Annotated in this window: 37 protein-coding genes and 2 riboswitches; of the genes, 25 read left to right on the forward strand and 12 right to left on the reverse strand. The window is 63.2% G+C overall.

Annotation, left to right across the window (positions count from 1 at the left end):
* The first annotated feature begins 888 nt into the window (after positions 1-888).
* From tolQ to ftsH, 10 genes are all read left to right on the forward strand, one after another.
* Complete coding sequence (gene tolQ / locus JQ611_RS38455) at positions 889-1,614, forward strand: protein TolQ (protein WP_212468466.1); 726 nt, start codon at positions 889-891, stop codon at positions 1,612-1,614.
* A 93-nt stretch (positions 1,615-1,707) separates the two neighbouring features.
* Positions 1,708-2,181, forward strand: a complete 474-nt coding sequence (locus JQ611_RS38460; protein WP_212265590.1) for a biopolymer transporter ExbD — start codon at positions 1,708-1,710, stop codon at positions 2,179-2,181.
* Between the two features lie 35 nt (positions 2,182-2,216).
* Positions 2,217-3,146, forward strand: coding sequence for a protein TolA (locus JQ611_RS38465; protein WP_212468433.1), 930 nt, complete (start codon positions 2,217-2,219; stop codon positions 3,144-3,146).
* 109 nt (positions 3,147-3,255) lie between these two features.
* Positions 3,256-4,554 (forward strand): Tol-Pal system beta propeller repeat protein TolB, encoded by a 1,299-nt coding sequence (gene tolB, locus JQ611_RS38470; protein ID WP_409411333.1) that lies wholly within the window; start codon positions 3,256-3,258, stop codon positions 4,552-4,554.
* A 169-nt stretch (positions 4,555-4,723) separates the two neighbouring features.
* A complete protein-coding gene (locus JQ611_RS38475; RefSeq protein ID WP_212265592.1) occupies positions 4,724-7,054 on the forward strand; it encodes a bifunctional diguanylate cyclase/phosphodiesterase in 2,331 nt (776 codons plus the stop codon).
* A gap of 173 nt (positions 7,055-7,227) precedes the next feature.
* Positions 7,228-7,968, forward strand: a complete 741-nt coding sequence (locus tag JQ611_RS38480) for an N-acyl amino acid synthase FeeM domain-containing protein (RefSeq protein WP_212265593.1) — start codon at positions 7,228-7,230, stop codon at positions 7,966-7,968.
* 298 nt (positions 7,969-8,266) lie between these two features.
* Entirely contained in the window at positions 8,267-8,758 is a 492-nt protein-coding gene (pal, locus tag JQ611_RS38485; RefSeq protein ID WP_212265594.1) for a peptidoglycan-associated lipoprotein Pal, read from the forward strand.
* 342 nt (positions 8,759-9,100) lie between these two features.
* On the forward strand, positions 9,101-10,213 hold the full coding sequence (gene ybgF / locus JQ611_RS38490) for a tol-pal system protein YbgF (RefSeq protein ID WP_212390236.1): 1,113 nt from the start codon (positions 9,101-9,103) through the stop codon (positions 10,211-10,213).
* Between the two features lie 70 nt (positions 10,214-10,283).
* Entirely contained in the window at positions 10,284-11,312 is a 1,029-nt protein-coding gene (tilS, locus tag JQ611_RS38495) for a tRNA lysidine(34) synthetase TilS (protein ID WP_212468435.1), read from the forward strand.
* Between the two features lie 259 nt (positions 11,313-11,571).
* Positions 11,572-13,494: an ATP-dependent zinc metalloprotease FtsH gene (gene ftsH / locus JQ611_RS38500; protein WP_192736823.1), complete on the forward strand. Its 1,923-nt coding sequence runs from the start codon at positions 11,572-11,574 to the stop codon at positions 13,492-13,494.
* A 196-nt stretch (positions 13,495-13,690) separates the two neighbouring features.
* Here ftsH and JQ611_RS38505 read toward each other — a convergent pair whose 3' ends face one another.
* Genes JQ611_RS38505 through metE form a run of 3 tightly spaced genes read right to left on the reverse strand, consistent with a single transcriptional unit; the run spans position 13,691 to position 17,357 of the window.
* Positions 13,691-14,740, reverse strand: a complete 1,050-nt coding sequence (locus JQ611_RS38505) for an aromatic ring-hydroxylating dioxygenase subunit alpha (protein ID WP_212468437.1) — start codon at positions 14,738-14,740, stop codon at positions 13,691-13,693.
* Between the two features lie 7 nt (positions 14,741-14,747).
* Positions 14,748-14,945 carry a hypothetical protein gene (locus JQ611_RS38510; protein ID WP_212468438.1) on the reverse strand — a complete coding sequence of 66 codons (198 nt, stop codon included), beginning with the start codon at positions 14,943-14,945 and terminating at the stop codon, positions 14,748-14,750.
* Positions 14,946-14,990: 45 nt separating this feature from the next.
* Positions 14,991-17,357 carry a 5-methyltetrahydropteroyltriglutamate--homocysteine S-methyltransferase gene (metE, locus tag JQ611_RS38515; RefSeq protein ID WP_212468439.1) on the reverse strand — a complete coding sequence of 789 codons (2,367 nt, stop codon included), beginning with the start codon at positions 17,355-17,357 and terminating at the stop codon, positions 14,991-14,993.
* A 104-nt stretch (positions 17,358-17,461) separates the two neighbouring features.
* Positions 17,462-17,663, reverse strand: a riboswitch (cobalamin riboswitch).
* A 122-nt stretch (positions 17,664-17,785) separates the two neighbouring features.
* A riboswitch (cobalamin riboswitch) is annotated at positions 17,786-18,004 on the forward strand.
* A 114-nt stretch (positions 18,005-18,118) separates the two neighbouring features.
* Between metE and JQ611_RS38520 the strand changes: the two genes are divergently transcribed.
* Both JQ611_RS38520 and JQ611_RS38525 read left to right on the forward strand, forming a co-directional pair.
* Complete coding sequence (locus JQ611_RS38520) at positions 18,119-21,034, forward strand: ribonucleoside-diphosphate reductase subunit alpha (protein ID WP_212468440.1); 2,916 nt, start codon at positions 18,119-18,121, stop codon at positions 21,032-21,034.
* Between the two features lie 29 nt (positions 21,035-21,063).
* The gene (locus JQ611_RS38525; RefSeq protein ID WP_212468441.1) at positions 21,064-22,194 is read left to right on the forward strand and encodes a ribonucleotide-diphosphate reductase subunit beta; all 1,131 of its coding nucleotides are present in this window, start codon (positions 21,064-21,066) and stop codon (positions 22,192-22,194) included.
* A gap of 10 nt (positions 22,195-22,204) precedes the next feature.
* Here the strand turns inward: JQ611_RS38525 and JQ611_RS38530 are convergent, their stop codons facing one another.
* Together JQ611_RS38530 and JQ611_RS38535 are read right to left on the reverse strand one after the other, a co-directional pair.
* Positions 22,205-23,722: a hypothetical protein gene (locus JQ611_RS38530; protein WP_212468442.1), complete on the reverse strand. Its 1,518-nt coding sequence runs from the start codon at positions 23,720-23,722 to the stop codon at positions 22,205-22,207.
* A gap of 203 nt (positions 23,723-23,925) precedes the next feature.
* Positions 23,926-24,903 (reverse strand): phosphatase PAP2 family protein, encoded by a 978-nt coding sequence (locus tag JQ611_RS38535; RefSeq protein WP_212468443.1) that lies wholly within the window; start codon positions 24,901-24,903, stop codon positions 23,926-23,928.
* A 264-nt stretch (positions 24,904-25,167) separates the two neighbouring features.
* On the opposite strand from JQ611_RS38535, the gene JQ611_RS38540 reads away from it, so the two are divergent.
* The gene (locus JQ611_RS38540) at positions 25,168-25,842 is read left to right on the forward strand and encodes a TetR/AcrR family transcriptional regulator (protein WP_192736811.1); all 675 of its coding nucleotides are present in this window, start codon (positions 25,168-25,170) and stop codon (positions 25,840-25,842) included.
* A gap of 125 nt (positions 25,843-25,967) precedes the next feature.
* The gene (locus tag JQ611_RS38545) at positions 25,968-26,393 is read left to right on the forward strand and encodes an OsmC family protein (RefSeq protein ID WP_212265604.1); all 426 of its coding nucleotides are present in this window, start codon (positions 25,968-25,970) and stop codon (positions 26,391-26,393) included.
* A 124-nt stretch (positions 26,394-26,517) separates the two neighbouring features.
* On the opposite strand, the gene pyk is transcribed toward JQ611_RS38545, so the two are convergent.
* Complete coding sequence (gene pyk / locus JQ611_RS38550) at positions 26,518-27,954, reverse strand: pyruvate kinase (protein ID WP_212468444.1); 1,437 nt, start codon at positions 27,952-27,954, stop codon at positions 26,518-26,520.
* On the reverse strand, positions 27,951-28,535 hold the full coding sequence (locus JQ611_RS38555; protein ID WP_212468446.1) for a DUF1036 domain-containing protein: 585 nt from the start codon (positions 28,533-28,535) through the stop codon (positions 27,951-27,953). The genes pyk and JQ611_RS38555 overlap by 4 nt, the downstream gene beginning before the upstream one ends.
* Positions 28,536-28,731: 196 nt before the next feature.
* On the opposite strand from JQ611_RS38555, the gene JQ611_RS38560 reads away from it, so the two are divergent.
* From JQ611_RS38560 to JQ611_RS38570, 3 genes are all read left to right on the forward strand, one after another.
* Positions 28,732-29,034, forward strand: a complete 303-nt coding sequence (locus JQ611_RS38560; protein ID WP_212265607.1) for a DUF1244 domain-containing protein — start codon at positions 28,732-28,734, stop codon at positions 29,032-29,034.
* 271 nt (positions 29,035-29,305) lie between these two features.
* Positions 29,306-29,578, forward strand: coding sequence for a DUF2312 domain-containing protein (locus JQ611_RS38565; protein ID WP_212265608.1), 273 nt, complete (start codon positions 29,306-29,308; stop codon positions 29,576-29,578).
* 182 nt (positions 29,579-29,760) lie between these two features.
* Complete coding sequence (locus JQ611_RS38570) at positions 29,761-31,527, forward strand: adenylate/guanylate cyclase domain-containing protein (RefSeq protein WP_212468448.1); 1,767 nt, start codon at positions 29,761-29,763, stop codon at positions 31,525-31,527.
* 86 nt (positions 31,528-31,613) lie between these two features.
* Here the strand turns inward: JQ611_RS38570 and JQ611_RS38575 are convergent, their stop codons facing one another.
* The 5 genes from JQ611_RS38575 to JQ611_RS38595 form a co-directional block, all read right to left on the reverse strand.
* Entirely contained in the window at positions 31,614-33,263 is a 1,650-nt protein-coding gene (locus JQ611_RS38575) for a DUF882 domain-containing protein (RefSeq protein WP_212468450.1), read from the reverse strand.
* Positions 33,264-33,546: 283 nt separating this feature from the next.
* A complete protein-coding gene (locus JQ611_RS38580) occupies positions 33,547-35,709 on the reverse strand; it encodes a murein L,D-transpeptidase (protein WP_212468452.1) in 2,163 nt (720 codons plus the stop codon).
* Positions 35,710-36,062: 353 nt separating this feature from the next.
* Entirely contained in the window at positions 36,063-37,568 is a 1,506-nt protein-coding gene (locus JQ611_RS38585) for a sigma-54 dependent transcriptional regulator (RefSeq protein ID WP_212265612.1), read from the reverse strand.
* Positions 37,569-37,669: 101 nt separating this feature from the next.
* Complete coding sequence (locus tag JQ611_RS38590) at positions 37,670-38,305, reverse strand: TerC family protein (RefSeq protein ID WP_212468454.1); 636 nt, start codon at positions 38,303-38,305, stop codon at positions 37,670-37,672.
* A 125-nt stretch (positions 38,306-38,430) separates the two neighbouring features.
* Positions 38,431-38,772, reverse strand: a complete 342-nt coding sequence (locus tag JQ611_RS38595) for a hypothetical protein (protein ID WP_212468456.1) — start codon at positions 38,770-38,772, stop codon at positions 38,431-38,433.
* Positions 38,773-38,873: 101 nt separating this feature from the next.
* Between JQ611_RS38595 and JQ611_RS38600 the strand changes: the two genes are divergently transcribed.
* The 8 genes from JQ611_RS38600 (at position 38,874) to JQ611_RS38635 (ending at position 44,477) form a co-directional block, all read left to right on the forward strand.
* The gene (locus JQ611_RS38600; protein WP_212265615.1) at positions 38,874-39,206 is read left to right on the forward strand and encodes a helix-turn-helix domain-containing protein; all 333 of its coding nucleotides are present in this window, start codon (positions 38,874-38,876) and stop codon (positions 39,204-39,206) included.
* Positions 39,203-39,646, forward strand: a complete 444-nt coding sequence (locus JQ611_RS38605; RefSeq protein ID WP_212468458.1) for a hypothetical protein — start codon at positions 39,203-39,205, stop codon at positions 39,644-39,646. The genes JQ611_RS38600 and JQ611_RS38605 overlap by 4 nt, the downstream gene beginning before the upstream one ends.
* Before the next feature lie 40 nt (positions 39,647-39,686).
* Positions 39,687-41,564, forward strand: coding sequence for a M3 family oligoendopeptidase (locus JQ611_RS38610; protein ID WP_212468460.1), 1,878 nt, complete (start codon positions 39,687-39,689; stop codon positions 41,562-41,564).
* A gap of 74 nt (positions 41,565-41,638) precedes the next feature.
* Entirely contained in the window at positions 41,639-42,226 is a 588-nt protein-coding gene (locus tag JQ611_RS38615) for an intradiol ring-cleavage dioxygenase (RefSeq protein ID WP_212468462.1), read from the forward strand.
* Between the two features lie 113 nt (positions 42,227-42,339).
* Positions 42,340-42,600: an AbrB/MazE/SpoVT family DNA-binding domain-containing protein gene (locus JQ611_RS38620; RefSeq protein WP_192736949.1), complete on the forward strand. Its 261-nt coding sequence runs from the start codon at positions 42,340-42,342 to the stop codon at positions 42,598-42,600.
* Positions 42,597-42,983 (forward strand): type II toxin-antitoxin system death-on-curing family toxin, encoded by a 387-nt coding sequence (locus JQ611_RS38625; protein WP_212265619.1) that lies wholly within the window; start codon positions 42,597-42,599, stop codon positions 42,981-42,983. The genes JQ611_RS38620 and JQ611_RS38625 overlap by 4 nt, the downstream gene beginning before the upstream one ends.
* Before the next feature lie 80 nt (positions 42,984-43,063).
* Positions 43,064-43,216: an aa3-type cytochrome c oxidase subunit IV gene (locus JQ611_RS38630; protein ID WP_212032862.1), complete on the forward strand. Its 153-nt coding sequence runs from the start codon at positions 43,064-43,066 to the stop codon at positions 43,214-43,216.
* A gap of 136 nt (positions 43,217-43,352) precedes the next feature.
* Positions 43,353-44,477, forward strand: coding sequence for a Re/Si-specific NAD(P)(+) transhydrogenase subunit alpha (locus JQ611_RS38635; RefSeq protein WP_212468464.1), 1,125 nt, complete (start codon positions 43,353-43,355; stop codon positions 44,475-44,477).
* The last annotated feature ends 84 nt before the right edge of the window (positions 44,478-44,561 follow it).

The raw sequence follows: 44,561 nt of genomic DNA on the forward strand, positions 1-44,561 counted from the left end.
TCACGGCATAAGCCGTAAAGCCATTGCGCAGGGAAGGCCGGGTGTTCTCCGCTGCCCTGTATGCTCGTGTGCAGCCTTTTTAGTGCAAATCGCACACGAGACCGCGGGTGCAGCGCGCACCCGGTCTTCCCTGCGCCCTCTGTATTTAGGGGGCGAAGATTTCCAGCACAGCTCGGGCGCAATGCGTCGCGAGAATGCGAAACCATATCCACGTCGTCCCGGACATGCGAAGCGCGATCCGGGACCCATACGCCGCGGCCCATCGGTTAGAGCGCTGGCATTAGAGACCTTCTGGAAACAATAACTGCCGCGGAGTATGGGTCCCGGCTCAAGGCCGGGACGACACCGGGCAAGACCCTCTAGGAGGCCCCCGGGAACCCGGTTCCAGCCCCCTGTAACCGCCCTTGATTTCCGGCAGTCAAAATCTCCTTTGGTAACCTCGCATTAACCAAGATTAGCGTCTGGTTAGGGACGTAAAGACGCGCGGATAGCCCTCGTTTTGACACGTTGGCAGGGGAAGCAGGACCCGGCTTTGGACGGGCCCCCCATGCGACACCAATGAGGCTCTCGCGCTGGCGCATTTTTCGCCGCGCCCGATGCGCGGCTGTGGAACCGGCAGCCAGTCGCTCCCGGAGGAATTTGGCAAGGAGCATGATCCGGAAAAGTGGGACCCGGTTTTCCGAAAAGATCATGCTCCAAACAAGAGACAGAGCATGATCCGGAAAAGTGGACCCGGTTTTCCGAAAAGATCATGCTCAAACAAGAGATAGAGCATGATCCGGAAACCGGTTTTCCGAAGAGGTTCATGCCCAAACGAGAGCATTGAGAGGATATGATCTGGTGATCCGGAGATTCCTGCAGTTCGTGACGCTGGCCTGCCTCCTGGCAATGGCTTCGTCCGCCAGCGCCCAACAGGTCGAAACGCAATCGCTGTCGCTGGCTGCGTCAGACGTGTCGCTGATTTCGCTGTTCCTGCAGGCGCACTGGGTCGTCAAGTCGGTGATGCTGGGGCTGCTCGCCTGTTCGGTCTGGGTCTGGGCGATCGCCATCGACAAGATTTTTCTCTATGCGCGCACCAAGCGCGCGATGGACCGTTTCGAACAGGCGTTCTGGTCCGGGCAGTCGATCGAGGAGCTTTACCGTTCGCTCTCCGCCAAGCCGACGCAATCCATGGCAGCGTGCTTTGTCGCGGCGATGCGCGAATGGAAACGTTCGTTCGAGAGCCAGACCCGGTCCTTTGCCGGCCTGCAGATGCGGATCGAGAAGGTGATGAACGTCTCCATCGCCCGTGAAGTCGAGCGGCTGGAGCGGCGGCTTTTGGTGCTGGCCACCGTCGGCTCGGCCGGGCCGTTCGTCGGCCTGTTCGGAACCGTCTGGGGCATCATGTCGAGCTTCCAGTCGATCGCGGCCTCGAAGAACACCTCGCTGGCGGTGGTGGCGCCTGGTATCGCGGAGGCGCTGTTTGCCACCGCGATCGGCCTTATCGCTGCCATTCCGGCGACTATTTTCTACAATAAGTTCATTTCCGAGGTGAACCGGCAGGCCCAGCGGCTGGAGGGGTTCGCCGACGAATTTTCAGCGATCCTGTCGCGCCAGATCGACGAGCGGGCATGATCCCGAAAAGTGGAAACCGGTTTTCGGACCAGATCATGCCCTGGATATACGGCGTGAGGAGCGGTCAATCGTGAGCATTGTGGGCATCCGATCATGGCGATGAACATGGCAGGTTCGGCAGGTGGCGGTGGACGCCGCGGCCGGCGCCGCGCCGCCGTGATGGCGGAGATCAACGTCACGCCGATGGTGGACGTGATGCTGGTGCTCTTGATCATCTTCATGGTGGCCGCCCCGCTGATGACCTCGACCATCGATATCGATTTGCCGATCGCCAGCGGCGGCAAGTCGCTGGCGTCGAACGCCCCGCCATTGACGCTGTCGGTCAAGCGCACCGGCGGCTCCTGCAATTCGAATGTCGAATTATATCTGGGGGATGCCCTGATCCCGGCCGCCGAGTTGCTGCCCAAGATCAAGGCTATCAAGGAAACCCGGTCGGAAGCCGAAAGCGTGGTCTACCTGCGCGGCGATAAAGACGTCTGTTACACGGATATGATGAAGTTATTGGGGTATATTAGGACGGCGGGGTTCAAGGCGAACATCGTGATCATCCCCGAGGGGGGCTCGTGAGCGAGCCCGTTTTTGCGCGGAGCGGAAAGACTTAAGTGAAGCTCAAGATCGACAAGACACTGGCTGCGTCGGTCGCCCTGCACGTCCTCGTGCTGGGGTACGGACTGGTGTCGTTCTCGACCAAGGCTTACGAAATGACGCCGGAGGAATCGGTCGCCGTCGATGTCATTTCCTCTGATCAACTCGCAAAGGTCATGGCCGGTTCGAAGACCGGCAAGAAGGAAAATCCTAAGCCGCTGGTGGAAAAAGTCGCCGAAGCCAAGCCGCTCGACGACGCCGTCGGCAAGGTGAGCGAAAAGGCGCCGATCATTACCGAAACTGCGCCGCCGCCGCAGCCGAAGGCCGAGGAGAAGCCGGTCGAGAAAAAACCAGATCCGCCGAAGGTCGCCGAAAAGCCCAAGGAAGAGCCGAAGCCGGAGAAGAAGCCGGATCCGCCGAAGGTCGATCCGATCGCGGAAGCCATCAAGAAGGAAGAGAAGAAGCCGCCGCCGAAGCCGGTCGCCCAGCCGGCGGCAAAACCGCCGGAGCAGAAGCAGAAGATCGTCGAACGGCACTTCGATCAAACGCAGATTGCGGCGCTTTTGGACAAGCGCGACGCGACGCGGCAAGCCGCGACTGGTGCCACGCTGAATTCCAACGCCGCGCTCGGCACTTCAAAGGGCACGGCAGCAGACAATTCCGCGACTTGGGGCGCGCTGTTCCAGCGGCAGGTCGAGCGGTGCTGGAAGAAGCCCTATGGCGGCATCGAGTCGCAAAAGCCGGAAGCCGCCTTTGCGATCCGCCTGAAGCGTGATGGCACGCTGGAAGGGATGCCGGTGCCAGAGGGCACTCCGGCAACGCCGTTCCTTCGTGTCTACCAGGAGAGCGCACTGCGCGCCATTATCGAGTGCCAGCCTTACAATCTGCCGGCCGCGTTCTTTGAGGAATGGAAATACTTCGCACCGGTCTTCAGGGAAAAAGTCTGACGGGGTTTGCAGTCGGCGAACGCCAACACGAGCAAAGTTTGAAGCGATGATAGACAAAATTGTGTTGCCTGATGTGTTGCGCCCGAGCCGCCGGCAAATCATTTCCGGAATGGCCGCGCTCGGTGCGGTCTCTGCCGTATCCATTCGAGAGGGTTTTGCGCAAGCGCCCAAGCGCATTCCTATTCCCGAAGGCGAGTTCGTTCCGCTGCCGATCGCGATCCCGAATTTCACGGCGGGCACGCCGGCAGACGCCGAAGTCGGCGTCGGCGTGACGCAAGTCATCACCAACAACCTCAAGCGCAGCGGTCTGTTCGCGCCGATCGACCAGGCGGCCTACGTCGAGAAGACCATCAACATCGACGCGGCGCCGAATTTCCAGAATTGGAAGACCATCAACGCGCAGGCGCTGGTGACCGGCCGCATGACGCGGCAGGGCGACGGCCGTCTCAAGGCCGAATTCCGCCTCTGGGACGTCAACACCGGCCAGCAGCTCACCGGCCAGCAATACTTCACCTCGCCGGAATACTGGCGGCGGATCGCCCACATCATCTCCGACCAGATCTACGAGCGCCTGACCGGCGAGAAGGGCTATTTCGACAGCCGCGTGGTGTTCGTCGACGAAACCGGCTCCAAGGAACGCCGCGTCAAGCGGTTGGCCCTGATGGACCAGGACGGCGCCAACGTGAAATATTTGACGCGCGGCAGCGATCTGGTGCTGACGCCGCGGTTCTCGCCGTCGTCCCAGGAAATCACCTATATGGAGTTCGGGCAGGGCGACCCGCGCGTCTATCTGTTCAACATCGAGACCGGGCAGCGCGAAATCGTCGGCAACTTCCCGGGTATGTCGTTCTCGCCGCGCTTCTCGCCGGATGGCCAGCGCGTCATCATGAGCCTGCAGCAGGGCGGCAATTCGAATCTGTTCGTGATGGACCTGCGCTCGAAATCGACGACGCGCCTGACCGACACGCCGGCGATCGACACCTCGCCGTCCTATTCGCCGGATGGAGCGCGCATCTGCTTTGAGTCCGATCGCGGCGGCAAGCCGCAGATCTATGTGATGCCGGCGACCGGTGGCGGGGCGCAGCGCATTTCGTTCCAGGAGGGCAGCTATTCGACGCCGGTGTGGTCGCCGCGCGGCGACTACATCGCCTTCACCAAGCAGGGCGGTGGTCAATTCGCGATCGGCATCATGAAGCCGGACGGATCGGGCGAACGCATTCTCACCTCGGGCTTCCATAACGAAGGCCCGACCTTTGCGCCGAACGGGCGGGTTCTGATGTTCTTCCGAGAGCCCGGCGGCAACAGCGGCCCTTCATTGTTCACCGTCGATATTTCCGGGCGCAACGAGTTGCGGGTTCCGACCCCCGGCTTCGCCTCCGATCCGGCATGGTCTCCGCTGTTGTCCTGAGCGTTCCACGGGTTAGGGCGTTAATCGGCAAACATTGCCTAGCATGCTGATTTATAAGGCAGATTTCTACGGCAGGAAACGAAAAGCAACGTCTTGGTAACGATGTTCGCTCAGAAAGACTTCATCTGCAAAGGGTACAACGTCTAATCCAAAGGACGTGCGCCCGAAAATGCAGCTTGCCAAACAGAGCGGAGAGCCGGATCAACAAACGTCGCCATATCTTCGCGCGGCGCTGATCGATTCGCTGTTCGAGACTTCCGCTCCGATGCTGACGGGCCTCGCCTTCGGCGCCGGCGCCGCAGCGATGACCGCGCTGAAGACGGGCTCAACGCTGATCTGGGCGTGTGTCGCGCTGCTCGTCTTCGCTGGCGTCGTCCGCGCATTCATCGTGCAGCGGTACCACGCGCGCAAATCGACCCCGACTGTTGAGGAAGCTGCGCGCTGGAAGAGGTATCATCAGATCGGCGCGATGATCCAAGCCACCGCGCTCGGCACATGGTGCTCCGCGACGCTGCTGTTCACTGATGATGCCGTGGCTCATATGATCTGCCTGTCCACCACCACCGGGACCTTGGCGTTAGGTGCGGGCAGGGCCTATGGACGGCAGTGGGTATTCCAACTGCAGGCCGCACTCATCTACGGTCCAACCGTGATCGCGCTGGCGTTGCGTGGTGCCCCCTATTACATCGCGATGTCAGTCGTGTGCACCGCGTTCCTCGTAGCGGTGCTGCAGATCTCGGCCAATCTGCACCGAATTTTCATGCAGGCGCTGGTGGCGCGCGAACGCGAGGCGGCGCTGGCCGGCCAGTTCGATACCGCATTGAACAACATGCCGCACGGGCTCTGCATGTTCGGCGCTGACGGCCGCCTGGCCGTGATGAACCACCGGTTCAGCAACATGATGCAGCTGTCCGACGATTCCGTGCAGGGCGGCGTCAGTGCGGCCGACATCATCGCTGCCTGCGTCGCCTCCGGTTCGATTTCGAACGCAAGCGGCAGCATGATCCTGTCGGAAATCGAGAGTTCGCAGGCGCGGGACATGATCACGACCGATCCCGACGCCACGCGCAACCGGTCGCTGTCATGGACGTTCCAGCCGATGGCGGGCGGAGGCGCGGTCGTCTTGCTCGAAGACATCACCGAGCGGCGCGACGCGGAAGCCAAGATCAGCCATCTTGCGCGTTACGACGAACTCACCGAGCTTCCCAACCGGGTCAATTTCCGCGACGAGATCGGGCGCCTGATGGCGATACAGCAGGGCGCCGAGAGGTTGTCGGCGCTGCTGTTCGTCGACCTCGATCAGTTCAAGCAGGTCAACGACACGCTGGGCCATCCCTGCGGCGACCAGTTGCTGTGCGCGGTCGCCGGGCGGTTGCGCGAGATGTTGCGGCCCGAGGACTTCGTGGCGCGGTTCGGCGGCGACGAATTCGTCGTGTTCCAACAGGACATTCACTCCCACGAGGACGCGGCGGGTCTCGCCCGGCGCATCGTCGACCGGCTGAGCGAGCGCTACAAGATCGACAATCATCTGGTCGAGATCGGCGCCAGCGTCGGCATCGCCATGACCTCTCTCGGCGTCAGCGCCGACACGCTGCTCAAGAACGCCGACATGGCGCTGTACCGCGCCAAGGCGGACGGCCGTGGCACCTTCTGCTTCTTCCGCGACGAGATGGCGCAAACCGTCGAAGCGCGCCGCATCCTGGAACTCGACCTGCGCAAGGCGCTGGCGAACGAGGAGTTCGAGCTGTTCTATCAGCCGCTGGTCAATATCAAGTCCGGCAAGATCTCGACCTGCGAGGCGCTGCTGCGCTGGAATCATCCGGTCCGCGGCACGGTGTCGCCGATCGATATCATTCCCGTCGCCGAGGATATGGGCCTGATCGTCGATCTCGGCCGCTGGATTCTGCGCAAGGCCTGCATGGAATGCATGAAGTGGCCCGAGGCCGTCAGCGTCGCCGTCAACTTCTCGCCGCAGCAATTCCATCAGCGCGACGTGCTCAGCGAAGTTCGCTACGCGCTCGAAGTCTCCGGCCTGCCGGCGGACCGTCTCGAAATCGAGATCACCGAATCCTCGCTGCTGCGCAACACGCAGCTGACGCACGACGTGCTGTCGCAGCTGCATTCGCTCGGCGTGCGGATCTCGCTGGATGACTTCGGCACCGGCTATTCCAGCCTGAGCTATCTTCACAACTTCCCATTGCAGAAGGTGAAGATCGACCGCTCCTTCCTCGAAGGCATCGATACCGATCGTCCGTTGACGTTGCTGCGCGGCGTGGCGCGGCTGTCGGCCGATCTCGGCATGTCGGTCGTGGTCGAGGGCATCGAGACCAACCAGCAACTGGAACTGGTCAGTGCCGATGGCGCGGTGACCGAGGCGCAGGGCTATCTGTTCAGCCGGCCGGTTCCAGCGGCGCGGATCCGCCAGCTGCTGAACGCCTCCCACGGCCGCCGTTCGCCGGACGAACCGCTGGTTGTGGTTCCATCGCGCTCAATCGCCTGACACAACCTCCGTAGTTTCCTGACACAACCTCCGTAATCTTACGGGTTCAAATGCGCGTGCAGACGGCCGCAAGGTTAACCCTAACGTCTCGATAGCTTTGCAATTTTGTTAAGGAGCTGTTAAGCTTTCGCACTCGCACAAGTTGTTCGGAAGTTGAAGTTATGGAGTATCAGATGAAGTCCAGATCCGAACCGCGCACGTCGCTTTTTGTGCCGGAGTCGGGACTGTCTGATCGCGTCGACTACCGGCTCATGGAAACTCCCGAGGAAAAAGATTCCATCTATTTGATGCGTTACAAAGCCTATCTGCATGGCGGAGTAACCGCGCCGTCGGAGTCTCAGCGCGTCAGCGATCATTACGACGATGCGCCCAACGCCTGGATGTTCGGAATCTACATTGACGGAGAACTCTGTAGTTCGCTCCGCCTCAACGTCGTGACGTCAGAATGTCGGATTTCCGGTTCGGTCGATTTGTTCGGCGATGTTCTTCACCCGCGCATCGATCAAGGCGAAGTCTTCATCGATCCGCTTCGTCTTGCTGCGCTCCCCGAAAAAGCCAGGCAGTTTCCTGAGATTCCCTATCTGACGGTCCGGCTGGCCTATATGGCATGCGAGCATTTCAACGCCGATTTCGGGCTCGCGCTCGTTCGTGCGGAGCACCAGGCATTCTATCGCCGGGTCTTCATGTCCGAGGTCATCGCCGACCCGCGTTCGTTTCCGGGATTCTTGCCAAAGGTGGCATTGATGGCGTCCGACTACCGGGCCGTGCGGGAACGCGTCATGACCCGTTTTCCCGTCATGCGCTCAAGTGCTTTCGAGCGGCGGATGCTGTTCCAGCGCGCCGGCGAGCGCCAATTCTCCCCGCAGGGCGGCGTCACCTCGTTCGAGAGCGCCTCGATCGTTCCAAACGCCTGATCCGCCGGCTTCGCGGCTGATCGGGGCCCCGCTGCCGGGCCCTGGCCCGCCGCCTGACGTGTCCTCAGCCCGGTACTGTCCGCGATGCCAACGCCAAAAGGGCGATTTCGGCCCCGCCTGCGCTTGCCTTCACCGTCGCGCCACATTTACAAACCATTAACCATCGTGGGCGCTTTTCACGGTTTGTCGGCATTTGATCGGGTCTGGCAAGGTTCCATCAAGGTTGACGGAACGTTCGCTTAACCATCGCCCTGTAGACCGGATAACAGTCGGAAAACGTGAGCGTGGAGGCTCCGGAATGAAACATCAGATGCGCATCCTCCAGGGATTGAAACTGGTCGCGGTACTCGCGGTGGCCCTGTCGATGGGCGCTTGCGCCAACAAGAACGTCGGCGCCGAGGGGGCGATGGCGAGTGCGGCGACCCCGGGCAGCCAGCAGGACTTCGTGGTCAATGTCGGCGACCGCGTGTTCTTCGAGAGCGACCAGACCGAGCTCAGCCCGCAGGCGATCGCGACCCTGGAAAAGCAGGCGCAGTGGCTGCAGACCTACAACCGCTATTCCTTCACCATCGAAGGCCATGCGGACGAGCGCGGCACCCGCGAATACAACATCGCGCTCGGTGCACGGCGCGCCCAGTCGGTACGGAGCTATCTCGCCTCGCGCGGCGTCGATCCGAACCGCATGCGCACGATCTCCTACGGCAAGGAACGCCCGGTCGCCGTGTGTAACGACATCTCCTGCTGGTCGCAGAACCGCCGCGCGGTCACGGTGCTGAACGCCGGCGCCTGAGCGGCTGCGACTACCGAGTTCAGAACCGGCGCCTTCGGGCGCCGGTTTCATTTTGGTCTCATGATGAAGCCGCGAATGACGGCCAGCGTCCGCTCCGTCGGGCAACCAGTTTCGCGGCTTCGACGTCGAAGATCACCCCGTTCACGGGTGCGTGCATGGGCCTGATCCCTTCCGTTGATGAACGGCCCGCCGAGCAAGCCGCTTGCTTGTTTTGAAGCTGATACTAAACCATACCGAAATCCGGCTTCCGGATTCGGAAACGCCAGTCACAATTCTGGCGTACTCCCTCTCTCAATGTGTTCGGCTTTCGATGTCACGCCGAATTTTCGTCGTCAGGGCAAAATGTCATTCAGGTTTCTCAATGCGATCGGCGCCGCGGCGATTGCCGCGATGCTCTCCTTGTCTTCGCAGGCCTCCTTCGCACAGGTATCGTTCCCGTGGTCCTCTTCTCCGCAAAGCTCCCCGCCGGTCCAGGCGCAATCCGACGACGCCGACGCGGATATGCGGATCCAGCGGCTCGAGAACCAGCTGCGGCAGCTCACCGGCCAGAACGAGGAACTGCAATATCGTAACCGCCAGCTCGAGGAGCGCCTGCGGCAGCTTGGTGGCGGTGCGGCGGTAGCACCTGCCGGTCAGCCCCCGGCGGCCCAGCCCAGCGTGGCCGCGGTGCCGCCCCCGGTCCAGGCCTATCCGCCCGCCCGGCAACCCCAGGCGCAGCAAGGCTATCCGCAGGGACAGCAGGGCTATCCGCAGGCGCAGCCGTCCTATGAGCAGCCGCAGATCGCGGCGCCGCCGCCGATCATGCAGGAGCAGGCAGCAGCACCGGCGACCGGCCGCCGCCGCGGCGACGCCTTCGACCCCAACCAGAATCCGAACGCCCCCGGCGCGCCGCGCGCGCTCGGTGGCGGTCAGTTGCCGGTTGCCAACGACGCGCCGGTCGGGGCGCCCGGCGGCCGCGGACGGGGCGAGCCGCTCGACCTCGGCGCGACCAGCCCGCGCGATCCCGGCGGCGCGCCGCCGCCCGTGCGTGCGCCCGGCGCCAGCGCCGCGCTGACGACGCTGCCGCCTTCGGCCACGCCCAAGGACGAGTTCGATCTCGGCATCGGTTACATGCAGCGCAAGGATTATGCGCTCGCCGAAGAGACCATGAAAAATTTCGCGCAGAAATATCCGAGCGATCCCCTGATCGCGGATTCGCAATATTGGCTTGGCGAAAGCTTCTTCCAGCGCCAGCAATATCGCGATGCCGCGGAAGCCTTTCTCGGCGTCACCACCAAGTTCGACAAGTCCGCAAAGGCGCCGGACTCGCTGCTGCGGCTCGGCCAGTCGCTGGCGGCGCTGAAGGAAAAGGAAGCGGCCTGCGCCGCGCTTGGCGAAGTGACGCGGAAATATCCGCGCGCCTCGGCCGGCGTGAAGGCCGCCGTGGACCGCGAGCAGAAGCGGGTGAAGTGCTGAGCTTTCGCTCGTTCGGCTGAGCCCCATCAAGTGCGGGACAGCCCTCGCTTGAAAACGCTATGGTCGGCCCATGGCAGAGGACGACCATTCCGCGATCACGGCGAGCCAGGCGAAACTTCTGTTCGCCGACTGGAAGGCTGCGCCCGCGATCGTGCTCGCCGTTTCCGGCGGACCTGATTCCATCGCCCTGATGTGGCTCGCCGCGCGCTGGTGCCGTGCCCTGAAGCGCGGGCCGCGATTGATCGCGGTGACCGTCGATCACGGCTTGCGGCATGAAGCCGCGCGCGAGGCGCGTGACGTCAAAAAGCTCGCCAGGCATCTCGATCTGCCCCATCGCACGCTGCGCTGGCATGGAGCCAAGCCGAACACGGGCGTGCCGGCCGCGGCGCGGGCGGCGCGCTATCGCCTGCTGGCGCAGGCAGCACGCGCTGGTGGAGCGACCCATATCCTCACCGCGCATACCCGCGATGACCAGGCCGAGACATTGTTGATGCGGATGCTGCGTGGCAGCGGCATCGCCGGTCTGGCGGCGATGGCGCGCCAATCGGAACGCGACGGCGTGTGGCTGGCGCGGCCGTTGCTGGATGTCCCGAAATCGCAACTGATCGCGACATTGAACAAGGCCAGGATCGCCTTCGCCGATGATCCGACCAACCGCGACGTCAATTACACGCGGCCTCGTTTGCGGGCGCTGATGCCGGCGCTGGCGGAAGAGGGCGGCGATGCGAGAATCCTGGCGCGGCTGGCGTCGCGGCTGGCGCGGGCCAATGCCGCGCTGGAAGTGCTCGTCGATGGCGCCGAGCGCTATCTGGCGCTGAGGGACCGCCATGACGCCGCGCGTTTTGGCTTCGATGCGTCAGCCTTTGCGGGTCTGCCTGAGGAAATCCGGCTTCGGCTGCTGATGCGGGCCATCGACCGCGTCGGTCACGAGGGGCCTGCGGAACTCGGCAAGGTCGAGGCCCTGCTGACGGTACTGGATCGGGCGGTATCGGAAGGCCAGCCGAAGTTGAAGCAGACCCTCGCGGGCGCCGCAATCAGCCTGATTGGAGGCCGAATTCACGTCGAGCCGGCTCCCCCGCGTCGTCGCAGGTCGGGATGAGAGGCAAGCCCAAACCTCGATATCCCGTCAATAAACCGGCGGGGAGTCTTAACCACCCCCGAAAAACGCTGATTCTTACGCCATTATTTGACCGGGAATCGCGCTAGGATGCGTTAAATAGTCCTGCGTGGTTCCCTTGGCATCGACCCAGGCGCCACCTAGATTGTAAGCAGTGCTCCGGGGGTTTCTCACCTGACGACCCAAGGTTTACTGCCCAAGGACATAAGGCCGCGATCCGCGCGGCCACGAAGGAAGATCGATGAACGCCAATCTGCGCAATTTCGCCCTCTGGGTCATCATTGTTTTGTTGCTGTTGGCACTGTTCACGCTTTTCCAGAATCCGGGTCAGCGCGCGTCCTCGCAGGACATCACGTTTTCGCAGTTCGTGAGCGAGGTCGAAAAGAACACCGTCCGCGACGTCGTGATCCAGGGGCCGGAGATCCACGGCACCTTCACCAACGGCTCCAGCTTCCAGACCTACTCGCCGAACGATCCATCGCTGGTGAAGCGCCTGGTTGATGCCAAGGTGAACGTCAGTGCGAAGCCGCCCGGCGACAACGTGCCGTGGTTCGTGTCGCTGCTGGTCTCTTGGCTGCCCTTTATCGCGCTGATCGGCGTGTGGATCTTCCTGTCGCGCCAGATGCAGGGCGGCGCCGGCAAGGCGATGGGCTTCGGCAAGTCGCGCGCCAAGATGCTGACCGAGGCGCATGGCCGGGTCACCTTCGAGGACGTCGCGGGCGTCGACGAAGCCAAGCAGGATTTGCAGGAAATCGTCGAATTCCTGCGCGACCCCGGCAAATTCCAGCGCCTCGGCGGACGGATTCCGCGCGGCGTGCTGCTGGTCGGGCCTCCCGGCACCGGCAAGACGCTGATCGCGCGTGCGGTCGCGGGCGAAGCCAACGTGCCATTCTTCACGATCTCGGGCTCCGACTTCGTTGAAATGTTCGTCGGCGTCGGCGCCAGCCGCGTCCGCGACATGTTCGAACAGGCCAAGAAGAACGCGCCCTGCATCATCTTCATCGACGAAATCGACGCGGTCGGCCGCCATCGTGGCGCCGGTCTCGGCGGCGGTAATGACGAGCGCGAACAGACCCTCAACCAGTTGCTGGTCGAGATGGACGGCTTCGAGGCCAATGAAGGCGTGATCCTGATCGCGGCGACCAACCGTCCCGACGTGCTCGATCCCGCGCTGCTGCGCCCTGGCCGTTTCGACCGCCAGGTCGTGGTGCCGAACCCGGATGTCGTCGGCCGCGAGCAGATCCTCAAGGTCCATGTCCGCAAGGTGCCGCTGGCGCCGGATATCAACCTCAAGACCATCGCACGCGGCACGCCGGGCTTCTCCGGCGCCGACCTGATGAACCTCGTCAACGAAGCCGCCTTGACCGCCGCCCGCCGCAACAAGCGCATGGTGACCCAGGCCGAGTTCGAGGAAGCAAAAGACAAGGTGATGATGGGCGCCGAGCGCAAGTCGCTCGTCATGACCGAGGAAGAGAAATTGCTGACGGCCTATCACGAAGGCGGTCACGCCATCGTCGGCCTCAACGTCGTCGCCACCGATCCGATCCACAAGGCCACGATCATCCCGCGCGGCCGTGCGCTCGGCATGGTGATGCAGCTGCCCGAGCGTGACAAGCTGTCGATGTCGCTCGAGCAGATGACGTCGCGGCTCGCGATCATGATGGGCGGCCGGGTTGCCGAAGAGCTGATCTTCGGCCGCGAAAAAGTCACCTCGGGTGCGTCATCCGACATCGAGCAGGCCACGCGCCTGGCGCGCATGATGGTGACGCGCTGGGGCCTGTCCGAGGCGCTCGGCACCGTGTCCTATGGCGAGAATCAGGACGAGGTTTTCCTCGGCATGTCGGTGTCGCGCACCCAGAACGCATCGGAGGCAACGGTTCAGAAGATCGATACCGAGATCCGGCGTTTCGTCGAAGACGGCTACAACGAAGCGACGCGCATCCTCACGGAAAAGCGCGCCGACCTCGAAGCGCTTGCCAAGGGCCTGCTCGAATTCGAGACGCTGTCCGGTGACGAGATCATCGACCTGCTCAATGGCAAGAAGCCGAACCGCGAGTCGGTGCTTGAGCCGACCACGCCGCGCGCGTCGGCTGTGCCGCCCGCCGGCAAGTCGCGCCCGCGCCCCGATCCGGATCCCGGCCTGGAGCCGCAACCGCAGGCCTAAGTGGGTTTGCATCTGAAATAGAAAACGCGGCGGTGACGCCGCGTTTTTTATGGTGGCGTCCTGGTCCGGCGCCATGAGGATCAGCGGCAAGACGTGGGAGCGGCTCGGAATCGCTGTAGCCCGGATGGAGCGCAGCGAAATCCGGGGCATGCCGCGACGTCACGTGCGTCCCGGATTTCGCTGCGCTCCATCCGGGCTACTGCCCTGGCTCCCCGCACTCACGCAGCAGCTTCCGCAGCGCGTGGATCGGCGGAAACACTTCCCTGTTCCAGTCGGCGCCTTGCGCGTCATGTGCGGCCTGTTCCATCTCGACGATCTCGCAATCCTCCGAAAAGACCCGGTTGGTGAACCAGGCCAGCACCGGCCAGCCGAGATCGAGGATGCCGGGAATTCTGGGTTTGCGCACCGACAGCACCACGAAGGTCCGGTTACGGCGCTGCGCTGCATCGATGGGCGTGTAGCCGAGCCATACGTTGAGAACCGGTGCGTCGCCCTTCGTCCACATCTGCAGGGTCTGGTAGGGATATTCGGTGCGCACCGTCATCAGGTCGCGCGCCGTGCCGGCACGGCCGCGCAGGCCGCCGACGATGACGGCCTCGCCAAGGGGCGGCTTCTCGCCAGGCCGGGCAAAACTGTAATCGACTTCCATCCAGCGTTCGCCGGCGCGGCTGCCGAGATAGCGCGGCACGACTTTTCCGGTGGTGCGCCGGTGCAGGAACTGATGGTTCATGTCCATCAAATTCTCATGCATGAAAGTGTAGTGGCAGGAGACGAGCTTGCCGAACCGCCGTGTCTTGTAGGCGTTATCAGCGGTTGCGCCGATCCGCGGCAAGGGGGCGGCGGCAGGCCCTGTGCCGGGCCATACGAAGATCAACCCGTCGCGTTCGAAGCAGGGATAGCGGCGGACGCCGTTCGGCCTCTTGCCCTTACCAAGATAGGGGACGTCGATGCAGTCGCCCGACGCGTCGTAGCGCCAGCCATGATAGACGCAGCGCAGGGTGCAGCCATCGACCGTTCCCTTCGACAGCGGCACCTGGCGGTGCGCGCAGCGGTCTTCAAGCGCGAAGATCGCGCCCTCACTCGGGCGCACCAGCACGATCGGCTCGCCCGCGAACCGCGCCGCGAAAGTCTGGCCGGACTTCACCTCGTGCGACCATGCGACCGGATACCAGTAATCCGGATTCGCGCCGACCTTGCGAAGATCGACAGAAGCTTCCGACCAGGCATTATCAGGCCTCACCGTCATCGCGTCGTTACGCCTTTGCCAGCGGTCCGAGATGCAGCGCCATGATCTGTTCCGGCGTCTCGGTGACCTCGATGCGCTGGCCGTCGCCGCCGACGAAGGCGAGCACGGTGCGCTCGCCGTCGCGCCACATGCTGCCGACCAGCGCGATATTGATGTGGGTGGCCTGCCCCGTCTCGCACCTCGTGCATTCGATCCAGAAGCGCATGGCGTATCCTTTCAATGGTGCCGGGATGAGAGACGGGGCGGGCGTTTAAGCGAGCGCCCGCAATTCGCGGGCGGCGGCGACCATGTTGACCAGAGCGGGCCGCACCTCTTCCCATTTCCGGGTTTTCAATCCGCAATCCGGATTGATCCAGAGCTGGGCGTCGGAGAGCCGCAGCCGCGCCAGCTTGAGCAGGTCGGTCATCTCAGCGGTTTCAGGCACCCGCGGCGAATGGATGTCGTAGACGCCGGGGCCGATCTCGTTCGGATAGCGGTAGTTCCGGAAAGCGTCGAGCAGTTCCATCTTCGAGCGCGAGGTCTCGATCGAGATCACGTCGGCATCCATCGCACCGATCGCATCGATGATGTCGTTGAACTCCGAGTAGCACATGTGGGTGTGGATCTGGGTGTCGTCGCGCACGCCCGACGAACAGATGCGGAAGGCGTCCACGGCCCAGTCGAGATAGGTCTTCCACTCCGACCGGCGCAGCGGCAGGCCCTCCCGCAGGGCCGCTTCGTCGATCTGGATCATCCCGGCACCGGCGGCTTCGAGGTCGGCGACCTCGTCACGGATCGCCAGCGCGATCTGGCGGCAGGCTTCGCTGCGCGGAATATCGTCGCGGACGAACGACCAGTTCAGAATGGTCACCGGCCCCGTCAGCATCGCCTTCATCGGCCGCTTGGTCAGCGACTGCGCATACCGCCACCACTCGACCGTCATCGGTTTCGGGCGCGACACGTCGCCGAACAGCACCGGCGGGCGGACGTAGCGTGATCCGTAGGACTGCACCCAGCCATACCCGGTGAAGGCGAAACCTTCGAGCTGCTCGCCGAAATACTGCACCATGTCGTTGCGCTCGAACTCGCCATGAACAAGCACATCAAGCCCGATATTCTCCTGCCAGCGCACCGCGCGCGCGGTCTGGTTCTGCAGATAGAGTTTATAGGCGTCGTCGGTCAGCGCGCCCTTGGCATGCGCGGCGCGGGCGTTCCTGACATCCGCGGTCTGCGGGAACGAGCCGATGGTCGTGGTCGGGAAGGCCGGCAGGTTGAAGCGGCTGTGCTGCACGCCGGCGCGATCGGTAAACGCGTTGAGGCGGCGGCGCATCGCGCTATCGATGCCGGCGGCACGCGCCGCCACCTTGGCATCGTGGATTCGCGGCGAAGCTTTGCGCGCCGCTGCGGCTTCATCGGAGGCCTTCAGGATGGCGTCGGCGTGGACGCGGCCGCGCGCCAATGCCGTTCCGAGCGCCGCCAGTTCCTCGATCTTCTGCACCGAAAACGCCAGCCAGCTCTTCACATCGGGATCAAGGCCGGTTTCCAGCGCAAGGTCGATCGGGACGTGCAGCAGCGAGCATGATGGCGCGAGCTGCACGCGGTCGCCGCCGAGCCTGGTGACCACAGGTTCCAGCCGGTCGAGCAGCCGGCTCAGATCGGCGCGCCAGATATTGCGGCCGTCGATGATGCCGAGTGACAGCACGCGGTCCTTTGGAAAACCGGCAAGATCGTCGAGTTGCTCGGGCGCGCGCACGAGGTCCAGATGCAGGCCAGCGACGGGCAGGGCGATCGCGGTGTCGCGGTCGGCGCCGAGCCCGCCAAAGTATGTCGCCAGCATGATCTTGAGCTCAGGTACCGCCTTGGCGATTTCCGCATAGGCATAATGCAGCGCCTGCTGCGCGATAATGTCGAGGTCAAGGACCAGGCACGGCTCGTCGATTTGCACCCATTCCGCGCCGGCTTTCGCGAGTTCGCGCAGCACCTCGATATAGACCGGCACCAACCGGTCTAGCAGCGATAGCGTGTTGAATCCCGCATCCTTGCACTTGGCGAGTTTGAGGAACGTCACGGGGCCGACCAGCACCGGGCGGGTCTGGTAGCCGAGCGCTTTGGCTTCCAGATACTCCTCGATCGGCTTGCGCGAGGCGAGCGTGAAGGTCTGATCCTTCTCCAGTTCAGGCACCATGTAGTGGTAATTGGTGTCGAACCATTTTGTCATTTCCAGCGCCGGCACGCCGTGGGCCGCGTCGTGGTGGGCGTGGCCGCAGTCCGCATCATGCGCCGCGCCTTGGGCGCCGCGCGCCATCGCGAAGTAGGTGGCGAGCGGAACCGTGCCGCCGTTCCAGCCGTAGCTTTTCGGAATGGCGCCGACCATCACGCAGGTGTCGAGCACCTGGTCGTAGAACGTGAAGTCGTTGGACGGGATGATGCTGACACCAAGCCTCTTCTGGCGCGCCCAATTGGCCGCGCGCAGCCCGATGCCGGTCTCGATCAGGGCTTTCTCGTCGGTCGTGCCCGACCAGAAGCTCTCCAGCGCGAATTTCAGCTCGCGGCGCGGACCGATGCGCGGCGTGCCGAGCGAAGCGACGGGAAGTGAGGAGGTAGAATTTACAGAAGCAGTCGCATTGGAAACAGACATGGCTTAACCCCAAAAGTTGGGGGCAAAGGCCGAAGTGACACGTCTGGATTCCGGACGGTAGGGCGCGCGGAATCGCAACCGCACCACCGGGACACCCCGCCCGAGGACGTTTATGTTGTCGAGGCAGGTCTCCTGGCTCGCGGGTCAATGCTGCTGTCCGGTCTTCCCAAAACCTTTGCGGGTCTCAGTGACTTTGTTGGACAGCGGCTCGCCGCTTACAGTTGCGGGGGCAGCTCCGGCTTCACACCGGCTTCCCTCTTAGCTTCGGGAAAACCATCCCGAAGAACCACGACGCGTCCACTTACTGGCAACTCGGCGCGCCCGTCAACTCGATCGCCGGTTGTTGCGGTTGTTCACAGCTTCAACAGGGTGAACCAGAATTTTCGCAGGCTCGGCTAGCGCACCATTGACACGATTACCCAAATCGCACCAGATGTAGTTGTCACGGTCCATCACGACGCAAGTCATGGTGGCTAAGAGGGAAGTCGGTGATTGCGCCAAAGGGCGCGAAATTCCGACGCTGCCCCCGCAACTGTAAGCAGTGAGTTGTTCCCCCCTTTACGTCACTGATGCGGCTTCGCATTGGGAAGACAGGGAATAACGACGACCTGCGAGCCAGGAGACCTGCCGCGACACCGAAAAAACGTCCACGGGCGGGGTGTCCCGGCGGTCGCTTGCAGATCCATGCCGGCGTTGCCGTCGCGCATTCGATGCAGCGTCCCCAAAGACATCCGGCCTCAACAACACCACGGGGTCTGCCGATGTCCGAATCTTCCGGTCTCATTTCTCTCGAAGCCAAAACCGCTCCCTTGTTCCAGTTGCGTCCCGAAACGCTCGCCGCGCCGGACGCCGAACTTCCGATGCAGGTGATCCGCCGCAACGGCACGGTTTCGAAATTCGATGCCAGCAAGATCTCGGTCGCGATGACCAAGGCGTTTCTCGCCGTCGAGGGCCACACCGCGGCGGCCTCGCGCCGGGTGCATGAGGTGGTGGAGCAGTTGACCGCTGAGGTCGTCGGCGCGCTGTCGCGCCGGATGAGCGAAGGCCGCACCTTTCACATCGAAGACGTGCAGGACCAGGTCGAACTGGCGCTGATGCGCAGCGAGCACCACAAGGTGGCGCGCGCCTATGTGCTGTACCGCGACGAGCGCACCAGGCAGCGCGCCGAGCAGGAGGCCGCCAAATCGGCCAAGCCTGCGGCAGGACCCGTGCTGCATGTGACGCTGGCGAACGGCACCAAGGTGCCGCTCGATACCGGGCGGCTCGCGCTGATCGTGGGCGAGGCCTGCGCCGGTCTTGATGGCGTCGACGCCGCGCCCGTCATCGCGGAAACCCAGCGCAATATCTACGACGGCATCAGCCAGGACGAACTGGCGCTCGCTTCCGTGATGGCTGCGCGGACGCTGGTGGAGCAGGAGCCCAACTACGCTTACGTGAGCGCGCGGCTGCTGCTCGACAAGCTGCGCACCGAAGTGCTGTCCTACGTGCAGGGGGTGCCGACCAACGCCTCGCAGGCCGATATGGCCGGCCGCTACGGCGAATATTTCCCGGCCTATATCAAGACCGGCATCAAGGCCGAACTGCTCGATCCGGATCTGGCGCGCTTCGACCTGAAGAAAATCGCCGCGGCGCTGAAGCCGGAACGCGATCTGGCGTTTCAGTTCCTCGGCCTGCAGACGCTGTACGACCGCTATTTCCTGCATGAAGGCGGCAACCGCATCGAGCTGCCGCAGGCGTTCTTCATGCGCGTCGCGATGGGACTTGCGACCCGCGAGATCGATCGCGAGGCCCGCGCGATCGAATTCTACGATTTGCTGTCGTCTTTCGATTTCATGGCTTCGACGCCGACGCTGTTCAATTCTGGAACGCTGCGGCCGCAATTGTCGTCGTGCTTCCTCACCACGATCGCGGATGATCTCGACGGCATCTTCAAGTCGGTCAAGGACAACGCGCTGCTGGCAAAATATTCCGGCGGGCTCGGCAATGACTGGACCCGCGTGCGCGGGCTCGGGGCCCACATCAAGGGCACCAATGGCGAAAGCCAGGGCGTGGTGCCGTTCCTGAAAGTCGCCAACGACACCGCCATTGCGGTCAACCAGGGCGGCAAGCGCAAGGGCGCGGTCTGCGCTTATCTCGAGACCTGGCATATCGACATCGAGGAATTCCTCGATCTGCGCAAGAACACCGGCGACGACCGCCGCCGCACCCACGACATGAACACCGCGAACTGGGTGCCTGATTTGTTCATGCAGCGCGTCGAAGCCGACGGCGAATGGACGCTGTTCTCGCCTGACGAGACGCCCGACCTGCACGACCTCTACGGCACAAAGTTCGCCGAACGCTATGCCGCCTATGAAGCCAGGGCGGCGCGCGGTGAAATCCGCGTCTTCAAGCAGGTCCGCGCCACTGACCTCTGGCGCAAGATGCTGACCATGCTGTTCGAGACCGGGCATCCCTGGATCACGTTCAAGGACCCCTGCAATCTCCGTTCGCCGCAGCGTCATGCCGGCGTCATCCATTCCTCCAATCTGTGCACCGAGATCACGCTCAACACCTCCGACGACGAGACCGCGGTTTGCAATCTCGGCTCGATCAACCTGCTCAATCACATCCAGGGCGGTCGCCTGAACGAGGCGCGGCTGAAGAAGAGCGTGACGATTGCGATGCGGATGCTCGACAACGTCATCGACATCAATTTCTACACCATTCCGGAAGCGCGGCGTTCCAACCTGCGGCACCGTCCGGTCGGTCTCGGGTTGATGGGGTTCCAGGACGCGCTGCAGGCGATGCGGATCGCTGTCGCCTCCGATGCGGCTGTGACGTTCGCCGACACCAGCATGGAGGCGATCTCCTACTACGCGATCTCGGCTTCGGTCGATCTCGCCGCTGAGCGCGGTCGCTATCCCTCGTTCGACGGATCGCTGTGGAGCCAGGGCATCCTGCCGATCGATTCGATCGAGCTATTGGCGGAAGCGCGCGGCGGTGTCGCGATGGACCGTTCCATGACGCTCGATTGGGGCAGCTTGCGCGAACGCGTCAGATCGACCGGCATGCGCAATTCCAACGTGATGGCGATCGCGCCGACGGCGACGATTTCCAACATCTGCGGCGTCGCGCAGTCGATCGAACCCGCCTACCAGAACCTCTATGTCAAATCCAACATGTCCGGCGACTTCACCGTCGTGAACGAATTTCTGGTGCGCGACCTCAAGGCGCGCGGGTTGTGGGACGAGGTGATGGTCAACGACCTCAAATATTTCGACGGCAGCGTCGGCTCGATCGACCGCATCCCTGATGATCTCAAGGCGCTCTACGCCACCTCGTTCGAGATCGACAGCGCCTGGCTGATCGAGGCGGCGGCGCGGCGCCAAAAATGGATCGACCAGTCGCAGTCGCTCAACCTCTATATCGCCAACCCGTCCGGCAAGAAGCTCGACACGCTCTATCGCCTGGCGTGGACCCGCGGCTTGAAGACCACCTATTACCTGCGCTCGCGCAGCGCGACGCATGTCGAGAAGTCCACGCTCAAGGGCACCGACGGCAAGCTCAACAGTGTCGCCTCCGTGACGATGATGGCTCCAGCCCCAATCATCGTCCCGCTGGCCGCCACCGCGCCGGACCTGTCCGGTGCGGTGGCGTGCTCCATCGACAATCCCGAATGCGAAGCCTGCCAGTAAGCAGCAAGAAACATAAGGAAATAAACCCAATGCTCGACTGGTCCGAACCTTCCGCGCCCGCATCTCACGCGCCGCCGTCCTTTGCGGCATCACCTGCTGCCGAGGCCGATCAAACCGGGCTCGGTACCATCGACCGCCACGGTGGCCGCGTCTCGGTCGACGACAAGCGGATGATCAATTGCCGCGCCGACGTCAATCAATTGCTGCCACTGAAATACAAATGGGCGTGGGAGAAATATCTCGCCGGCTGCAACAATCACTGGATGCCGACCGAAGTCTCGATGCAGGCCGACATCGCGCTATGGAAGTCGCGCGACGGCCTCACCGAGGACGAGCGCCGCGCCATCAAGCGCAATCTCGGCTTCTTCGCGGCATCCGAGAGTCTGGTCGCCAACAACATCGTGCTGGCGATCTACCGCCATCTGACCAATCCGGAATGCCGGCAATATCTGCTGCGGCAGTCGTTTGAGGAAGCGGTGCACACCCACACCTTCCAGTACATCGTGGAGAGCCTGGGGCTGGACGAGGGCGAGTTGTTCAACATGTACCGCGAGGTGCCGTCGATTACCGACAAGGCGGCGTGGGCGCTGAAGCACACCCAGCATCTCGACGATCCCGACTTCAAGACCGGAACGCCGGAGGCCGACCAGGCATTCCTGCGCGACCTCGTCGCCTTCTATGTGATCTTCGAGGGCATGTGGTTCTACACGGGCTTTGCGCAGATCCTGTCGCTCGGCCGCCGCAACAAGATGGTCGGGATTGCCGAGCAGTACCAGTACATCCTGCGCGACGAATCCATTCACCTGAATTTCGGCATCGACGTCATCAACCAGATCAAGATCGAGAATCCGCATCTGTGGACCAAGGCGTTCCAGGACGAGGTTCGTGACATGGTGCGCACCGCGGCCGAACTCGAAGCCGCCTACGGCCGGGACACCATGCCGCGCGGCTTTCTCGGGCTGAACGCGGCGCTGTGCGAAACCTATATGCACTTCATCGCCAACCGCCGCTGCGCGCAGCTCGGGCTGGCGCGGGTGTTCGACGAGACCGAGAACCCGTTCCCATGGATGTCGGAAGCGATGGACCTGAAGAAGGAAAAGAACTTCTTCGAGACCCGCGTCATTGAATATCAGAACGGTGGCGCGCTGACCTGGGAGTGAGAGCCGGGCGTCAGTTCGGCGAGCCCGGCGCGGAAGATGGAGCGGCCTTGCGCTGATCGTCGCGGACGTGGATGACGGCAATGTCATCCGTGTACAGTCGTTTCCAGCCCGCGATATGATCCAGCACCTTGGTGGCCGGCAAATCCGGCCCCAGCAAGGTGGCGTCGATCTGATACTTGTCGAGCGTGGCGAGCAGTATGTTGACGTCCTTGGCGGTGACCGCGTCGAAATAGTCAAGGACGAACTGTTCGCCATAGAGTTCGGCGCGGCCGTCGATGAAGGCCTTGATGTCGCGAGACAGCAGATAGCCGCCAAACGGCGACGTGCTGAAGATGCGCTGAGCCTGCCGCTTCTGCAGGACGTCCACCGCTGCGACCGGCGTCTGGGACGGCAGGAACGAGAACGGGTGGTGCGCGATGAACACTTGCGTCGATGCCCATCCGGCCACCGCCACCGCGAGCGCGGCAAGTATCACGACAGGCGCACGCGACTGACCTTCCCGAACGGGCACCATCGCCGTGCGCAGCGTTCCCAACTGCTCGGCAAACGGCTTGGCCACGACCAGTGGTGCGATGAAGGCGAAGATTTCGATGTTCCGGGAATGCGACAGCGCCATCCAGAGCAGGCCGAGCAGCAGGATGATTCGCGGCACCGACAATGAGAGGCCACGATAGAAGCCGAGACCGATCAGGCCGAGCAGCGTGAATTCGAAAAAGCTCCAGGTGGCGAAATTGGCCGGCATCCATTCCCAGATCATGGACAGCAGCTTGCCGAGGCTGAGGATCTTTGCCGCGCCGATCAGCGTGTTCCAGCCATAGGGGGTGCAGCAGCACGCCGCGACGGCGGCAACACCGAACATCGCCCATTGCATCGTCAGCCTGATGCGGTCCTTGCGTTCGCAGCTCCAAAGCGCTTCCAGGCCAATCGGTCCGATCAGTGCCAGTCCGAGAACAAAACCGCCATGCAGATTGGCCCAGATCGCAAGCACCGGCAGCAGCCACCATGACGGCGCGCTCCGGCGATCCGCGGCCGCCAGCAGCCCGCCGAGGAACGCGACCATGAACGGGAACGCCAGCATGTGGGGGCGTGCCAGGAAGTGGGTCGCCGACTCCAGCACCGCAAGCGTGACCAGCAGGATCGCGCGGGTGGGGTCGAGATAGTCGGCAAACAGGTACATGAAGATCGTGACCGTCGCCCCGATCGCGAGCGAGGTCAGGATGACCGGGCCGGCCCAACCCAAAGATTGATAGGAAACGGCATAGAGCACCTGGGACAGCCAGGAGCTCGACATCCAGGGTTCGCCAAACCGGGTGAAGGTATGAACGTCGGTGTAGGGCACGGCGCCGTTCTCGACGATCCACTGCCCGATCCTGATCTGCCAGAGCGTGTCGGAATCCCGCAGCAGGATTTCCCCGAGCGACAGGAAGATCAGATAGGCGACGAGCCCGGTCAGCAGCGGAATCAGCACGCGCCCGAGGCTGCGGACACTGGCGCTATTAACAGTTGGATTGGCGAAGGAAATGGACATCGGATTTTGGGCCGGCTTCTTGCGTTGGTGTGACAGTCACGGCGTGCCGCAGGAATTTTCGGCAGCTGACCATAGCCGCGCTATTTTTGCGTGAATTGCAGGCTCACGTGCCTGACAATGATGTTCTTTGGCGAAGAAGCCGTTAACCGGGCGGACAAGCGTTTTAGTCAGAATTTACCATCGCAAAGCACGACGATGGCGGGCTAATCCAATGCCGGCACCAGGGCTACCTGCGGCGCGGCCTGTGCCTTCGACGACGCGGGCACCACGATGTTCACGAGATATTTGGCAAGGCAGATGCCGATCACGGCCAGCGCGACACCGCCGAACACGTCGATCATGTAGTGGGCGCCGATCACCGGCGTCGAAGCCATCATCAGGATATTGAGGACGACGGCGGCCCCTCCAACATAGCGCACCGGCCAAAGCGCCCAGATGTAGAGCACGGCGGAAGCCGCGTGGAAGCTCGGGAAGGATACGATGCCGGTGATCTTGAGCAATTCGAGATGCCGCAGCGAGCCGTCGCGCAGCGCCAGGATGTCGCGCAGCTGCGCCTGATACATCGAGGCATCGAGGGACGAGAATTGCGCAGGGTCGATGTTGAGGCCGTAGTAAGTTCCGACCGCCGGCGTGAACGTCGAAATCAAGAGCGTCATGATCAGCGTCAGGCTGAACGCAAGCACGAACACCTGCAGCCGCACAAAACGCGATGTCAGGGCAAGGACGAGCGGGATCGCGACCAGGATGATCTTGATCAGCGTGTAGCTGCGCACCAGCAAAGCGCCCAGCCAGTCACGGTCGTTGACGTATCGCGCGATCATTTCCGGATCCAGGCCCATGGCGCGATCAATCGCGAGCAAGGCGCGGTCCTGCAGCGGCCAGTTGGTCACAGCAGCGACGTAGGTGAGCGGCCCCATGATCGTCGCGATCAACAGCAGCTGGGAAATCGCCCCCAGTGGAAAGATCAGCTTGGGATCCGCCTGATCGCCCTTGGCGAAGGCATGGAGGTAGGCGATCAGCGCCAATGCCGCCACGATCCCCAGAGTTACGGCCAGCGCGAGCGGTTTTATCGTGAAACCGCAGAGCGCGCCCCCGAGCAGCACCACGGCGCCCATGGCAGCAATCGGAATCCAGTTCAGCTGAAACAGCCGCCAGGCCGTGAAAGCGTTCGAATTGACCATGCCGCACCCTGCGAGGTTGTAGGGCACAGTTGCGCGGGAAGGCTTAATATTCGGGAAACGGCTATGGTTATCGGCCCACCAATTAGACGCTGCGTTCAGCGGGCATTTGTGTCCCATACCGTCATATTTGCTTCTTGTCTTCTGGCCTGAATAGTTGTTCAGTTCTTCAAAGCGATTGGGGACAATTGCTCAAAACATTGAAGACGCAGCGCGATCTTGCAACCCCTCCCGGGTGCGGACGCGCCGGGGATGGGGAAGCGCGCCATGGTCTATCGGCGAACCCAGCAAGTGGTGAAACGGCTGGCGGCGCGGCGCAGCGCCATTCTGGCGGCGGCGCGGGACGCTGCGGCCGACGGCGGCATGGCGGCGGTGCAGATCGCCCCCGTGGCGGTCCGCGCCAATGTCGCGGCCGGAACCGTCTATCGTTATTTCCCGTCCAAGGCCGAACTGATTTCCGAATTGATCGCCGAAGTCTCGCGCGACGAACTGGCCGCGATCCGTCGCGCGGCGGAGGCCGCGCCCGGGCCGTCCTCGGCGCTGGCCGCGGCGGTGACGACGGTCGCCGTCCATGTGCTGTCGCAGCGCAAGCTCGCCTGGGGGATTCTGGCGGAGCCGGTCGATGTCGACGTGTCGGCTTCGCGGCTCGCCAGCCGCCGCGAAATCTCCGGCGAGATCGCAGCAAGGATCGAAGCGGCCGTGCGTGCCGGACATCTGCCGGCGCAGGATACCGCGCTCGCCGCCACCGCGCTGCTCGGCGCATTGCACGAGGCGCTGGTCGGCCCGCTGGCCCCGGACAATATGGACGATTCCGCAAAACTGCGCGACGCCGTACAGACCGTGACGCTATTGGCGTTGCGCGCGGTCGGCGTCATGGACGCCCGCGCCCGCGGCCTCGTGGTGCAGGCGGTGCTGCCGGCCAAGGCGCTGGTGGGTGCGTAGGGCATGATCGCTCGCGACAAACGCGGAACGCGTTTGCGCTGATATCACCGGCAATTGACATCGCTCTGACGCAACCATCCGCCAAATTGGGCGTGATCGGTCATTCAGCGGTGAAGGAGCATTCCATGACGACGACATCAGGCTCGGCCAAATGGCAGGGCGGCATCAAGGACGGCAAGGGCGCGATCTCGACCAAGAGCGGCGCGCTGAACGACTATCCCTACGGTTTCGCCAGCCGCTTCGAGGGCAAGCCGGGCTCGAACCCGGAAGAATTGATCGGAGCCGCGCACGCCGCCTGCTTCACCATGGCGCTGTCGCTGATTCTCGGTGAAGCCAAGCTCACCGCCGAGCAGATGGAAACCAAGGCCGACGTCACGCTTGAGAAACAAGGCGACGGCTTTGCCATCACCTCGGTGCATCTGACGTTGAATGCGAAAATTCCCGGCGCCGACAAGGCGAAGTTCGAGGAACTGGCGGGCAAGGCAAAAGCCGGCTGTCCGGTGTCGAAGCTGCTGAACACCAAGATCACGCTGGACGCGACGCTGCAGTGATCATGTCATTCCGGGGCGATGCGAAGCATCGAACCCGGAATCTCGAGATTCCCCGGGGCGCAATTGCGCCCCTGAGGTCTGGTCCTTCGGACCATCCCGGAGTGACGGCGCTAAGGGCACGCCGTCACTTATCCGCTTTGCCTTCCGGCCCGACATAGGCGATGCGCACCATGTTGGTGGTGCCGGCGATGCCGAGCGGCACGCCGGCGACGATGATCACGCGCTGGCCTGCCTTGGCGAAGCCGTCGCGGAACGCAATCGAGCCGGCGCGATCGACCATGTCGTCCTGGTCGTGCGCGTCTTCGGCGACCACGCAATGCACGCCCCACACGACAGACAATTTGCGCCCTGTCGCCAGGTTCGGCGTAATCGCCACCACCGGCGGCTTCGGCCGTTCGCGCGCCACGCGGATCGCGGTCGAGCCCGAACTGGTCCAGCAGATGATCGCGGATAATTCCAGCGTCTCGGCGATCTGCCGCGCGGCGTCCGCGATGGCGTCGCCGACGGTCTGCTCCGGCTCGGGCCGCTGCGCCGTCAGCACCGAGCGATAGGTCGGATCGCGCTCCACTTCCTCGCCGATGCGGTTCATGGTCGAGACCGCCTCGACCGGGAATTTGCCGGCGGCGGATTCCGCCGACAGCATGATTGCGTCGGCGCCCTCATAGACCGCGGTCGCGACGTCGGAGACTTCGGCGCGCGTCGGCACCGGCGCCTGGATCATCGATTCCAGCATCTGGGTTGCGATCACCACCGGCTTGCCGGCGCGGCGCGCCATGCGCGTCATTTGCTTTTGAAGACTGGGCACCCGCTCCAGCGGCAGTTCGACGCCAAGATCGCCGCGCGCCACCATCAGCGCGTCGGAGACCTCGAGGATTTCGCCGAGCCGGTCGATCGCCTGCGGCTTTTCGATCTTGGCCATCACGGCGGCACGGCCGCGGATCAGCCGCTTGGCCTCATTGACGTCCTCGGCGCGCTGCACAAAGGAAAGCGCGACCCAGTCGATCCCCGTCGTCACCGCCGCTTCGAGATCGGCGCGATCCTTCGGCGTCATCGCCGAGACCGGCAGGTCGGTGTCGGGCAGGCTGACGCCCTTGCGGTCCGACATCTTGCCGCCGATCACCACCCGCGTCACCGCGCGATCGGGCGAGGTTGCCTCGGCTATCAGCCGCACCTTGCCGTCGTCGAGCAGCAATGCGTGACCCGGCCGCAGCGCCGCCAGGATTTCCGGATGCGGTAGCTGGACGCGGCTGTTGTCGCCCGGTGCCTTGTCGGAATCCAGAACAAAACTCTGGCCGTTCTTGAGCTGGGTGGCGCCTTCATTGAACGAGCCAAGACGCAGCTTCGGTCCTTGCAGATCGACCAGGATGCCGATCGGCCGGCCGTAGCTGCTCTCGACATTGCGAATGGTCGCGACCAGTTCGCGCATCTTGTCGTGCGAGGTGTGGCTCATATTGATGCGGAACACATCCGCGCCGGCCTCGAACAGCTTGCGAATCATCGCGCTGTCCGACGATGCCGGGCCGAGGGTGGCGAGGATCTTGATACGACGGAGGCGCCTCATTGCTTGGGCGCCGAAGCTGGCGGCTGCCCGGATCCGCCTTGCGGCGGTCCGCCCGGCGACAGGCCCGGAACACCACCGGGACCGACCGTTCCCGGAATCCCCGGCACGCGCTGCTGCGCGGGTTGTTCATTGGCTTCGGTCAATTGCACGGTCCATGCTCTCTGTTCGCCGGTGTCGACCTCGAAGAACCCGGTGCGGTCAAAACCGCGCGCCAGGCAATTCTCGGTACCCTTAATGGTGAATTCCTTGTCACGCGAACACATGAAGGCCTGCCCCGACCATTCGCCGCCGCGGTCATAGTCGAGCGCGTAGATATAATAGAACCGTGCGACAAGCGTTCCGCGCAGCAGCGTCTCGCAACTGCGCGAGGAAACGTTCCACCAGCCCTCGGTGGTCCAGCCCTCGGCGTCCTTGTAACCGAGCGCGATGCCGACCCGGCTCGAGGTGTTATTGCAGAGGCGAAAGTCAGCCGCTGCCGAACTGTTCCACAGGCCCGTCACCGCCAACGCCAGCGCCGGCAGGAGGCCGGCAGTCAGGCGAGCGGGGAAGGGGCGTGAAGGCAGAGAATCTGTTCCGATCATATGGCGAAGCTATATCAAATCATTGACGATTTCGCTTGCCCGGCGGGAGCTGTCAACGCCGGGCAAGCGCGTTTCCCACGATGCGGGACGTCCGGATTAACCGGTTCCGTGCTGGTTTGCGCGCCGATATGGCAAAATCTGTGACAATTCCCACCTGATATCAATATGCTCAGGAATAACCCTGCGGGACCAAGCCATGACAATTGACGACAAAACCAGAACAGAACTGGAAGCCGCCGTTTTCCGGCGCCTAGTCGAGCACCTGCGCGACCGGCCCGACGTCCAGAACATCGACCTGATGAACCTGGCCGGCTTCTGCCGCAACTGCCTGTCGAACTGGATGAAGGAAGCGGCCGACGGCAAGGGTGTGGCGATCAGCAAGGATGAGAGCCGCGAGGCGGTCTACGGCATGCCCTATGAGACCTGGAAGTCGAAGTTTCAGGGCACCGCCAGTCCCGAGCAGCTGGAGGCGATGAAGAAGACCCATAGCGGGCATTAAAGCGTCGGCGCGCTTCGTAGCCCGGATATCCGGGAAGATCGTGCCTCCGTCCCGGATGTCGCGGAGCCTGTCATCGGGCGCGCATTCGCGCGACCCGTTGGCTCATCCGGGCTACAATGTACCTTCCTGTGGGCGCGCTGTGGATGAGCGCGATGGTGCCTTGACGCAAGGCGCCGCACTCTTGAGGGTCAATCTCAGAAAGCGCCGCGCGGTGAAGCGTGCGGCGCTTGATCTTTCAGCCCTACCATTCAGTTCCACTCAGGAGTACCCGATGGCCAACTCTGCCGCCGCCGTCCAGGAAGAACCCGCGACGAAGTTCGCAAAAGACCAGCTCAAGGCCATCGTCGAGCGCATCGAACGGCTGGAAGAGGAAAAGAAGACGATCTCCGACGATATCCGCGACGTCTATGCCGAAGCCAAGGGCAATGGTTACGACGTCAAGGCGCTGCGCACCATTGTTCGCCTGCGCAAGCAGGACGCCAATGAGCGCGCCGAGCAGGAGACGATTCTGGAAACCTACATGCAGGCGCTCGGGATGCTGTGAGGCGCCAGCCAGAGCCCCGTTCCGATGGAATCGGAACGGGGCTCTGGATTCTTGGTTTAACGCGTTTTCTTGACGCGAACCGGCGTCCACTTCGCTGGAAAACGCTCTAGCAGGCACTTCCGGGGAAACCAGCTTGGGCCACGGCTCCGCCTCTGTTAGGCTACCCGCAAGGGAACCTGGAAATGGACGTGCCTGGACCAGAGCGAAGGCTCGCAGCGGTCCTTGCCGCCGACATGGTCGGTTATAGCCGGCTCATGGAGGTTGACGAGACGGGGACGCTTGCCCGTCTCAAGACCCACCGGATCGAACTCATCGATCCGGTCATCACGAAGAACCATGGCCGCATCATCAAGACCACCGGCGACGGCATGCTGGTCGAATTCCGCAGCGTCGCCGATGCCGTGCTGTGTGCTGCCGAGATTCAGCGCCGGATGGCGCGGCGCAACGCCGACGTCTCGCCGGCGCGCTGGATACAGTTCCGGATCGGCATCAATCTTGGCGACATAATCGTCGAGGACAACGACATCTTTGGCGACGGCGTCAACGTGGCGGCGCGTCTCGAAATGCTCGCCGAGCCTGGCGGCATCTGTGTCTCCGGCGCGGTGCGCGATCAGGTCGGCCAACGGCTGGATGACGTCGCATTCGAGGATCTCGGCGAGCAGAGCGTCAAGAACATCGTCCGTCCGATCCGCGTCTTCCGGGTTCGGCTCGACGCCGATCCGGAAGCCGCGCCGGAGGGCGCGAAGGACGCTGCGGCGGCGGCGCCGGCCTCCAAGAAGCCGTCGATTGCCGTGCTGCCGCTCGCCAACATGAGCGGCGATCCGGAGCAGGAATTCTTCGCGGACGGCCTCACCGAGGACATCATTACCGAGCTGTCACGGTTCCGCGATTTGCTCGTCATCTCGCGCAACTCGACGTTCGTGCACAAGGGCAAGGCGGTCAACGTGCGGGAGATCGCGCGCGAATTTGGCGTCGATTACGTCCTCGAGGGGAGCGTGCGCAAGGCGCGCGATCGCGTCCGCGTCACCGTACAGCTGATCGACGCAGAAACCGACCAGCACGTCTGGGCCGAACGCTACGACCGCGAGCTTGAGGACATATTCGCCATCCAGGACGAAATCACTCATGCGATCGTCGCAACGCTCCCCGGCAGGGTCGAGGCCGCCAGGCACGACCGCGCAAAACGCAAGCCGACCGAGAGCATGGCGGCGTATGAGTGCGTGCTGGCCGCCAAGGTGCGGCACCACCGCTCGACGCGCGAGGACAATGCCGAAGCGCAGCGCCTGCTCGACCGCGCCCTCGCGCTCGACCCGAACTATGCGCATGCCCACGCCTGGAAAGCATGCGTGCTGGGCCAGACGTGGGTCTATGGCTGGTGTGCCGATCGCGATGCCACCTTCGAGCAGGTGGCCGCGGAGCTGGAGGTCACGCTGGCGCTCGACGACAATGACAGCGACGTGCACCGGATTCTCGCCGCGCTGAACCTGAACCGTAACGACCATGACAAGGCCGCGTATCACCAGGAGCGAGGGCTCGCGCTCAATCCCAACTACGACCTTGTCGTGGTGCAGCAGGGCGAGCTTCTAACCTGGCTCGGGCGGCCGGAGGAAGGCATCGACTGGATCAAGAAGGCGATGCGCCTCAACCCGTACCACCCGGAGCGCTTCTGGAGCCACCTCGGGCGCGCTTGCTACTGCGCCGAGAAATATGCCGACGCCATCGAGGCCTTTTCGCGGATCACGCGGCCCGACTACACCCATCATGCCTTCCTCGCAGCCACGTTTGCGCAAATGGGCAACGCGGTCGCCGCCGCTGCGCACGTCGCCGAGGTTCTAAAGTCAGAGCCGGCATTCTCGGTGGCCGTTTACCTCGCCACCCAGCACTACAAGCACGCCATCGACCGCCAGCGTCACGAGGCTGGCCTGCTCAAGGCAGGCTTGCCGGCCTGACGCAGCCGAGCACGAACACGGTGATCACGGCGCAGGGGCCGCGCTCTCGCGAGGATGATTTCGAGACCGATGGAAGTTGTGCCTGCTTAGCGCAGTGACGCCGTGCGCACGACGAAAGACTGCGTGGTGAGCTTGGCGGTCGCCGATCCGGTAAACCGGTCGGTGGTCATCCCCAGCATCGGATCTTCCGAGAAGCCCATCGTGATCGCGTACGGCGGCTTGACGAAGTAGCTGCGCATCAGCGTCATGTCGGTATCGCCCAGCACGGTCGTCGACATCGCGTTGCTCGCGCTCGGTGCCAGCATCACGACCCGCATCCAGACATCGTTGCCCTTGGCGGCGGCAAGCCGCGTCGAGGTCGAAATCACGCCGGCCTGACCGTGCGACCCCTTGGCGACGACACTGTTGATTTCGGTGGCGGCAGCGGCGGCATTACGCGCTGGCCGCACGGTGCGCGGGATCGGCGCGGAGGCTGCGACGACGTTGGCGCGGTCAACCGGCGAGGAGGCGGCCGGCGCGTAGGCCAGCGCCTTGTTGAAAGCGTCGGTAACGCTGGCAGTCGGCTGCGGATCGGCGGCGCCGACGGCCTGACGGGCCCTGAGGGCTGCGAGCTGCACGGGGGTGGGCTGATTGGCCGTCGTCGGCGCATCACCCCAGAAGCCGCGGGCGTTGATGATGTCGGCGGGTGTCTGCGGTTTCGGCTCGGCTGGCTTGTCGGCGGAAGCCTGCGCGGCCGGTTTGGATGGCTCCGGTTTGGATTTGGGCGCCGGAACGATCTGCGCATCAGCCGAGGCCAGCTGGATCGTTGCCGCGACCGGCTTTGCGCGCGGCGTCGGCACGATCTCGGCGGATTTGGTGTCGGCGGCCTTCGGGGCCGCGGCGGCGGCCACCACAGAAGGAGCGGGCTTCTCGTTCCTGACGGTGACGGGGGCGCCGCCCTCATCATCCTCGTCACTGGATTTGCCGCCCTTGAACAGCGAGGCGAACAGGCTGGGCTTCTTGCCCACCGTTGCAGCGTCGTCGCCACTGCCGCGCTTCTCGATGTCGGCGCGGGCCAGTTCATAACCCTTCAGCGGACCACCATTCGAGGGCAGGTGGACGGTGCGGCCATTGGGGAACACCCGGGCCAGCTGATCATGCGTCATGCGCGGCCAGTGACGGACGCTGCCGGTATCGAGATGAACGAACGGCGATCCCGAGGTCGGGTAGAAGCCGACGCCACCGCGCTGCAGGCGAAGTCCGGCGGCGCGGATCTGCTCGAGCGCAATGCCTGGGATGAAGAAATCCATCGCGTGGCCGAGCGTGTGCTGGCTGTGGCGGGCCACGCCGGACGAGCGGCGGCGGAGCATGGCATTGGTGGCGGGGGAGCGGTAGGCGGAGATGATCTGGATCGGCTGCTTGCCGTCGACGTCGCGGTTGACTTCCCAGAGGATGTCGAAGAGGTGACGATCCATCGTGGTCTGGTCCTGGCTGCGCCAGTCGCGGAGGAAGTGATTGAGTTTCTTCAGCGCCTCTTCGTCGTAACGCCCGTCGCGCTTGAAGGTGACGGTGAGGTCTTCGTTGGAGTGGGTGTGGTGGAAAGAAAGCGTCCGGGTCTCGTTCAGCGCGGTCGCGTCATGCACCGACCCGGCTCCGGCAAGGAGCAACAGCGAAGTCAGGCCGATTTGATATCCGGCCTTCGGCAGGCGAAGCGAATTGATTTGGCGCGCGAAACCAGTCAGCACGTATGAGCCCACCCAGTCGACGAGCGATCACGGATCTCTTTCGCAAACCAGGCCTCCCAAGGACCTGCGAAAGAGGGTGAACGCTTTATTAAAGCGGGAGGGTTAACCGAAGTTTACCGACCCGCCCCCAAGTTAGGCTTAACCTAACCCGTCGACTGTGGCGAAAAAGTGCCCTGTGCCAAAACCGAGATGGATAATGGTTAACGTAAACGATCTCGCCAAAGCGGCGAGATCGTTGATTTTACTTAAAAATTTCGAGAGGCAGCCGGGACCCGGGGATTAAGACCCCCGGGGTTTAACGGGTGATCACCCGTCGCTGCTGCTGGGGTTGCGCTTGCGGCCGGCGGCCGACTGGCGCGGGGGGCGTGACCGATGGTCCGCCGAACAGCCGCTCGAAGAACGAAGGACCGGAGCTGCCGTAATCATTGTTGAAGGCGACGTTGGACGGCAGTGACGCGCCGCTCGGCCGGACGTAGCTCGGGTTGGCATGGGCCACAACGTTCTCCAGGTCCCTGCTCCCGGAATTCTTGAGCAGCGGCAGCATCCTTGCGTCGCGGCCGTAGACGTCCCTGCGCAACTGCAGCTTGCCGGAATCATCCACGAACGCGGTCTGATAGGTGATGTGGACCGGGACCGGGGTCGGGAATTTCAGGTCGATCTCGCTGCGGCCATACATGCTGCGGATTTTTTCCGGCGTGTATTTGTCGTTCGGCATGACGATGTTGAGCAGCGTCGAGGCGTATTGATCCGGATTCTGCACCCGCATGCAGCCATGGCTGAAGGCGCGCTCTTCCTTGGCGAACAGGTTTTTGTCGGGGGTGTCGTGCTGATAGACCAGGAACTTGTTCGGGAAGTTGAAGCGGATCCGGCCGAGCGCATTGGCCTCGCCCGGCGGCTGCGAGATATGGATCGAGCCGTCACGGTTGCGTTCGAGCTTCAATCCCATGCGTTGCAGCACGGTCGGATCCTGCTGCAGCGCCGGCAGATATTCGTTGTAGATGATCGACGGCGGCACGTTCCAGGTCGGATTGACGGTGATGAACTTCATCGTCTCGGTCAGCATCGGCGTGGCGTGGTTTCCCGGCTTTCCGGTCACGACGCGGGTGGTCCAGACCTGGGCGCCGCCCTGCATCACCTTGAGCGTGAAGTCGGGGACGTTAAGAATGACATAGGCGTTGTTGAGCGACGGCACACCGAGCTGGCGCGGCAGCCAGCGCAAGCGTTCCATGTTGAGGATCACGGTGTCGATCTGGCGATCCCGCTTCGGGCTGTTGATGGCCTTGACGGTCTTGTCGTCGAGCACGCCGGTCGGCTTGAGGTCGGCGCTTTCCTGGAATTTGCGTACCGCTGCGGCGACCTTGGCATCGTACTTGGTGTCGTCGGGATTTTCGGTGACGCCGAGCTTGGCGCGCAGTTGCGGCACACGCGGATCTTCGGGGGCGGCCTCCGGCTGTTTCTTGGTCGCCGCCTTGAATGCGAGCGGAGCGCCTTCGGCGATCTGCACCACCGGGCCTTCGCCCTGACCGCGCAGTTCGGCGAGCTTGGCCTTCAAATCCTTGTAGAGCTTGAGCGGCGGGTTGTAGCCCTCGAGCGCTGCGGAAGCATCCTTGGCGGTCGAGATGTTGGCCAGAACTTCGGCCGGATCGGTCGGATGCTCGGGATAGAGGATGTCGGCGGCGACCTGCGACCAGTGCATCCGGCTGCTCTGCGCCTGGCGTGCATAGTCCAGCATGCTGGCGGTCAGCTTCAGTTCGGCGTCGGCCAGCTGGTCGGGCGAGGTAGCGGCTGCAAAATCCGGCACCGGATAGTCGGCGGGGTTGAGGCCGTCGGCAGCAGCGTCCTTCAGGCGCGCGACGACGCCCTTGGCGCCGGCGGTCAGTTTGCCGGCCTGCGTCCACTGCGGCGCAAATTCGCGGGCGCTGTAGAATTTTTCGACCGCGGCGCGCTCGCCCTTGCGATCGAACGTGCGCAGCGCCTTGCTGGCAAGCATGTCGCGCAATTTGTCGGCGACCGGCTGATCCGCCGGCGCGACACTGCTCGCGGCCTTCACCGGCTCCGCGGCAGGTGCTGCAGCCGTCGCGGGCGCAGGCGTTGCGGGCGTCGTGGTCGCGGTGTCGCTCTTGGGAGCGTCGCTCTTGGGGGTGTCGGCCGCGGGCGCGGTGACGGTTTCGGCCGGCTTCGGATCGGGAACGGTCGTGCTCGGTGCGGGTGCTGCCGTCTTGGCTGGATCGGGTACCGACGCGGTGGCGTCGATCCTAAAATCGCTGGCGGTCGGCGGCGGAACGTTGGCCGGCTCGGGACGCGGAACTGCTGCATCGATCGCGAGCTCTGCAGCGCTGGCCCGGGGCGTATCGCTCTGACCCGCCAGTGCAGAAGTCGCGGACACCGCTAGGAAGGTTGCCGCGACGGCGATCAGCACGCGGTCAAATCCAGCACGGTTGGTCGAACAGTCACGCATCGTCACACCCCCCTTGGGCGGAACTGCCCCGGCATGGAGCAGTCCTTCAGGTATCGCTCGTCACAGCTTGCGCGAAAGCGCCGGCCTCGATCGCTTTAAGTCGGTACGCCTGCACGCAACGATTCAAACGCAGACGATACATGCGCCCCTTTCATGCAGCCAGCGCCATGGGGGGCAACTCACGACAAACTGACCTCAAACCACCAATTGCAATTCGGGTGGCGCGGTTTTGCCATGCCCCCTGACATTTGTCTGTCACCGGCAAGCCACGGTTCGAAGGTTCCCGAATCCCCGATGGCGCTCAAGCCCTTGCCACGGGAGCGCCACAATCGTCCATGGCGCTCAATTGCTGCTCAGTTGGTATCTTGCGCGCCCTCAGCCGGATCGTTGGCGGCGGCCTCATCGAGTTTGCGATAGAGCGTGGAGCGGCCGATCTTCAACCGGCGCGCCACTTCCGACATTTGCCCGCGATAGTGCGAAATCGCGAAACGGATGATCTCGTTTTCCATTTCCTCGAGCGGCCGCACCTCGCCCGCGGAGGTCAGCATCGCGAGACTGCCGGTGTTGCTCAGCGGCGCAATCGGTATCTCATTACCCGACACCATCGCAGGAGCCGTCGACGGACCGACGATCAGCGGTTCGCCGTGCATAGCCTGGGTGTCCGTGTCCGGGACGATATGGTGGGCGGCGGCATGCGGGAAGTCCGACAGGCCAAGCTGGTCGCTCTCGCTCAGCACCACGGCGCGATACACGGTGTTTTCGAGCTGGCGGATATTGCCGGGCCAATCGAGCTGCGCCAGATGCGTCATGGCTTCACCGCTGATGCCGGTGATGGTGCGGTTCTCTTCGGCGCTGAACCGCGCCAGGAAGTACCGCAACAGATGCGGGATGTCTTCCCGTCGCATGCGAAGCGGAGGAATGGTCAGCGGCAGCACGTGCAGGCGATAGAACAGATCCTCGCGGAATGCGCCGTTCTTCACGAGGTCGAGCAGTTTGCGGTTGGTCGCCGAAATGATGCGGACGTCGACCTTCACCGGCTTGCGGCCACCGACGGCCTCGACCGTGCCTTCCTGCAATGCGCGAAGCAGCTTTACCTGGGCTGCAAGCGGCAGTTCGCCGACCTCGTCGAGGAACAGCGTGCCGCCGGACGCTTCGACGAACTTGCCCATGTGGCGTTCGGTGGCGCCGGTGAAAGCGCCCTTCTCGTGACCGAACAGGATCGATTCCACCAGATTGTCGGGGATCGCGCCGCAGTTGACGGCCACGAACGGCTTGGCCTTGCGCTCGCTGCTGCCGTGGATGGCGCGGGCAAACAATTCCTTGCCGACGCCGGACTCGCCTTCGATCAGCACCGGAATGCCCGATGAGGCGGCCTTCTGCGCCGTGCGCAGCACGCCTGCCATGGTTTCGCTGCGGGTGATGATATCGGCAAAGGTCAGCCGGCCTTCGCGGCTGTGACGGATGCGCTGCAATTCGCCCTTCAAGGCCTGCGTGTTGAGCGCGTTGCGCAGCGACACCTGCAGCCGTTCGAAGCCGGCCGGCTTGACGACGAAATCCTGCGCGCCGGCGCGCATCGCCGAAACCACGTTGTCGATGCCGCCATGGGCGGTCTGCACGATGACGGGAACGGTCAATCCGGCATCACGAATTTTTGCGAGCACGCCGAGTCCGTCGAGACCGGGCATCACGAGATCGAGAACGACGGCATCGATCGCTTGCGCGTCGGGGGCGGTCAGCAAGGCCACGGCGGCGTCGCCGCTGTCGACGACGAGGGACTCATAACCGCATTTCTGCACCATGTTTTCCACCAGACGGCGCTGCACCGCGTCGTCATCAGCAATCAGAATGGTAGCAGCCATGGTTTACCCCGCACGTTACGCTAACTGTATCGAATCGGGGCACTCTCGCCTATGGCGATTAACGCACACTTAATTGTTGGAGGGCGGCTGTGTGAGAGCGGCTAAGCGTTGAGGTGTGGCCACACCTCCAGAACGCCGCGATAACACATGTCGAAAGCCACATAGAGGATGATCGCAAGGCCGACATAGGCGATCCAGCGATGCTTTTCCAGGAGCCGCGCGATGAAGTTGGCGGCGAGCCCCATCAGCGCAATGGAAAGTGCCAGACCGAATATCAGGATCATCGGATGCTCGCGCGCCGCACCTGCGACGGCGAGCACATTGTCGAGCGACATCGACACGTCGGCGAGCGTGATCTGCCAGACGGCCTGGCCAAGCGTCTTCTGGCGGCCCGCACCGGCTGGTGTATCGATCGCTGCGGACGACAAACTCTGAAACTTCGGTTGATGCGACGTATGCAGCTCGCGCCACATCTTCCAGCATACCCAAAGCAGAAGAACGCCGCCCGCGAGCAGCAGTCCAATGATTTGCAGCAACTGAACCGTGACGGAAGCGAAGCCGATGCGCAGGACCGTGGCGGCCAATATGCCGATCAAAATCGCCTTCTTGCGCTGACCCTCGGGTAGCCCGGCGGCTGCGAGCCCGATGACGATCGCATTGTCGCCGGCGAGCACCAGGTCGATCATGATGACCTGGAAAAGCGCTGTCAGGTGTTGCGAGGTAATTAAGTCCAGCATGCGGGGCCACTCCGTTCAGGAGTCCAATCCGACATCGCAGTTCGCTTGAACTGCCAGAGGGGCCCGGGCTTGGACGTGCACAGTCAAAAAAGACGAAAGGTCGATCAGCGGAAAAACCGTTTCCGCTACTCAGGTTGGTCCGAAAGGGCGAAGAGCCTGATCATCTGGTCCGGCTCGATCAGAACGGACAGCACGACGCCGATGAACGTCAGGCTGCCGGCGAGGTCGAACCACATGGTGCGGAACCGGTCGCGTCGGCACAGCAGCGCGAAGCCGGCCGTCGTCGCGCCGACCGCAAACAGCAGGGTGACAATCGCGGGTGTCAGCGCATCAACAGGCACGAGGTTGCGGATTCCGAGCGTCGCGATCAGTGCCACCAGCAGGATGCCGGCCATCAGCTCCTTGCCACGGGTGGTGTTTTCCTGGCCCTTGGTCCGGACAATCCGACTGCGATCTGCGATAGCCATGGATTATTGTCCTCCCAAAGACTCGCGAACTGAGGGAAGCCGCGAGATTGTGGTAGGGAACATTGGCTGTTCCGGAATTCAATCTAGGTAGTTTAGTAATCATGAAACGAGCAAAACATCAAGATGTTTTCGCTGGACAGCTGCCGGGCAAGGTCGCCACGGAAGCCCGGCAATTGCGGAAACAGGCTGGGGATTGGCTCAAGCTGCGCAGGGCCGATGCCGGATTGTCGCAGGCTGATCTCGCCGCGCGGCTCGGTCTCAAATATTATACGTTCATCTCACAGGTCGAGAACGGGTTCAGCCGCGTTCCAACTGAAATCATGGGCGCATGGGCCAGCGAGCTGGGTCTTGAACAGGCGGCGTTCGCTAGGCATCTATTACTGTACTACGAGCCGGAATTGCACCGGCTGCTGTTCGGAGCGGAAAGCAAATGAGCGTGGTTGCGTTCGAGCGCACACAGGAAACCGGCATCTGGAGCGAACGGGAACTCAATACAATCTGCGCGGCATTGCAGGCTGCGCTCGCGCCGTCGACCGGCCGCGAATGGGAAACCGGCACCACCGAAAAAGGCGATGCCCAGTTCTATCTGTTGGGTCCGCTTCCGGATCAGGCCTGCGAGCTGTGTGTGTCCCGGATCGGGGCGCGCTATATCCTGGAAGACGGATCGGGCCGGCTGCTGTTCGAGCATCGAAACCTCGATATCGTCGTGCTGCATGCGAGGGCGGCGGTCCCGTCCACGTCGTGGCTGATGGTCAAGGCGATCACGCTGTGGTGTGCGATTCGGAGCGCCTTTCACGAAAAACTCGAGCCGATGATCGCGGAGACCGAAGAGCTGCTGGTGCAGCTCGCGCCGCAGCTGGCAGCGTTCGCCTGATCGCCTCGTCAAAAATCATCACGCCAATTTGAAAGTGTTCATGAACGCGAAATCTGCGACATCCCGCGCCAGCAAGACGTCCCGCAAAACCGCAATCAGCAAGGGAACTGCCGTCAGCAAGACCACCGCAGCCAAATCGAAGACCGACAAACTGCCGGAATGGAATCTGGCCGACCTCTATTCCGGCATCGACGCCCCCGAAGTCGCGCGTGACTTGCAGGAGATGGATGCCGAATGCATCGCGTTCGAGACGGACTACAAAGGCAAACTGGCCGAAAACGTTGCAAAGGATAGTGGCGGGCAGTGGCTCGCCGCAGCGGTCAAGCGCTACGAGGCGATCGACGACCTCGCCGGCCGCCTTGGCTCCTATGCCGGCCTTGTCCACGCCGGCGACAGCGTCGATCCCGCGATCACGAAATTCTACGGCGACGTTTCGGAGCGGCTAACGGCCGCATCGGTGCATCTGCTGTTCTTCGGGCTTGAACTCAACCGCGTGGACGACGCCGTGATCGAGCGCGCGCTGCTGACGCCCGAACTCGCCTACTATCGCCCGTGGATCGAGGATCTGCGCAAGGACAAGCCGTACCAGCTCGAGGATCGCGTCGAGCAGTTGTTTCACGAAAAATCCCAGAGCGGCTATGCCGCCTGGAACCGGCTGTTCGACCAGACCATCTCCGGCCTGCGCTTCAAGGTCGGTGGCAAAGAACTGGCGATCGAGCCGACGCTCAATTTCCTGCAGGACCGCGCGCCGGAAAAGCGCAAGGCCGCGGGGCAGGCGCTGGCGAAAACCTTCAAAGAGAATGAGCGGACCTTTGCGCTCGTCACCAACACGCTCGCCAAGGACAAGGAGATTTCCGATCGCTGGCGCGGCTTTGCGGATGTCGCGGATTCCCGGCATCTCAACAACCGCGTCGAGCGCGAGGTGGTCGATGCGCTGGTCGGATCGGTCAGGTCGGCCTATCCGCGGCTGTCGCATCGTTATTACGCGCTCAAGGCCGGCTGGTTCAAAAAGAAGAAGCTGGCGCATTGGGATCGCAACGCGCCGCTGCCGTTCGCGGCGACCGGCACGATCGCCTGGCCCGAGGCCCGCAACATGGTGCTGACGGCCTATCGCGGCTTCTCGGTCGAGATGGCCGATATTGCCGAGCGTTTCTTCACCGACCGCTGGATCGACGCGCCGGTGCGGCCGGGCAAGGCGCCCGGTGCGTTCTCGCATCCGACTACGCCGTCGGCGCATCCCTATGTGCTGATGAACTATCAGGGCAAGCCGCGCGACGTGATGACGCTGGCGCATGAGCTCGGCCACGGCGTGCACCAGGTGCTGGCGGCCAAAAATGGAGCGCTGATGGCGCCGACGCCGCTGACGCTCGCCGAAACCGCCAGCGTGTTCGGCGAAATGCTGACCTTCAAGCGGCTGTTGGGACAGACCAAGAATGCGAAACAGCGTCAGGCGCTGCTCGCCGGCAAGGTCGAGGACATGATCAACACCGTGGTGCGGCAGGTCGCGTTCTATTCGTTCGAGCGCGCCATCCACACCGAGCGCAAGAACGGCGAATTGACCGCCCAGCGCATCGGCGAGATCTGGCTCAGCGTGCAGGGCGAAAGCCTCGGGCCGGCCATCGACATCCGTCCGGGCTACGAGAATTTCTGGATGTACATCCCGCACTTCATCCATTCGCCGTTCTACGTTTACGCCTATGCGTTCGGCGATTGTTTGGTGAACTCGCTTTATGCGGTCTACGAGAACGCCTCCGACGGCTTTGCCGAGCGCTACCTTGCGATGCTCGCGGCCGGCGGCACCAAGCATTATTCCGAACTGCTGAAGCCGTTCGGGCTCGATGCCAAGGATCCCAAGTTCTGGGACGGCGGGCTGTCGGTCATCGCCGGCATGATCGACGAACTGGAAACGATGGGCTGACGCACATGCCGCGGCGACAAACTTCGGCCGTCGTCGCATCCCATCATGACGGCGACGTCAGGAGTGGAGCGCTCATGATCGACACGCCGACACGACGCGCAGTGCTTGGAGCGGGCGCCCTCGTGGCCGGTTCGCTGTTCGGGATCGAAAGCGGTGTTGCCCAGGCGCCGCTTCCACCCACGCCCGCCTGCCACGACGGCGAGGCGGCAACGCTGGCGCAGACCGAAGGGCCGTACTTCAAGCCGTCCTCGCCGGAGCGGGTCGAACTGTTTGAAGAGGGGATGGCGGGGCAGCCGATCGAACTGGTCGGGCTTGTCCTTTCCCGCGACTGCAAGCCGGTCTCTGGCGCTTTGCTGGATTTCTGGCAGGCCGACGGCAGGGGGCAGTATGACAATTCCGGCTTCCGGCTGCGCGGTCATCAGTTCACCGATGCGGAAGGGCGCTATCGATTGCGCAGCGTCGTGCCCGGCGTATATCCCGGCCGCACCCGCCACATCCATGTGAAGGTGCAGCCGCGCGGCGGCCGCGTGCTGACCACCCAGCTCTATTTTCCCGGCGAATCGCAGAACCGCTCCGACGGCCTGTTCCGCAAGGCGTTGCTGGTGCGCACCGCCAAGAACGCCGGATGGCTCGCCGGGCGGTTCGATTTCGTGGTCGGCTAGGCGCTTTAGCGCCGCGCAGGCATTTTCGGTAAAACATTTGTTGAACAGGCGGGCACGCCGTGTTATACGTTCCGTACAACGGAGCTGGTACTATGACCAAGACCACTCGCGGCATGAACGAAGCCCCTCGTGAGTACAAGATCGAGGATACCGCGCTTCAAATTCGGAAGATTGGCAATTCGGTCGGCGTGATCCTGCCGAAAGAGCTCCTTGCCCGGCTGAATCTCAAGGAGGGCGACAAGTTCTATCCGGTCGAGCAACCGGATGGCAGCCTGCGTCTTTCGCCGTTCAACCCCAAGCATGCGCGGACGATGGAAATCGCCCGCCAGATCATGCACGAATACCGCGATACGTTTGCCGCGCTTGCAAAATGAGTGAGCCAATCTGGCTCGATGTCGACGAAGTCATCGACATGCATGCCGGGCAACTAGCGATATTTGGCGGACCAGAAGGCCTCCGGGATCACGGCCTTCTGGAGTCGGCGGTTATGCGGCCGGTCAATCAATGGGCTTATGGACAGACTGATATGGCCGCGCTCGCCGCAGCCTATGCGTTCGGTCTTGCCCGGAACCACGCCTTTGTGGACGGCAACAAGCGCACCGCATTCCACGCCATGATGGTGTTTTTGCGGGTCAACGACATCCCGTTCGCGCCCGATCCGGCGCACGCGACGGCCATCATCCTGTCCCTGGCCGCGGGCGAGGTCAGCGAGGAAAGCCTGACCCGCTGGATCCGGGATAATTGGCCTTCCGAATGACCCGATAGGCTTTGTCCCGTTGCCCTGCTGGCGGCTTTGCGGTAATTGCACGCCAGATCGTGGATTGACTGGGGATACCGATGGCAGACCATAGCGAAGTGGCCTACACGACCGCTGACGGCAACGATTATCCGGCCCATGAGCAGACCTATGAAGGGTTCATCATGCTGGTCAAATACGGCACCGTGGCCGTCGTCGTGATCGTCGCCCTGATGGGCTACTTCCTGACCTGATGCGTCGCCGGCTGCACTGCCCGGACGGCGGTGACCAGAAAAATTTGCACGTCGCCCGGTCGTGAAACCGGTATCCAACTAAGCGGAAATAACGCTAGTTTGCTTGCGCGCGCGCCCTCGCGCCGCCGGAGGCCCCATGAAGATTGCCGTTGCCAAGGAAATCGATCCGTCCGAACCGCGGGTGGCTGCTTCTCCCGACACCGTGAAGAAGTTCAAGGCGATTGGTGCCGAAGTGGTGGTGGAGCCGGGAGCAGGCATCAAGTCGGGCCTGCCGGATTCCGAATATATCGCGGCCGGCGCCACCATCAGTGCGGACGCGCTTGTTGATGCCGACATCATCATCAAGGTGAAGCGGCCGGAGGCCTCTGAACTCGGCCAATACAAGCGCGGCGCCCTGGTCATCGCCATTATGGACCCCTACGGCAACGAGGCGGCGCTCAAGACCATCGCCGACTCCGGCGTGTCTGCCTTCGCGATGGAATTGATGCCGCGCATCACCCGCGCGCAGGTGATGGACGTGTTGTCCTCGCAGGCCAACCTCGCCGGCTACCGCGCGGTGATCGAGGCCGCTGAGGCGTTCGGCCGTGCTTTCCCCATGATGATGACCGCAGCGGGCACGGTTCCCGCGGCAAAAGTGTTCGTGATGGGCGTCGGCGTTGCCGGCCTGCAGGCGATCGCGACCGCGCGCCGGCTTGGCGCCGTCGTCACCGCGACCGACGTGCGGCCCGCCACCAAGGAGCAGGTCGAAAGTCTCGGCGCCAAATTCCTCGCTGTCGAGGATGAGGAGTTCAAGAACGCACAGACCGCCGGCGGCTATGCCAAGGAAATGTCGAAAGAGTATCAGGCCAAGCAGGCCGCCCTGACCGCCGAGCACATCAAGAAGCAGGACATTATCATCACGACCGCGCTGATCCCGGGCCGCCCGGCGCCGAAGCTTGTCAGCGCCGACATGGTCAAGTCGATGAAGCCCGGCTCGGTCCTGATCGATCTGGCGATTGAGCGCGGCGGCAATGTCGAGGGCGCCAGACCGGGCGAAGTCGTCGATGCCGATGGCGTCAAGATCGTCGGCTACACCAATGTCGCCGGCCGCGTCGCACAGTCCGCCTCCAGCCTGTATGCGCGCAATTTGTTCAACTTCATTGAAACGATGGTGGATAAGACCACCAAGGCGCTCGACGTGAAGTGGGACGATGAGCTGGTCAAGGCCACCGCGCTGACCAAAGACGGCGCCGTCATCCATCCGAACTTCCAGCCCAAATAGACAGCGTCAGGAGAGCCGCCATGGATCATATTGCACAGGCCGTCGATCCCTTCGTGTTCCGGCTGTCGATCTTCGTCCTTGCCG

The sequence above is a fragment of the Bradyrhizobium sp. AUGA SZCCT0182 genome, assembly GCF_018130185.1.
Classification (GTDB): Bacteria; Pseudomonadota; Alphaproteobacteria; order Rhizobiales; family Xanthobacteraceae; genus Bradyrhizobium.

Bases quoted from the DNA above. Each gene is read 5' to 3' on its own strand.
- JQ611_RS38610 (WP_212468460.1), top strand. From the start codon at position 39,687: ATGAACGCGAAATCTGCGACATCCCGCGCCAGCAAGACGTCCCGCAAA.
- JQ611_RS38560 (WP_212265607.1), top strand. From the start codon at position 28,732: ATGACAATTGACGACAAAACCAGAACAGAACTGGAAGCCGCCGTTTTC.
- ftsH (WP_192736823.1), top strand. From the start codon at position 11,572: ATGAACGCCAATCTGCGCAATTTCGCCCTCTGGGTCATCATTGTTTTG.
- JQ611_RS38620 (WP_192736949.1), top strand. From the start codon at position 42,340: ATGAACGAAGCCCCTCGTGAGTACAAGATCGAGGATACCGCGCTTCAA.
- ybgF (WP_212390236.1), top strand. From the start codon at position 9,101: ATGTCATTCAGGTTTCTCAATGCGATCGGCGCCGCGGCGATTGCCGCG.
- JQ611_RS38480 (WP_212265593.1), top strand. From the start codon at position 7,228: ATGAAGTCCAGATCCGAACCGCGCACGTCGCTTTTTGTGCCGGAGTCG.
- JQ611_RS38460 (WP_212265590.1), top strand. From the start codon at position 1,708: ATGGCGATGAACATGGCAGGTTCGGCAGGTGGCGGTGGACGCCGCGGC.
- JQ611_RS38520 (WP_212468440.1), top strand. From the start codon at position 18,119: ATGTCCGAATCTTCCGGTCTCATTTCTCTCGAAGCCAAAACCGCTCCC.
- JQ611_RS38615 (WP_212468462.1), top strand. From the start codon at position 41,639: ATGATCGACACGCCGACACGACGCGCAGTGCTTGGAGCGGGCGCCCTC.
- JQ611_RS38590 (WP_212468454.1), bottom strand. From the start codon at position 38,305: ATGCTGGACTTAATTACCTCGCAACACCTGACAGCGCTTTTCCAGGTC.
- JQ611_RS38585 (WP_212265612.1), bottom strand. From the start codon at position 37,568: ATGGCTGCTACCATTCTGATTGCTGATGACGACGCGGTGCAGCGCCGT.
- pyk (WP_212468444.1), bottom strand. From the start codon at position 27,954: ATGAGGCGCCTCCGTCGTATCAAGATCCTCGCCACCCTCGGCCCGGCA.
- JQ611_RS38475 (WP_212265592.1), top strand. From the start codon at position 4,724: ATGCAGCTTGCCAAACAGAGCGGAGAGCCGGATCAACAAACGTCGCCA.
- tilS (WP_212468435.1), top strand. From the start codon at position 10,284: ATGGCAGAGGACGACCATTCCGCGATCACGGCGAGCCAGGCGAAACTT.
- JQ611_RS38540 (WP_192736811.1), top strand. From the start codon at position 25,168: ATGGTCTATCGGCGAACCCAGCAAGTGGTGAAACGGCTGGCGGCGCGG.
- JQ611_RS38600 (WP_212265615.1), top strand. From the start codon at position 38,874: ATGAAACGAGCAAAACATCAAGATGTTTTCGCTGGACAGCTGCCGGGC.
- JQ611_RS38635 (WP_212468464.1), top strand. From the start codon at position 43,353: ATGAAGATTGCCGTTGCCAAGGAAATCGATCCGTCCGAACCGCGGGTG.
- JQ611_RS38525 (WP_212468441.1), top strand. From the start codon at position 21,064: ATGCTCGACTGGTCCGAACCTTCCGCGCCCGCATCTCACGCGCCGCCG.
- JQ611_RS38555 (WP_212468446.1), bottom strand. From the start codon at position 28,535: ATGATCGGAACAGATTCTCTGCCTTCACGCCCCTTCCCCGCTCGCCTG.
- metE (WP_212468439.1), bottom strand. From the start codon at position 17,357: ATGTCTGTTTCCAATGCGACTGCTTCTGTAAATTCTACCTCCTCACTT.
- tolQ (WP_212468466.1), top strand. From the start codon at position 889: ATGGCTTCGTCCGCCAGCGCCCAACAGGTCGAAACGCAATCGCTGTCG.
- JQ611_RS38580 (WP_212468452.1), bottom strand. From the start codon at position 35,709: ATGCGTGACTGTTCGACCAACCGTGCTGGATTTGACCGCGTGCTGATC.
- JQ611_RS38595 (WP_212468456.1), bottom strand. From the start codon at position 38,772: ATGGCTATCGCAGATCGCAGTCGGATTGTCCGGACCAAGGGCCAGGAA.
- JQ611_RS38510 (WP_212468438.1), bottom strand. From the start codon at position 14,945: ATGCGCTTCTGGATCGAATGCACGAGGTGCGAGACGGGGCAGGCCACC.
- tolB (WP_409411333.1), top strand. From the start codon at position 3,256: ATGGCCGCGCTCGGTGCGGTCTCTGCCGTATCCATTCGAGAGGGTTTT.
- JQ611_RS38605 (WP_212468458.1), top strand. From the start codon at position 39,203: ATGAGCGTGGTTGCGTTCGAGCGCACACAGGAAACCGGCATCTGGAGC.
- JQ611_RS38505 (WP_212468437.1), bottom strand. From the start codon at position 14,740: ATGACGGTGAGGCCTGATAATGCCTGGTCGGAAGCTTCTGTCGATCTT.
- JQ611_RS38570 (WP_212468448.1), top strand. From the start codon at position 29,761: ATGGACGTGCCTGGACCAGAGCGAAGGCTCGCAGCGGTCCTTGCCGCC.
- JQ611_RS38535 (WP_212468443.1), bottom strand. From the start codon at position 24,903: ATGGTCAATTCGAACGCTTTCACGGCCTGGCGGCTGTTTCAGCTGAAC.
- JQ611_RS38530 (WP_212468442.1), bottom strand. From the start codon at position 23,722: ATGTCCATTTCCTTCGCCAATCCAACTGTTAATAGCGCCAGTGTCCGC.
- JQ611_RS38630 (WP_212032862.1), top strand. From the start codon at position 43,064: ATGGCAGACCATAGCGAAGTGGCCTACACGACCGCTGACGGCAACGAT.
- pal (WP_212265594.1), top strand. From the start codon at position 8,267: ATGAAACATCAGATGCGCATCCTCCAGGGATTGAAACTGGTCGCGGTA.
- JQ611_RS38545 (WP_212265604.1), top strand. From the start codon at position 25,968: ATGACGACGACATCAGGCTCGGCCAAATGGCAGGGCGGCATCAAGGAC.
- JQ611_RS38625 (WP_212265619.1), top strand. From the start codon at position 42,597: ATGAGTGAGCCAATCTGGCTCGATGTCGACGAAGTCATCGACATGCAT.
- JQ611_RS38565 (WP_212265608.1), top strand. From the start codon at position 29,306: ATGGCCAACTCTGCCGCCGCCGTCCAGGAAGAACCCGCGACGAAGTTC.